This is a genomic window from Pseudomonas reidholzensis, from assembly GCF_900536025.1.
Lineage (GTDB): Bacteria > Pseudomonadota > Gammaproteobacteria > Pseudomonadales > Pseudomonadaceae > Aquipseudomonas > Aquipseudomonas reidholzensis.
The window spans coordinates 1-46,301 of the sequence record NZ_UNOZ01000005.1 but is presented as its reverse complement, the minus strand read 5'-3'; the positions used below and the strand labels follow the sequence as shown (position 1 = coordinate 46,301).

Annotated in this window: 39 protein-coding genes and 1 tRNA gene; 13 read left to right on the top strand and 27 right to left on the bottom strand. The window is 65.3% G+C overall.

The window, feature by feature from the left end:
• Positions 1–420: 420 nt before the first annotated feature.
• From CCOS865_RS05595 to CCOS865_RS05585, 3 genes are read right to left on the bottom strand one after another with little or no spacing between them, the layout of a single operon-like run.
• Positions 421–1,875 carry an AdeC/AdeK/OprM family multidrug efflux complex outer membrane factor gene (locus tag CCOS865_RS05595; protein WP_119138692.1) on the bottom strand — a complete coding sequence of 485 codons (1,455 nt, stop codon included), beginning with the start codon at positions 1,873–1,875 and terminating at the stop codon, positions 421–423.
• Complete coding sequence (ttgB, locus tag CCOS865_RS05590; protein WP_119138690.1) at positions 1,872–5,024, bottom strand: multidrug efflux RND transporter permease subunit TtgB; 3,153 nt, start codon at positions 5,022–5,024, stop codon at positions 1,872–1,874. Before ttgB ends, CCOS865_RS05595 begins: the two co-directional genes overlap by 4 nt.
• Positions 5,025–5,027: 3 nt before the next feature.
• A complete protein-coding gene (locus CCOS865_RS05585; RefSeq protein ID WP_119138688.1) occupies positions 5,028–6,182 on the bottom strand; it encodes an efflux RND transporter periplasmic adaptor subunit in 1,155 nt (384 codons plus the stop codon).
• A 257-nt stretch (positions 6,183–6,439) separates the two neighbouring features.
• Here CCOS865_RS05585 and CCOS865_RS05580 point away from each other — a divergent pair, with 257 nt between their 5' ends.
• Positions 6,440–7,072 (top strand): TetR family transcriptional regulator, encoded by a 633-nt coding sequence (locus CCOS865_RS05580; protein ID WP_119138686.1) that lies wholly within the window; start codon positions 6,440–6,442, stop codon positions 7,070–7,072.
• A gap of 79 nt (positions 7,073–7,151) precedes the next feature.
• Here CCOS865_RS05580 and CCOS865_RS05575 read toward each other — a convergent pair whose 3' ends face one another.
• Positions 7,152–8,603 carry an MDR family MFS transporter gene (locus CCOS865_RS05575; protein WP_119138694.1) on the bottom strand — a complete coding sequence of 484 codons (1,452 nt, stop codon included), beginning with the start codon at positions 8,601–8,603 and terminating at the stop codon, positions 7,152–7,154.
• A gap of 366 nt (positions 8,604–8,969) precedes the next feature.
• Between CCOS865_RS05575 and CCOS865_RS05570 the strand changes: the two genes are divergently transcribed.
• Entirely contained in the window at positions 8,970–9,839 is an 870-nt protein-coding gene (locus tag CCOS865_RS05570; protein WP_119138684.1) for an isocitrate lyase/PEP mutase family protein, read from the top strand.
• 15 nt (positions 9,840–9,854) lie between these two features.
• On the opposite strand, the gene CCOS865_RS28150 is transcribed toward CCOS865_RS05570, so the two are convergent.
• On the bottom strand, positions 9,855–10,028 hold the full coding sequence (locus CCOS865_RS28150) for a hypothetical protein (RefSeq protein ID WP_167469017.1): 174 nt from the start codon (positions 10,026–10,028) through the stop codon (positions 9,855–9,857).
• Between the two features lie 72 nt (positions 10,029–10,100).
• A complete protein-coding gene (locus CCOS865_RS05565) occupies positions 10,101–11,012 on the bottom strand; it encodes a LysR family transcriptional regulator (RefSeq protein WP_119138682.1) in 912 nt (303 codons plus the stop codon).
• Between the two features lie 105 nt (positions 11,013–11,117).
• Here CCOS865_RS05565 and CCOS865_RS05560 point away from each other — a divergent pair, with 105 nt between their 5' ends.
• Positions 11,118–11,993, top strand: a complete 876-nt coding sequence (locus CCOS865_RS05560) for an MBL fold metallo-hydrolase (RefSeq protein ID WP_119138680.1) — start codon at positions 11,118–11,120, stop codon at positions 11,991–11,993.
• 28 nt (positions 11,994–12,021) lie between these two features.
• Positions 12,022–12,636, top strand: coding sequence for an NAD(P)-dependent oxidoreductase (locus tag CCOS865_RS05555; protein WP_119138678.1), 615 nt, complete (start codon positions 12,022–12,024; stop codon positions 12,634–12,636).
• 19 nt (positions 12,637–12,655) lie between these two features.
• Here the strand turns inward: CCOS865_RS05555 and CCOS865_RS05550 are convergent, their stop codons facing one another.
• On the bottom strand, positions 12,656–13,531 hold the full coding sequence (locus tag CCOS865_RS05550) for a LysR substrate-binding domain-containing protein (protein WP_119138675.1): 876 nt from the start codon (positions 13,529–13,531) through the stop codon (positions 12,656–12,658).
• 115 nt (positions 13,532–13,646) lie between these two features.
• Here CCOS865_RS05550 and CCOS865_RS05545 point away from each other — a divergent pair, with 115 nt between their 5' ends.
• Positions 13,647–15,284: a 5-guanidino-2-oxopentanoate decarboxylase gene (locus CCOS865_RS05545; RefSeq protein ID WP_119138673.1), complete on the top strand. Its 1,638-nt coding sequence runs from the start codon at positions 13,647–13,649 to the stop codon at positions 15,282–15,284.
• Positions 15,285–16,115: 831 nt separating this feature from the next.
• Here CCOS865_RS05545 and CCOS865_RS05540 read toward each other — a convergent pair.
• Entirely contained in the window at positions 16,116–17,036 is a 921-nt protein-coding gene (locus CCOS865_RS05540) for an AraC family transcriptional regulator (protein ID WP_119138671.1), read from the bottom strand.
• A 204-nt stretch (positions 17,037–17,240) separates the two neighbouring features.
• Here CCOS865_RS05540 and CCOS865_RS05535 point away from each other — a divergent pair, with 204 nt between their 5' ends.
• Positions 17,241–17,537: an antibiotic biosynthesis monooxygenase family protein gene (locus CCOS865_RS05535; protein ID WP_119138670.1), complete on the top strand. Its 297-nt coding sequence runs from the start codon at positions 17,241–17,243 to the stop codon at positions 17,535–17,537.
• A gap of 41 nt (positions 17,538–17,578) precedes the next feature.
• Entirely contained in the window at positions 17,579–17,812 is a 234-nt protein-coding gene (locus CCOS865_RS05530; protein ID WP_119138668.1) for a hypothetical protein, read from the top strand.
• On the opposite strand, the gene CCOS865_RS05525 is transcribed toward CCOS865_RS05530, so the two are convergent.
• The 6 genes from CCOS865_RS05525 to bglX all read right to left on the bottom strand — a co-directional run bounded on the left by CCOS865_RS05525 (position 17,813) and on the right by bglX (position 26,367).
• Entirely contained in the window at positions 17,813–18,418 is a 606-nt protein-coding gene (locus CCOS865_RS05525) for a flavin reductase family protein (RefSeq protein ID WP_119138666.1), read from the bottom strand. It lies immediately after the preceding gene.
• A 117-nt stretch (positions 18,419–18,535) separates the two neighbouring features.
• Entirely contained in the window at positions 18,536–18,901 is a 366-nt protein-coding gene (locus CCOS865_RS05520; RefSeq protein ID WP_119138664.1) for a heme utilization protein, read from the bottom strand.
• Positions 18,902–19,203: 302 nt separating this feature from the next.
• Positions 19,204–20,523, bottom strand: coding sequence for an MFS transporter (locus CCOS865_RS05515; RefSeq protein ID WP_119138662.1), 1,320 nt, complete (start codon positions 20,521–20,523; stop codon positions 19,204–19,206).
• Positions 20,524–20,824: 301 nt separating this feature from the next.
• Positions 20,825–22,156: a sigma-54-dependent transcriptional regulator gene (locus CCOS865_RS05510; protein ID WP_119138661.1), complete on the bottom strand. Its 1,332-nt coding sequence runs from the start codon at positions 22,154–22,156 to the stop codon at positions 20,825–20,827.
• Positions 22,150–23,907 (bottom strand): sensor histidine kinase, encoded by a 1,758-nt coding sequence (locus tag CCOS865_RS05505; RefSeq protein WP_119138659.1) that lies wholly within the window; start codon positions 23,905–23,907, stop codon positions 22,150–22,152. Before CCOS865_RS05505 ends, CCOS865_RS05510 begins: the two co-directional genes overlap by 7 nt.
• 168 nt (positions 23,908–24,075) lie before the next feature.
• A complete protein-coding gene (bglX, locus tag CCOS865_RS05500; protein ID WP_119138658.1) occupies positions 24,076–26,367 on the bottom strand; it encodes a beta-glucosidase BglX in 2,292 nt (763 codons plus the stop codon).
• A 223-nt stretch (positions 26,368–26,590) separates the two neighbouring features.
• On the opposite strand from bglX, the gene CCOS865_RS05495 reads away from it, so the two are divergent.
• Together CCOS865_RS05495 and CCOS865_RS05490 are read left to right on the top strand one after the other, a co-directional pair.
• Positions 26,591–27,208 (top strand): TPM domain-containing protein, encoded by a 618-nt coding sequence (locus tag CCOS865_RS05495; protein ID WP_119138656.1) that lies wholly within the window; start codon positions 26,591–26,593, stop codon positions 27,206–27,208.
• 99 nt (positions 27,209–27,307) lie between these two features.
• Complete coding sequence (locus tag CCOS865_RS05490) at positions 27,308–28,525, top strand: class I SAM-dependent methyltransferase (RefSeq protein WP_119138654.1); 1,218 nt, start codon at positions 27,308–27,310, stop codon at positions 28,523–28,525.
• Positions 28,526–28,599: 74 nt separating this feature from the next.
• Here the strand turns inward: CCOS865_RS05490 and CCOS865_RS05485 are convergent, their stop codons facing one another.
• The 7 genes from CCOS865_RS05485 to CCOS865_RS05455 form a co-directional block, all read right to left on the bottom strand.
• Entirely contained in the window at positions 28,600–29,616 is a 1,017-nt protein-coding gene (locus CCOS865_RS05485) for a DUF4917 family protein (RefSeq protein WP_119138652.1), read from the bottom strand.
• A gap of 166 nt (positions 29,617–29,782) precedes the next feature.
• Positions 29,783–31,483 (bottom strand): SulP family inorganic anion transporter, encoded by a 1,701-nt coding sequence (locus CCOS865_RS05480; RefSeq protein ID WP_119138650.1) that lies wholly within the window; start codon positions 31,481–31,483, stop codon positions 29,783–29,785.
• Positions 31,484–31,704: 221 nt separating this feature from the next.
• Positions 31,705–31,778, bottom strand: a tRNA-Gly gene (locus tag CCOS865_RS05475).
• Between the two features lie 154 nt (positions 31,779–31,932).
• On the bottom strand, positions 31,933–32,817 hold the full coding sequence (locus CCOS865_RS05470) for an alpha/beta fold hydrolase (protein WP_119138649.1): 885 nt from the start codon (positions 32,815–32,817) through the stop codon (positions 31,933–31,935).
• A gap of 527 nt (positions 32,818–33,344) precedes the next feature.
• Positions 33,345–34,037 carry a pseudouridine synthase gene (locus CCOS865_RS05465; RefSeq protein ID WP_119138647.1) on the bottom strand — a complete coding sequence of 231 codons (693 nt, stop codon included), beginning with the start codon at positions 34,035–34,037 and terminating at the stop codon, positions 33,345–33,347.
• Positions 34,038–34,073: 36 nt separating this feature from the next.
• Positions 34,074–34,295 carry a cysteine-rich CWC family protein gene (locus CCOS865_RS05460; protein WP_119138645.1) on the bottom strand — a complete coding sequence of 74 codons (222 nt, stop codon included), beginning with the start codon at positions 34,293–34,295 and terminating at the stop codon, positions 34,074–34,076.
• Positions 34,288–35,778: a sensor domain-containing diguanylate cyclase gene (locus CCOS865_RS05455; protein ID WP_119138643.1), complete on the bottom strand. Its 1,491-nt coding sequence runs from the start codon at positions 35,776–35,778 to the stop codon at positions 34,288–34,290. The genes CCOS865_RS05460 and CCOS865_RS05455 overlap by 8 nt, the downstream gene beginning before the upstream one ends.
• A 212-nt stretch (positions 35,779–35,990) precedes the next feature.
• Between CCOS865_RS05455 and CCOS865_RS05450 the strand changes: the two genes are divergently transcribed.
• On the top strand, positions 35,991–36,452 hold the full coding sequence (locus tag CCOS865_RS05450; RefSeq protein ID WP_119138641.1) for a hypothetical protein: 462 nt from the start codon (positions 35,991–35,993) through the stop codon (positions 36,450–36,452).
• Between the two features lie 16 nt (positions 36,453–36,468).
• On the opposite strand, the gene CCOS865_RS05445 is transcribed toward CCOS865_RS05450, so the two are convergent.
• Complete coding sequence (locus tag CCOS865_RS05445; protein WP_119138639.1) at positions 36,469–37,578, bottom strand: enoyl-CoA hydratase/isomerase family protein; 1,110 nt, start codon at positions 37,576–37,578, stop codon at positions 36,469–36,471.
• Between the two features lie 128 nt (positions 37,579–37,706).
• Between CCOS865_RS05445 and ung the strand changes: the two genes are divergently transcribed.
• Positions 37,707–38,399 carry a uracil-DNA glycosylase gene (gene ung, locus CCOS865_RS05440; protein WP_119138637.1) on the top strand — a complete coding sequence of 231 codons (693 nt, stop codon included), beginning with the start codon at positions 37,707–37,709 and terminating at the stop codon, positions 38,397–38,399.
• A 109-nt stretch (positions 38,400–38,508) separates the two neighbouring features.
• On the opposite strand, the gene CCOS865_RS05435 is transcribed toward ung, so the two are convergent.
• The 5 genes from CCOS865_RS05435 to CCOS865_RS05415 all read right to left on the bottom strand — a co-directional run bounded on the left by CCOS865_RS05435 (position 38,509) and on the right by CCOS865_RS05415 (position 43,901).
• Positions 38,509–39,540 (bottom strand): AbrB family transcriptional regulator, encoded by a 1,032-nt coding sequence (locus CCOS865_RS05435; RefSeq protein WP_119138635.1) that lies wholly within the window; start codon positions 39,538–39,540, stop codon positions 38,509–38,511.
• Positions 39,533–41,047 (bottom strand): tripartite tricarboxylate transporter permease, encoded by a 1,515-nt coding sequence (locus CCOS865_RS05430; RefSeq protein WP_119138633.1) that lies wholly within the window; start codon positions 41,045–41,047, stop codon positions 39,533–39,535. The genes CCOS865_RS05435 and CCOS865_RS05430 overlap by 8 nt, the downstream gene beginning before the upstream one ends.
• 3 nt (positions 41,048–41,050) lie before the next feature.
• On the bottom strand, positions 41,051–41,509 hold the full coding sequence (locus CCOS865_RS05425; RefSeq protein WP_119138631.1) for a tripartite tricarboxylate transporter TctB family protein: 459 nt from the start codon (positions 41,507–41,509) through the stop codon (positions 41,051–41,053).
• 90 nt (positions 41,510–41,599) lie between these two features.
• A complete protein-coding gene (locus CCOS865_RS05420; protein ID WP_119138629.1) occupies positions 41,600–42,580 on the bottom strand; it encodes a Bug family tripartite tricarboxylate transporter substrate binding protein in 981 nt (326 codons plus the stop codon).
• Positions 42,581–42,611: 31 nt separating this feature from the next.
• Positions 42,612–43,901, bottom strand: a complete 1,290-nt coding sequence (locus CCOS865_RS05415) for an OprD family porin (protein ID WP_119138627.1) — start codon at positions 43,899–43,901, stop codon at positions 42,612–42,614.
• Positions 43,902–44,112: 211 nt separating this feature from the next.
• Here CCOS865_RS05415 and CCOS865_RS05410 point away from each other — a divergent pair, with 211 nt between their 5' ends.
• Both CCOS865_RS05410 and CCOS865_RS05405 read left to right on the top strand, forming a co-directional pair.
• Positions 44,113–44,784: a response regulator gene (locus tag CCOS865_RS05410; protein ID WP_119138625.1), complete on the top strand. Its 672-nt coding sequence runs from the start codon at positions 44,113–44,115 to the stop codon at positions 44,782–44,784.
• Positions 44,777–46,156 (top strand): sensor histidine kinase, encoded by a 1,380-nt coding sequence (locus CCOS865_RS05405; protein WP_119138623.1) that lies wholly within the window; start codon positions 44,777–44,779, stop codon positions 46,154–46,156. Before CCOS865_RS05410 ends, CCOS865_RS05405 begins: the two co-directional genes overlap by 8 nt.
• Positions 46,157–46,301 lie beyond the last annotated feature (145 nt).

Sequence of the window (46,301 nt, the reverse complement as noted above, 5' to 3'; positions counted from 1 at the left end):
AGAGGCCAAGCTATCCAACACCATTGCCACTATCGAAGATACCGCCAGCCCAGGCACCACCCCTAACTTGGCGACCTCAGGAGGCCGAACGGAGGTCTTGCGGAGCGGGGTGACGGCCAGGAAGGCCGGCAAGGGCTGCGGGCCAGGAAGGCCCGTACAGCCCGGTCCACGCGGGAGCAAGGCCGGAGTGAGGGAACCCGCAGCGCAGCGGAGGGCCGTATGTGGGAGCCGGCGGTTTTTGGTTACTTTTTTCCAAGAAAAAAAGTGACCCGCCGTAAGGGCGGAAGGGGCCATAAGCGCCACCACAGGTAACGGATAAGCCCCCGAAAGCCCAACGCCCAACGCCCAACGCATCTACACCGAACACACGCAAAAACAAAAAGCCCACCGCGAGGGTGGGCTTGATGCAGAGCCGGTCGATCAGCCCTTCGGCGCCTGCGCCGAAGCCTGCTGATTGGCCTCGCCGGTGCGCTCATACCAGCCGCCACCCAGGGCCTTGTACAGGTTCACCTCGCTGGTCAGCTGCGACAGCCGATCGCTGATCAGCGACTGCTGCGCGCTGAACAGGTTGCGCTGGGCATCGAGGAAGGTCAGGTTGCTGTCGATACCGATGCGGTAGCGACGCTCAGCCAGGCGGTAGTAGTCCTGGTTGGCCGCGACCAGATCACGCTGCGCCTGCAGCTGCTCTTCGAAGGTCTTGCGCGCCGCCAGGCCATCGGAGACTTCCTGGAAGGCGGTCTGGATGGTCTTTTCGTACTTGGCGACGTTGATGTCCTTCTGGATCTTCGAGTAGTCCAGGCTGGCCTTCAGGCTGCCGGCGTTGAAGATCGGCAGGTTGATCTGCGGCTGGAACAGCCAGGTTCCCGAACCGCCCTTGAACAGCCCGCCCATGTCCGGGCTCAAGGTGCCGGCATTGGCGGTCAGGCTGATGCTCGGGAAGAACGCTGCACGGGCCGCACCGATGTTGGCGTTGGCGGCCTTGAGCAGGTGTTCGGCTTCCTGGATGTCCGGGCGACGCTGGAGCAGGTCGGACGGCAGCCCGGCAGGCACCTCGGCCAGCTGGTCGGCGTCGAGCTTGAGCGGTGCCGGCAGGTTGCCCGGCACGCCGGTACCGAGCAGCACGGTCAGGCTGTTGAGGTCCTGGGCGACCAGGCGTTGGTACTGCGACAGCTTGACCCGCGCGCCTTCGACAGCGGTACGCGCCTGGCTCAGGTCGAGCGCGGAGGCCACGCCGACCTCGTTGCTGCGCCGGGTCAGGTTGTAGCTCTGGTCGTAGGTCTTGAGGGTGTCTTCGGTCAGCTTCAGCAGCGCCTGGTCGGCCTGCCAGGTGTAGTAGGCGTTGGCCACGCTGGCGACCAGGGCGATCTGCGTGGAGCGACGCGCTTCTTCGCTGGACAGGTAGGTCTCCAGGGCCTGCTCGCTGAGGCTGCGCACCCGGCCGAACAGGTCCAGCTCGTAGGCGCTGACGCCGACGGTGGCCGAGTACTGGCTGGTGATGCCCGCTTCGCCGGTGGTCGACATGTTCGCCGGGGTGCGCTGGCGGCTGCCGCTGCCGGTGGCCGAAACCGCCGGGAACAGGTCAGCGCGCTGGATGCGGTACTGCGCACGGTAGGCGTCGATGTTCAACGCCGCGACCCGCAGGTCGCGGTTGTTGACCAGCGAGGTCTGGATCAGCTGCTGCAGCGCCGGGTCCTGGAAGAACTGCCGCCAGCCCTGCTCGGCGGCAGCCACTTCGGCCGATTCGGTCGGCGAGTACGCAGGGCCTTGCGGCCACTGCGCAGCCACCGGTGCATCCGGGGCCTGGTAGTCAGGGATCAGCGAGCAGCCGCTGAGGATCAGGGCGGTTACCGCCAGGGACAGCAAAGACTTGGTCATTGCCCAGCCTCATAACGTGAAGTTTCAGGGGTGGCATCGGCTTCCGGCTTCTTGCTGCCGAACAGCGACGACACTGCGACGAAGAACAACGGTACCCAGAAGATGGCCAGCACGGTCGCACTGATCATGCCGCCGATCACACCGGTACCAATGGCGTGCTGGCTACCGGAGCCGGCGCCGCTGGCGATGGTCAACGGTACCACGCCGAGGATGAACGCCAGCGAGGTCATGATGATGGGGCGCAGACGCATACGGCACGCTTCGATGGTCGCGTCGTACAGGCTCTTGCCCTGTTCATGCAGCTCTTTGGCGAACTCGACGATCAGGATCGCGTTCTTCGCCGCCAGGCCAATGGTGGTCAACAGGCCGACCAGGAAGTACACGTCGTTGGACAACCCGCGCATGCTGGTGGCAACCAGTGCACCGATGATCCCCAGCGGCACGACCAGCACTACCGCGATCGGGATCGACCAGCTTTCGTACAGCGCTGCCAGGCAGAGGAAGACGAACAGCAGCGACAGGGCGAACAGCGCCGGCATCTGCGACCCGGAGAGTTTTTCCTCGTAGGACATGCCGGTCCAGGACATGCCGATACCGGTCGGCAGTTCGCTGGCGATGCGTTCGACTTCGGCCATCGCTTCACCGGTACTGTAGCCCGGCGCCGGGGCACCGAGGACTTCGACCGCTTCAACACCGTTGTAGCGCGACAGTTTTGGCGAACCGAACGCCCACTCGCCGGTGGCGAAGGAGGAGAACGGCACCATCTCACCCTTGCCGTTGCGCACGTACCACTTCTGCAGGTCTTCCGGGTTCATCCGCGCACTGGCGTCGCCCTGGATATAGACCTTCTTCACCCGACCACGGTCGATGAAGTCGTTGACGTAGCTGCCGCCGAGGGCGATCGACAGGGTGTTGTTGATGTCGGCGATGGTCACGCCCAGGGCGCTGGCGCGCTCGTCGTCGATCACCAACTGGTACTGCGGCTCGTCGTTCAGGCCGTTCGGGCGTACCGCAGAGAGGATCTTGCTCTGCGCTGCCTTGGCCAGGAACTGGTTGCGCGCTTCCATCAGTTTTTCGTGGCCGAGGCCGGCGCGGTCCTGCAGGAACACGTCGAAACCGGTGGCGTTACCCAGCTCCAGCACGGCCGGCGGGGCGAAGGCGAACACCATCGCATCACGGAAGGTGAAGAAGTGCTGCTGGGCACGCCCGGCCAGGTTGAACACGCTGTTTTCGGCAGAGCGCTCGTCCCACGGCTTGAGCATGATGAAGGCCATGCCCGAGCTCTGCCCACGGCCGGCGAAGTTGAAGCCGGTCACGGTGAACACCGACGACACGGTGTCGGCTTCGTCCTTGAGCAGGTACTCACGCATCTGGTCGACCACGTCCTGGGTGCGTTCGGCACTCGAGCCGGCCGGGGTCTGCACCTGGGCAAACAGCACGCCCTGGTCTTCTTCCGGCAGGAACGCGGTCGGGATGCGCATGAACAGCCAGATCATGCCGACGACGATCAGCGCATAGGCCAGCAGGTACGGCACCTTGTTGCGCAGGATGCTGCCGACGCTACGCTCGTAGCCCAGCACGCTGCGGTCGAAGTTGCGGTTGAACCAGCCGAAGAAACCGCCTTTGGCCGTGTGGTGCTCGCCCTTTTTCAGCGGCTTGAGCATGGTTGCGCACAAGGCCGGGGTGAAGATCAGCGCGACCAGCACCGAGAGGCCCATGGCCGAAACGATGGTGATCGAGAACTGCCGGTAGATCACACCCGTCGAGCCACCGAAGAAGGCCATTGGCAGGAGTACCGCCGACAGCACCAGGGCAATACCGACCAGCGCGCCCTGGATCTGCTCCATCGAGCGTTTGGTCGCTTCCTTGGGCGGTAGTCCCTCTTCGGACATCACCCGCTCGACGTTCTCCACCACGACGATGGCGTCGTCCACCAGCAAGCCGATGGCCAGGACCATGGCGAACATGGTCAGGGTGTTGATGCTGAAGCCGGCGGCGGCCAGGATGCCGAAGGTACCGAGCAAGACCACCGGCACCGTCATGGTGGTGATCACCGTGGCGCGGAAGTTCTGCAGGAACAGGTACATCACCAGGAACACCAGGACCACGGCTTCGATCAGGGTATGGATAACCCCGCTGATCGATTCGGTGACCACCGGCGTGGTGTCATACGGGAACACCGCTTTCATCCCCGGCGGGAAGAACGGCTCGAGGTCGCTGATGGTCTTGCGCAGGGCCTTGGCCGTGTCCAGGGCGTTGGCGCCACTGGCCAGCTTGACCGCCAGGCCCGAGGCCGGCTTGCCGTTGAACTGGGCGCTGACCGCGTAGTTCTCGCCGCCCAGGCCAACCTTGGCGACATCGCCCAGGCGCACCTGGGAGCCGTCGCTGTTGACCTTGAGCAGGATCTTCTCGAACTGCTCGGCGGTCTGCAGGCGGGTCTTGCCGATGATGGTGGCGTTGAGCTGGGTGCCGGGCAGGGCAGGCAGGCCGCCGAGCTGGCCGCTGGAAACCTGGACGTTCTGCGCGGTGACCGCGGTCTTGACGTCGACCGGGGTCAGCTGGAACTTGTTCAGCTTGGCCGGATCGAGCCAGATACGCATGGCGTACTGGGCGCCGAACACCTGGAAGTCACCCACACCGGCGGTGCGCGAGACCGGGTCCTGCATGTTCGAGACGATGTAGTTGGCCAAGTCGTCCTTGGTCATGCTGCCGTCTTCGGACACCAGGCCGATCACCATCAGGAAGTTTTTCACTGCCTTGGTGACGCGGATACCCTGCTGCTGCACTTCTTGTGGCAGCAGCGGGGTGGCCAGGTTGAGCTTGTTCTGCACCTGGACCTGTGCGGTGTCAGGGTTGGTGCCCTGCTCGAAGGTCGCGGTGATGGTCATGCTGCCGTCGGAGTTGCTCTCCGACTGCACATAACGCAGGTTGTCGATGCCGTTGAGCTGCTGCTCGATGACCTGCACCACGGTGTCCTGCACGGTCTGCGCCGAGGCGCCCGGGTAGGTCACGGCGATGGCGATGGCCGGCGGCGCGATGCTCGGGTACTGGTTGATCGGCAACTTGAGGATCGACAAGGCGCCGACCAGCATGATCACCAAGGCAATCACCCATGCGAAGATCGGGCGATCGATAAAGAACTTCGACATGGTTTACTCCGCTTTGGCGTCTGCTTTCGTCGCATTGGCCTGGTTTGGGCTGGCCGGCGACTTGACGTTGGTGGCTTCGCTGACCTTGACCTCGGCGCCAGGGCGCACGTACTGCAGGCCTTCGGTGATCAGCCGGTCGCCCGGGTTCAGGCCTTCTTCGATCAGCCAGTCACTGCCCAGGGTGCGGCTGGCTTTCAGCTGACGCAGCTCGACCTTGTTGTCCTGGTTGACCACCAGTGCCGTCGGGGTGCCTTTGAGGTCGCGGGTCACGCCCTGTTGCGGCGCCAGAATGGCGTTGGCGTTGACCCCGGACTGCAGGCGGGCGTGGACGAACATGCCGGGCAGCAAGGTGTGGTCCGGGTTGGGGAACACAGCGCGCAGGGTCACCGAACCTGTGGTCTCGTCGACCGACACTTCGGAGAACTCCAGGCGGCCTTTCTGGGCGAACGTGCTGCCATCTTCGAGAATAAGCTGGACTTGTGCAGCGTTTTCACCGGCTTTCTGCAGGTTGCCGCTTTCCAGGTCACGGCGCAGCTTGAGCAGCTCGGCGGTGGACTGGGTGACGTCGACGTACATCGTGTCGAGCTGCTGGATGGTCGCCATGGCATCGGTCTGGCCGTTGCTCACCAGCGCGCCTTCGGTGAACGCCGAGCGACCGATGCGGCCGCTGATCGGTGCCAGCACCTTGGTGTAGCGCAGGTCGATCTGAGCGCTCTTGAGTGCCGCGTCCGCCTGCAATCGTTTGGCATTGGCGTCGTCGTATTCCTGGCGCGAAACCGCCTGCTCGTCGATCAGCTGCTTGTAGCGATCGGCCAGCGAACGGGTGGCTTGCAGGTTGGCTTGCGCGCTGGCCAGGGTCGCTTCGTACACGGACGGGTCGATCTGGTACAGCTGCTGACCTTCCTTGACCTCGCTGCCCTCTTTGAACAGGCGCTTGAGAATGATGCCATTGACCTGCGGCCGAACTTCGGCGACGCGGAAGGCCGTGGTGCGCCCAGGCAGTTCCGAGGTCAGGGTGAAGGCTTGGGGTTGCAAGGTGACGACGCCGACCTGAGGAGCCTGCGCCACGGGCGCCGCCTCTTCTTTCTTACAGCCACTTAGCAGTGTTGCCAGGGCGACGGCGGAAACCAGGGCGGTGACGGCTGGCTTGAAGTGCATGAGGATCCTCGGGTCGCTAGAGCTGGGAGACGCTCAAGAATAGTGGAGAGTCTGGTCAGAAAAAAATGCTATCGAGTGGATAAATAGCTTGCTAACAAATATACTTACATTCATGGTTGTTTGTAAATACTGTTTGGTAGTGGTCAGTTGCCACACCAACACCGTCAATTGCCCCGGGAGACGCCCTTGCAGAGGTGTCCCCGGCCTGATTCCCACCCGCCCTGCGAGCGCGTGGGCCCTGATGAGGTTGTGCTGCCATGGTCCGTCGAACCAAAGAGGAAGCCCAGGAAACCCGCGCCCAGATTATCGAGGCGGCGGAAAAGGCCTTCTACAAGCGCGGGGTTGCGCGAACCACCCTGGCCGACATCGCAGAGCATGCGGGGGTGACCCGCGGGGCCATCTACTGGCATTTCAACAACAAGGCGGAGCTGGTCCAGGCGTTGCTGGACAGCCTGCACGAAACCCACGAACACCTGGCCCGCGCCAGCGAGAGCGAGGACGAAGTCGACCCGCTCGGTTGCATGCGCAAGCTGCTGTTGCAAGTGTTCAGCGAGTTGGTGCTGGATGCGCGAACCCGGCGTATCAATGAGATCCTGCATCACAAGTGCGAGTTCACCGATGAAATGTGTGAAATTCGTCAGCAGCGTCAGGGCGCGATCACCGAGTGCCATGACAGCATTACCCTGACCCTGGGCAATGCGGTGCGCCGTGGGCAATTGCCGGCCGACCTGCACGTGGAGCATGCCGCTGTAGCGCTGTTTGCGTATGTCGACGGCCTGATCGGCCGCTGGCTGTTGCTGCCGGACAGCTTCGACCTGCTGGGTAACGCCGAGCAGTGGGTCGACACCGGGTTGGATATGCTGCGCTTGAGCCCTGCCTTGCGCAAATGAGACTTTGTTAAGGATTGTGAGGAAGTGTTGCCCTGCAGTGTTAAGGGGCGGTTAAGGAACGGTTACGGTCGCGATGGGCTCAATGCCCGCGCAACTGCCGATCCGGCAACGCCAGCGCTGCCAGCAAGCCCAGCACGGCCACCGCGGCGCTCCCCAGCAACAAGTGCCTGAACGTCGCCAGCAGGCGCGCCTGGTTCAGCGGGTCCGCCTCGCCCATCTGCAGGCTGCCCAGCAACGGATTGCCAACCGCCGCCAGGCCGCCATCCTGCAGCAGTGCCAGCAGCAGGCTGGACATGCACGCCACGCCCATCGCGCCCCCCAACGAGCGGAACAGGTTGGTGGTGCTGGTGGCGACACCGATGTCCCTGGTCTCGACCGCGCTCTGCGTGGCCACCAGCGACGTCGGGAACTGCAAGCCGCAGGCGATCCCCACCAGCAGCATGAACACTGCGCTGAGCAACCCGGCCTGGGGTGGCGTCAGGGCCATGCCGGCGATCGCCAGCGGCATCAACAGGGCGCCACTGAGGATCTGCGGTTTGTAGCGCCCGGTGCGGCTGGTCAGGCGGCCGCCGCCAAAGGCACCGATCGGCAGCCCCATGGCCAGCGGCAGCAAGTGCAGCGCCGCGCTGTCGGCGCCGGCACCGGTAATGCCCTGGAAGCGCAGCGGCATCAGCATGGTCAGCGAAATCGACTGGAAACTGGCAAAGAAGATCACCGCCCAGCACAACACCGCGACCCGGTTGCCGAACAGCTGCAGCGGCAGCAACGGTTCGGCGCAGCGCCGCTGGTGGGCAATGAACAGCGCCAGCCCGACGCCGGCACTGGCGAACAGCGCCAGCACCGCGGACGACTGCCAGGCATGCCCTTGGCCGACCAGGGTGATGCCCAGCAGCAGGCTGCCCAGGCCGATGATCAGCAACACCGCGCCGAGGTAATCGACCTGTGCGTCGCGGCGTTTCACCGGCATGTCGCGCAAGGCGCGGCTGATCACCCACAGGGCGACCAGCCCGAGTGGCAGGTTGACCCAGAACACCCAGTGCCAGGACAGGTATTCGGTCAAGCCGCCGCCGAGCACCGGCCCGGCCACGCTGGCCAGGGCATACATGCTGCTGAAATAACCCTGGTAACGGCCGCGCTCGCGCGGCGGCACGTAATCGCCAATGATCGCCTGGCTCACCGACACCATGCCGCCGGCGCCAACCCCCTGCAGCACCCTGGCCAGCACCAGTTGCTCCATGTTCTGCGCCAGCGCGCAGAACATGGAGGCGAGGGTGAACAAGGCGGTGCCGGTGAGGATCATCCGCCGCCGGCCATACAGGTCACCGAGCTTGCCGTAGATCGGCACGGCCACGGTCATCGCCACCATGTAGCCGGAGATCACCCAGGCCAGCAGGCCGACATCGTTGAACTGGGCGGAGATCGCGGGCAGCGACACGGCGACGATGGTCTGGTCCAGGGCACCGAGGAAAATCGCCAGCATCAGTGCGGTCAGGACGCTGCGCAGGGCGGCGGGCGGCAGGGCTGCGGTCACGGTCATACCTTGTGGATAAAAAAGTTCGAATCGGGTGGGGCACGCAGGCCAAGTGTAACCTGACTTAGGTAGCCTCCTATCCAGTATGTGCATTCCCTATGCAAGATCGGCATTAGCGCTTCCACCCGCAGAGGCATGGCTGCGTGATATCGTGGCCGCACCGCAGGGGCTGAAATACGTGGCTTGCACCACCCTGGTGCAACAAATCGTCGCAGCTTTTCAGCCCGCTGTATCCCACGCCTTTTATTCCTCTGCCTGCATGTCGAGCATAACCGCCCTGATGGCGACGGTTGGAACAGGTCAGGTAGATCCAATCCCGGGGTCGGTTTTCAGCCAGTTAAATATCAACGTTATTGCGGAGTGATCATGCCCAAGGCTTCCCACCAAGATCTGCGTTTTGCCTTCCGCGAGCTGCTCGCTTCAGGTTCGTGCTTTCACACCGCCTCGGTGTTCGACCCCATGTCGGCGCGCATCGCGGGCGACCTGGGGTTCGAGGTGGGCATCCTGGGTGGTTCGGTCGCCTCGCTGCAGGTACTGGCGGCACCCGATTTCGCCTTGATCACCCTCAGCGAGTTCGTCGAGCAGGCGACCCGCATCGGCCGCGTCGCGCAGTTGCCGGTGATGGCTGACGCCGACCACGGCTATGGCAATGCGCTCAACGTGATGCGTACGGTGATCGAACTGGAGCGTGCCGGCGTGGCCGCGCTGACCATCGAAGACACCCTGCTGCCCGCCCAGTTCGGGCGCAAGTCGACGGACCTGATCTCGGTCGAGGAGGGTGTCGGCAAGGTGCGTGCGGCCATCGAGGCGCGGGTCGACTCGTCGCTGTCGATCATTGCCCGGACCAACGCCGGCGTGCTCAGCACCGAAGAAATCATCGTCCGCACGCAGAGCTACCAGAAGGCCGGTGCCGACGCCATCTGCATGGTCGGGGTGAAGGATTTCGAGCACCTGGAGCAGATCGCCGAGCACCTGAGCGTGCCGTTGATGCTGGTCACCTACGGCAACCCCAACCTGCGTGACGACGAGCGCCTGGCGCGGCTTGGCGTGCGCATCGTGGTCGATGGCCACGCCGCCTACTTTGCCGCGATCAAGGCAACTTACGACTGCCTGCGCCTGCAGCGCGGCCAGCAGCACAAGTCCGACAACCTCACTGCCACCGAGCTGTCGCACACCTATACCCAGCCTGAGGATTACATCCGCTGGGCCAAGGAATACATGAGCGTCGAAGAGTGACGCCAGCCCGTCGGTCTATCTGACGGCGCTCAGGGTGGCGCTGTGCGGGACGCAGTGCACCTGGGCGCAGCTTGCCGCGGTATTGGGCTGGTTGCGCAGCAGTTCGACGCGCCAGCAGGCCGAGCCATAAAGGCCGGCGACCACGAGCAGGGCAAAGACCACGGCACACCTTCTGGTTTTTATGTTCATGTGACTGACCTCCTTCGACAACGACAGGTGGTAGCCACAAGCTTAGGTCAGTCTGATCATTTCGTAGGCAGTTTACGCCTGGATATGCCGATCCCACTCAGGTTCGTCCTTGAACCGCTGCGCCAGAAAGTCCAGCATGCTGCGCAAGGTCGCCGGCATGTGCTTGCGCGACGTATACACCGCATTCAGGGTCAACTCCCTCGGCCGCGCCGCGGGCAGCAGGCGCACCAGTTCACCTGAGTGCAGGGCGCAGGCGGCCTGGTAGGTCGGCAGCATGGCGATCCCCGCGCCGGCCACGGCCGCTTTCTGCAAGGTCATGGCTTCGTTGGCGCTGATATTGCCCTGCACCGGTACCGCGACCTGGCTGCCTGCCACCTCGAACTGCCACACGCTGTGACCGAAGTAGGCATGGGTCAGGCAGTTGTGCTGGCTGAGGTCCTCGACCCGCTGCGGCACGCCGTGTTGGCGTAGATAGCCGGGCGCCGCGCAGACCACCGAGCGACAGACGCTCAGGCGCCGGGCGATCAGGTTCGGGTCGACTTCATTGCTGGTGCGAATCGCCAGGTCGATGCGCTCCTCGATCAGGTTGACCGTGCGATCGAGCATCTGCAACTCGACCTTGACCCCCGGAAAGCGCCGCACGTACTCGGCCACCGCATCGACCAGCTGGGCTTGGCCAAACGAGGTGCTGACGCTGATCCGCAGTTCGCCGCGCGGGGCGTCGTCCGGTTGGCGCACGGCGCTCTGCAGGTCGCCCGCCAACTCCAGCAACTGACGGCAGCGCGGCAAGGTTTCCTGGCCGGCGGCGGTCAGGCTGAGCTTGCGCGTGGTGCGCTGCATCAAGCGTGCGCCGACCCACTCTTCGAGTTCGGCGAGGTAGCGCGATACCACCGGCCTGGACAGCTCCAGGTGATCCGCCGCCGCCGACTGGCTGCCCAGGTCGACAACGGTGACGAAGACGCGCATGGCGTTGAGACGGTCCATGATTTGCCCGATTTCAGAAACAAACTATGTCGCAGCATCGCATTTTTTGTCATGGATCGGGCAACTAAGCTGTGGCTCATCGTCACTTCTCACAGGGTTCCCCCGATGTCGCGTTTTACCCCCTTGCGTGCGTTGCTGCTGGCTTGCGTCACCCTGGCCGGCCCGGTCATGGCCGCCGAGCCGCTGCGGCTGGACGTCTACAACCCAGGCCATGCGGCGATCTTCCCGGTCAGCTCGGTGATCGTCAGCGGCGAGCACGAGGCCATCCTGGTCGATGCCCAGTTCGGCAAGGCCCAGGCCGAGCAGGTGGTCGAACGCCTGCGTGCCAGCGACAAGCGCCTGACCACCATCTATATCAGCCACGGCGATCCGGACTATTACTTCGGCCTGGATACCCTGACCCGAGCCTATCCAGAGGCGCGTGTAGTGGCCTCTGCGGCGACCGTGGCGCATATCCGCAAGACCATGGAGGCCAAGCTGGCGTACTGGGGCCCGCAGATGGGCGCTGATCGGCCTCAACGGCTGTTGGTGCCCGAGGTGCTCGAAGGCAATCGCCTGCAACTCGAAGGGCAGACGCTGGAAATCATCGGCCTTGATGGCCCGCAACCGGATCGCAGCTTTGTCTGGATCCCCTCGATCAAGGCGGTGGTGGGCGGCGTGGTGGTCGCTGAACACCTTCACGTGTGGATGGCCGATACCCAGTCGGCCCAGTCTCACGCCGACTGGCTCGCGACCCTGCAACGCATCGAACAGCTCGCGCCGCGCACGGTGATTCCGGGGCATTACCTGGGTGACAGCAGCCGATCACTGGACGCCGTGCGCTTCACGGCGGACTACATTCGTACCTTTGACAGCGAAACCGAGAAGGCCAAGGACGCCGCGGCGCTGATCGCCGCGATGCAACAGCGTTATCCGGGCCTTGGCGAAGAAAGCTCCCTCGAGCTGGGTGCCAAGGTCGCCAAGGGTGAAATGAAGTGGTAATTCCCTACAACCTGATGGAGTGTTTCCCATGAGCAAGATCGCAATCATCGGTGCAACCGGCCGCGCGGGCAGCCAGTTGCTGCAAGAAGCCCTGCGCCGTGGGCACAGCGTGGTGGCCATCGCCCGAGACCCGTCCAGCCTGCAAGGGCGCGACGGCGTCACCGTCAAGGCGCTGGATGCCAAGGACAGCGCGGCGCTGCAACAGGCCGTGGCGGGGAGCGACGCGGTGCTCAGTGCGGCGCACTTCTCGACCCTCGAACCGCACGCGGTCATCGAGCCGGTCAAGCGTGCCGGGGTCAAGCGCCTGCTGGTGGTGGGTGGCGCCGGTAGCCTGCTGCTGCCGTCGGGGCACCGGGTGATCGACAGCCCGGATTTCCCCGAGGCCTACAAAGCCGAGGCCACGGCAGGGGTGCGCTTTCTCGACGCGCTGCGCCAGGAGCAGCAGCTCGACTGGACGTTCCTGTCGCCGTCGGCGGAATTCGTCGAAGGCGCGCGCAGCGGCCATTACCAACTGGGCAAGGATCACCTGTTGATCGGCGCGGATGGCAAGAGCTGGATCAGCTTTGCCGACTACGCGATTGCCCTGATCGATGAGCTGGAAAAGCCGGCGCATTCGCGGCAGCGGTTTACTGTCGGCTACTGAGTGCCCTGCGGCAGCGGGCCTAATGGCTGGCGCGCTGTTCCAGCCAATCGAGCAGTTCGACCAGCCCCGCCGGCATGTTCCGCGCGGGGCTGGCCAGGTAGTAACCCTTGCCGGTGGTGACTTTCAGGTCAAACGGCATGCACAGCCGGCCACTGCGCAAGTCATCACCGATCAACGCCCAATCGCCGATCGCCACGCCGGTCCCCTGTGACGCCATGGCCATGGCCATGTCCAACGTCTCGAAGTGCTGCCGACGCCCCTGCAGCTCGACCGCCGCCCCCGCCGCCTGCAACCACAGCCGCCAGTCATGTTCGTCCCGCGAGGGGTGCAGCAGCATGTGCCCGGCCAGGTCCTCGAGCCGCGCCAACGGCAGCCCGCTCGCCAGCACCGAAGGCGCACACACCGGGGTCAGTTGCTCGTCGAACAGCTTCCGCACGCGCAGGCCATGGTTGGGCGCGTCGCCATAGACCACCGCCGCGTCGAAGCCCTCACGCCTGAAGTCCACCCCATGCTGCACGGTGGTGGTCAGCTCTACCGGAATATCCGGGCGCAACGCCTGCCACTCCATCAAGCGCGGCAGCAACCAGCGCATCACGCAGGTCGGCGCCTTCAGTTGCAAGGTGGCGCTGCGCCCGCCGACCTCGCGCACGCCCTGTTCGATCAGGGCAAACACCTGCTGCACCCGCGGCAGCCAGTCCTGGCCGGCGGCGGTCAGGCACAGGCCGCGCGCCTGGCGCTGGAACAAGGCATAGCCGAGGTGCTCCTCGAGCCCGGCAATCTGCCGGCTGACCGCGCCTTGGGTGATGTGCAACTGCTGCGCCGCACGGGTGAAATTACAGTGCTGGGCGGTGACCAGGAAGGTGTGCAGGGCGGGCAGGGGAGGGAGTCGTTTCATTGCGCGCAGCCATGATCTGGGGACATGGCTAGTATGTGTTTTTTTGCCTTGTGGCGATAGCCACGGCTTGGGTCCAATAGGCACCTATTTCTACACCAAAGCTGGGTATCGAACGATGGCAACCTGCGGCGAAGTACTGGTCAAACTCCTCGAAGGCTATGGCGTCGACCATGTCTTCGGCATCCCTGGCGTGCACACCGTGGAGCTCTACCGTGGGCTCGCGCGTTCGCCGATCCGGCATATCACCCCGCGCCACGAGCAAGGCGCCGGGTTCATGGCTGACGGCTATGCGCGCACCCGCGGCAAACCTGGGGTGTGCTTCATCATCACCGGCCCGGGGATGACCAACATCACCACCGCCATGGGCCAGGCCTATGCCGATTCGATCCCGATGCTGGTGATCTCCAGCGTGCAGTCGCGCAATGCCTTGGGCGGTGGCCGCGGCAAGCTGCACGAGTTGCCCAATCAGTCGGGCCTGGTGGCCGGCGTGGCGGCGTTCTCCCAGACCCTGATGAGCGCCGATGACCTGCCGCAGGTGCTGGCCCGTGCGTTTGCCGCGTTCGACGGCGCGCGGCCGCGTCCGGTGCACATCGAGATCCCGCTGGACGTGATCGTCGAGCCTGCCGATCACCTGCTGCCAGGGCGCCCGGTGCGCACCAGCCGTGCGGGCGCCGCGCCGTCGAGCGTGGCGCTGATGGCCGAGCGCCTGGCCACTGCGCGCCGGCCGCTGATCCTCGCCGGTGGCGGTGCGCTCGAGGCCGGTGCGGCCCTGGCCGCCCTGGCTGAAAAGCTGCAGGCGCCGGTGGCCCTGACCATCAATGCCAAGGGCCTGCTGGCGGCGGACCATCCGCTGCAGATCGGCTCGACCCAGTCGCTGCCGGAAACTCGTGCGCTGGTGGCCGAGGCCGACGTGGTACTGGCGATCGGCACCGAGCTTGCCGAAACCGATTACGACGTGACCTTCAAGGGTGGCTTCGAGATCCCTGGCAGCCTGCTGCGGATCGACATCGACCCGGACCAGACCGTGCGCAACTACCTGCCCGAGCTGGCGCTGGTGGCCGATGCCGCGCAGGCGGCGCAGGCCTTGGTCGAGGCGCTCGAGCAGCAGCCAGCGCCGGTGCGCGAGGCCACGTGGGGCGTTGCCCGGGTCGAGCGTCTGCGTCAGGCCCTGGCCGCGGGCTGGGATCAGCCGACCCTGAGCCAGACCCGTCTGTTGACCAGCATCCTGCAGACCTTGCCCGGTGCGGTACTGGTGGGCGACTCGACCCAGCCGGTGTACACCGGCAACCTGACCCTGGATATGCACCAGCCACGCCGCTGGTTCAATGCCTCGACCGGTTACGGCACTCTGGGCTATGCGTTGCCAGCGGCCATGGGCGCCTGGTTGGGCAGTGCCGAAGCGATCGCCGAGCGCTCGCCCACGGTCTGCCTGATCGGTGACGGTGGCATGCAGTTCACCTTGCCGGAGCTGGCCAGTGCGGTGGAGGCGCAGGTGCCGCTGATCGTGCTGCTGTGGAATAACCAGGGGTACGAGGAGATCAAGAAGTACATGCTCAACCGGGCGATCGAGCCGGTCGGCGTGGACATCCATACCCCGGACTTCATCGGTGTGGCGCGGGCGTTGGGCGCAGCGGCCGATGACGTCGCCGACGTGGCGCAATTGCAGGCAGCGTTGGCCAAGGCGGTCGAGCGCAAGGGCCCTACCTTGATCCAGGTGGATCAGACCCAGTGGCAGGCGGCAGTGCAAGGCTGACCACCCGGCGCTTGGGCTTGGGCTTGGGCTTGGGCTTGGGGATTGTGGGCTTATCCATTCGATGTGGTGGCGCTTAGGGCCCCTTCCGCCCTTACGGCGGGTCACTTTTTTTCTTGGAAAAAAGTAACCAAAAACCGCCGGCTCCCGCATCCGGCCCTTCGCTGCGCTGCGGGTCCCCTCACTCCGGTCTTGCTCCCGCGTGGACCGGGCTGTACGGGCCTTCCTGGCCCGCAGCCCTTGCCGGCCATCCATGGCCGTCACCCCGCTCCGCAAGACCTCCGTTCGGCCTCCTGAGGTCGCCAAGTTAGGGGTGGCGCCTGGGCTGGCGTTATCTTCGACAGTGGCATCGGTGGTGCATAGCTTGGCCTCTTCGCGGGTAAACCCGCTCCCACAGGGACCGCGGTGGCCTTACGGTCAGCAGAGAACCTGTGGGAGCGGGTTTACCCGCGAAGAGGCCGGAACTGCCAGTGCACATTCTGGCGCTGACGCGCTGTACCGCCCTTATAAACCCGCGAGAGCGCAGCAATTCGCCAGCCGTTGCCCTGGCCCTTGATCTTGATCTGGCTTGTGATCTTGATCTACTGCGACTTCAGGAGGCCGAACGGAGGTCTTGCGGAGTGAGGGAACCCGTAGCGCAGCGAAGGGCCGGATGCAGGAGCAAGCGGTTTTTGGTTACTTTTTTCCAAGAAAAAAAGTGACCCGCCGTAAGGGCGGAAGGGGCCAGTGGCAGCCCCCCATCAACCGGATAAGCTCGACAATCGAAACGCACCAGCACCAGCAGCTACCCCCAAAAGCCCGTGAAAAACCTATTTTGGGGCTCCACGCAAACCATCACCCCGCACTGGCCCGCAGCCGCGCCACGTCGCGAATCGGTGGCGCGCCGTACAACCGGCTGTACTCGCGGCTGAACTGCGACGGGCTTTCATAGCCGACCCGATACGCCGCGACCGCCGCTTCGATCCCGTCATTGAGCATCAGGCGCCGCGCCTCCTGCAGGCGCAGTTGCTTCTGGTACTGCAGCGGGCTCATCGAGGTCACCGCCTTGAAGCGGTGATGCAGGGTCGAGGTACTCAGGTTGACCTCGCGCGCGAGGTCCTCGATCCGCAGCGGCAGCTGGTAATGCTGGTTGAGCCAGGCGATGGCCTGGCACACCCGGTGTGTCTGGCTGTTGGCCAAGGCGATTTCATACAGTCGATACCCCTGCGGCCCGCGCAGCACGCGGTACAGCAGCTCGCGACGGACCAGCGGCGCCAGCACGGCGATATCCCGCGGCGAATCCAGCAGCCGAACCAGGCGCAGCAACGCATCCAGCAACGGCGCATCACTGCGTTCGACGAACAAGCCGCGCCCCGAGGGCAGGCTGGGCACCAGCATCGGCGCGCTTTCGGCAATCAGCTGGCTGATCTCGGCCGGGTCGATGTCCAGGCGCAGGCCCAGGCAGGGGTTGTCTGGCGAGGCATCGAGCGTGGCGCCGGTAATCGGCAGGGTCACCGAGACCACCATGTAGTGCAGCGGGTCATAGGTGTAGGACTCGTCGCCGAGAAACAGGGTCTTGTTGCCCTGGGCCAGGATGCACAGCGCCGGCAGTGCCAGGGCGGGCATGCCGCGCACGTTCTCTTCATAACGGCTCAGGAACAGGCCATTGATCGGCGAGTCCACGCCGCCGGGTGCCGGGGTATGGCGCAGGATCAGCCCTGACAGCTCCTGGCGCAGTGCTTCCATGGTGGGGTCGAGCGTCGCGGGCGGGGTCATGGCGGGGGTCCTCTTCTGTGCAGAGCAGAATAGGTTTGGGCAAGCTGGGGCGCTAGTCGAATACTACGGTTCGATTGCCTGATCCTGCAGCGCGGCAGGATCAGGCAATCGATCCGCAGTAATGGCCTAACCGCTCGCGCGGGTGAGGCCGTACGCTTGCCAGCCTGGTATTTCCGTCCGCCCGCTTCAACAAGGAGAGCGCTCATGAGCCAACGCCAACCGGTCACTCACTTGGCCTTCATCCGCGCCAGCAACGGTCGCTCGGCGGAACTCGGCGCGCGCCTGCGCGACCTGCTCGAGCCCTCGCTGCGCATGCCCGGCTGCCTGGCGTTCAAGGTACAGCGCTCACAGGCCGATGACGATTTGTGGCTGCTCAGTGGCAGCTGGTGCGACCAGCAGGCGATGAGCGGCTATTTCGCCTCGCCGACGCTCGACCTGTTCGGCGAGCTGGTCCAGGCGCAGGTGGTCGCCAGCCTCGATCTGCACACGTTCAGCGACTAGCTCAGGTTAGAATGCGGCCTTTTCCAAGACGGGATCGGCGCATGGCACGTAGAGAGTTTTCCCACTTCGAAGCGGTATCGGCAATGGTGCCGGTGGAAGGCGGTGGCTATAACGCGGCGATTGCCGTGAAAGGCCTCGGCGGGATGGGCGCACCGCGTTTTCACAAGATCCTCGACGGCCAGGTGTTCACCGGCGCGCTGGCGGCCGATGAGGCCGCCTGCGCCGAACTCGAACGCCTGCAGGGCGTGAGCGAAGAGGGCGAGCTGATCTGGTGATCAGCCTTGCGGGCGCGCCATCTTGAACAGGTTGCCCAGCTCGAAGTAGTCCTGCGGGCCGCCGCCGCGCAAGATCGGCTCACCGGCCGCGGTGTCGTAGATGCCGTCCTTGAGCAGGTGCTCGGCAATGTGCACGGCCACCACCTCGCCCAGGATCAGCCAGCTTGGTACGGTCTCCTGGTCGGCGCGCTTGAGCTGGACGATCTGGCTCAGCTTGCACTCGAAGGCCACCGGGCTTTCGCCCACCCGCGGCACGCCGACGATGCGCGAGGCCGTCGGGGTCAGGCCGCTGAGGACGAATTCGTCGACCTCGGCGGCGACCGCCGCGCAGCTCTGGTTCATCTGTTCGGCCAGCGGCCGGGTGGCCAGGTTCCAGACGAATTCGCCGGTCTGCTCGATATTGTTCAGGCTGTCTTTGCGCCCGACGCTGCAGAAACCGATGATCGGCGGAATGTAGTTGAAGGCGTTGAAGAAGCTGTACGGCGCCAGGTTCAGGCGGCCGTCGCGGTCGTGCGAAGAAATCCAGCCGATCGGTCGCGGGCCGACGATGGCGTTGAAGGGGTCATGGGGCAGGCCGTGGCCTTTGGCGGGTTCGTAGTAGTACATCTGCTCAGGGCCGTGGCCCTTCCTCTGGGATGAACGAGGCGCCTAGTGTGCCAAGCCTTTGGCTGAGTGGAAATGATCTTGCCCGGCCAAAGCCGGGCGGGGTGCTCGCAGCAGCGATCAGCTGATGCGGTGGCCGTTGGTACGGTCGAAACCATCTTCAGCGAAGCGTGCGCCGTTGGTGCGGTCGAAGCCGTCTTCCGCGAAGCGTGCGCCGTTGGTGCGGTCGAAGCCATCTTCAGCGAAGCGTGCGCCGTTGGTGCGGTCGAAGCCATCTTCGGCGAAGCGTGCACCGTTGGTGCGGTCGAAGCCATCTTCAGCGAAGCGAGCACCGTGGGTGCGGTCAAAACCATCTTCTGCATAGGTTGCCGACTGGCTCTGGGCGGTGGCGAAGGTGTGGGCGTTGGTATGGTCGAAGCCGTCTTCGGCAAAGGCGCCAGTTGCCAGGACAGAGAGGGCCAGGGTCAGGATCAGTTTGTTTTTCATGGTCGTTGCTCCGGTGGATTCGTGGGGAGTTGCTTGTTTCTATGGGTTTGATGCTACGCCTATTAAATTGATTAAAAAGCGCAAAAAATGGCGTCTAGTAATCGATAAAGTAGATGTATTGGTGCGCGCTAATCGCTCAACCGAACGGGGGCTACCCTCCAATCGGGCGGGCTAGAGGCGTTGCTCAGTAGTGACAGGATGCCGACTGGGGATTAATGACGAATTAACGGTTGGGCCCTCTTCAAACGCAAAAAGGGCGCACCGTCAGCCGGTGCGCCCTTTTTCGATTGCCGCAAGCAGGATCAGTCAGTGGTGATCCGCGAGTTGGCCTTGGTGTCTTTCATGGTCGCATAGACCAGCAGCGAGCAGGCGATACAGGCAGTCACGTACCAGTAGTAGCCACTCTCCATGCCCATGCTCTTGAACCACAGCGCCACGTATTCAGCGGTGCCGCCGAAGATCGACACGGTCAGTGCATACGGCAGGCCGACGCCCAGGGCGCGGATCTCGGTCGGGAACAGCTCGGCCTTGACCACCGCGTTGATCGAGGTGTAACCGCTGACGATGATCAGCGCCGCCATGATCAGGAAGAACGCCCCCCACCAGGTCTGGATGGTGTGCAGGGTGGTCAGGATCGGCACGGTGAACAGCGTGCCGAGTATGCCGAAGGCGATCAGGATCGGGCGTCGGCCGATCTTGTCGGACAGCGCGCCAATCACCGGCTGCAGGCACATGAACAGGAACAGCGTGGCCGCCGAGATGGTGGTCGAGTCACTGATGCTCATGCCCACTGTGTTGACCAGGTACTTCTGCATGTAGGTGGTGTAGGTGTAGAAGGCCAGGGTGCCGCCCATGGTCAGGCCGACCACGGTCAGCAGCTCCTTGGGGTGGCGCATCAGGGTGCGCATCAGGCTTTCCTTGGACTTTTCCTTCTTGGTGAAGGAGGCGGTTTCTTCCATGCCACGGCGCAGGTACAGCGCGACCACGGCGCATAGCGCGCCGATCACGAACGGCACGCGCCAGCCCCAGGCGTACAGCTGCTCGGTGGTCAGGGTCTGCTGGAGAATGATCAGCACCGCCAGGGCGATCAACTGGCCGGAGATCAGCGTCACGTACTGGAAGCTGGAGAAGAAGCCACGGCGCTCCTTGCTGGCCATCTCGCTGAGGTAGGTGGCCGAGGTGCCGTATTCACCGCCCACCGACAGGCCCTGCAGCAGGCGCGCGAGCACCAGCAGGATCGGCGCGGCGACGCCGATGGTTTCATAGCCCGGGGTCAGGGCGATCACCAGCGAGCCTGCGCACATCAGCAGGACCGAGGCCATCAGCGCGGCCTTGCGGCCCTTGCGGTCGGCGTAGATGCCCATCAGCCAGCCACCGATCGGGCGCATCAGGAAGCCCACGGCAAAGATCGCGGCGGTATTGAGCAATTGTGCAGTGGTGTCGCCGGCGGGGAAGAAGGCCTTGGCGAAGTACAGCGAGAATGCGGCGTAGACGTACCAGTCATACCACTCGACCATGTTGCCGATCGAGCCGCTGAAAATCGACTTGAGGCGGCTGGCGGTGGTTTTTTCGGCGGCCGGCGCTGTGGCCGCCCCGGTAGGCAGGGAGGTGGCGTTATCCATCGGAGGTAACCTTCTCGTTGTTTTTGTGGAGCGCGCTGGGTGGCGCTTGCCCAGTCAGTTGCAGAAGGTGTGCCAGTGAGGTGCGTGGCGGTCCAATTGGGGGCACTGCGTGCCCCTATCGCGACACAAGGCCGCTCCCACAAATCCGCGTACGCCGCGTATCAAAGGACTTGCATGGCCCCCCTTGTGGGAGCGGCCTTGTGTCGCGAAAGGAGTGCGCAGCGCTCCCAGCCCTCTCACTGATCAGCCACAAATAGGCAGATTTCCGCTTATCGAGCCTTTTCCATAAGCGACAATCCGCCTATTCCCGCTCGATGAAGTCCTCGCGAACCAACCCGTGCCGCTGCATCTTCTCGTTCAACGTCCGCCGCGGCACCTGCAAGGTTTCCATCACCCCCTTGATCTCGCCTTTATGCTGACGCAACGCCGCACGCAGGCACTGCGCCTCGAACGCTTCCATCTGCTCGCCCAGCGATGGCCCACCCACCGATTCGGCGCTCGGCGAACCCAGCCCCAGCGCATGCCGCTCTGCCGCATTGGCCAGCTCGCGCACGTTACCCGGCCAGTCGTGGCCGAGCAGTTGCGCCAGTTGCCCGCCAGACAGCGGCGGCGCGCTGCGGCCCAGGCGTTCGGCGGCCGTGCGGGCGAAGTGTTCGAACAGCAGGGGGATGTCTTCACGGCGCTCGCGCAGCGGCGCCAGGCGCAACTCGGCGACATTCAGGCGGTAGGCCAAGTCCTCGCGAAAGCGCCCGGCGCGGGCCTCTTCGAGCAGGTCCGGCTTGGTCGCGGCGATGATCCGCAAATCGACACTGATGCTCTGGTTGGCGCCGAGGCGCTCGAGCTTCTGTTCCTGGATCACCCGCAGCAGCTTGGCCTGCTGGGCCAGCGGCATGCTTTCGATCTCGTCGAGAAACACCGTGCCGCCGTTGGCGTATTCCAGCTTGCCGATGCGCTTGCCCTGGGCGCCGGTAAAGGCGCCGCTCTCATGGCCAAACAGCTCGGCCTCGAACAACGCCTCCGGGATGGCCGCACAGTTGAGCGCGACAAACGGCTTGTCGGCGCGCGGGCCGAAGTCGTGCAGGCAGCGCGCCACGCGCTCCTTGCCACTGCCGGTGTCGCCGCGGATCAGCACATTGACCGGCAGGCCGGCCAGCTCCAGCACCTGCCGGCGCAGCTGCTGCAAGCCCTGCGACATGCCCAGCAGGGTGTCGGCGAGCCGCGCCTTGAGGTCGGCCTGTTCGTGCAGGCGACGGTTCTCCAGCACCAGCTGGCGTTTTTCCAGGGCACGCCGCAGGCTGCCGAGCAGGTGTTGCGGGGTGAAGGGTTTTTCCAGGAAGTCATAGGCGCCGTTGCGCATGGCCTCTACCGCCATCGGCACATCGCCGTGGCCGGTCAGCAGGATCACCGGCAGGTCGGCGTCCTGCGCCTGCAGGCGCTCGAGCAATTGCAGGCCGCCGATGCCGGGCATGCGCACATCGCTGATGATCACCCCCGGGAAGTGCGCCGGCAGTTGCGCCAGGCAGTCTTCGGCGCGGGCGAACAGCTGCACGCTGAACCCCGACAGGCTCAGCCACTGTTCGACCGCGTTGCGGATACTGGCTTCATCATCGACGACGATCACTGAGTTCAACATACCGGCTCCAGGGCGCGAGGCAGGGTGAGGCTGAAGCGGGCGCCGCCCGGCAGGTTGTCGACCTGCAACTGGCCGCCGGCCTCGATGACGATGCCATAGGAGATCGCCAGGCCCAGGCCGAGCCCTTCACCCACCGGCTTGGTGGTGAAGAATGGGTCGAAGACCTTGACCAGGTTCGCGTCATCGATACCGCCGCCGGAGTCGAGCACGCTCAGGCGCCACTGTTGCTGGTCGGTTTCGATACGGATCTCCAGGCGTTTGTAACGCTTGTCGGCCATCGCGTCGAGGGCATTGCGCAGCAGGTTGATCAGCACCTGCTCGAGGCGGATCGCATCGCCCAGCACCCACGCCGGGCGCGCCAGGTACAGCGCCACGTCGACCTCCTCGCTGCGCATCCGCGCCTCCAGCAGGTGCAGCGCCTGGTCGACCACGGTGGCCAGGTCGAGCCGCTCGCGCAGGCCGCCGGGGCTGTTGCGGGCAAAGGTCTTCAGGTGGCCGGTGAGCGCGGCCATGCGCGCGAGCATCTGCTCGAGCGGCTCGAGCGCCTGGCGCGCTTCGTCGAAGCGGCCATGGTCGAGCAGCAGGCGCAGGGTTTCCAGCTGCATGCGCTGGGTGGTCAGCGGCTGGTTGATCTCATGCGCAAGGGCGGCGGACATCTGCCCCAGCGCCGCCAGCTTGGCCGATTGCACCAGGCCCTCCTGGGCGGTGCGCAGCTCGCGGGTGCGCTCCTCGACCTGGCGCTTGAGCGCTTCGCGGCTGCGCCGGCGCAGGCGGGCCAGGCGCAGGCGCTGGCTGACGAACAGCGCGGCGAACACCAGGCTGAGCCAGATCGCCGCCGCGGCCAGGGCGGCGTTGCGCCCGTCGTCGCTGACCTGCGGCTTGCGCAGCAGGTGCAAGGTCCAGCCATCGCCTTCCAGCGGCAGGCTTTGCCAGAGGTATTCGGCGGTGCCGTCCGGGCCTTGCACGCGGCTCAGGTGGCTGTTGCCATCGAAGTGGGTGAGTACCTGGTGTTGCAAGGGCACCAGCGGTTGCTTGTCGTACTGGCGGGTGGCGGCCAGCTCGGCGCGGTCGGCGCCCGACAGCGGCGCCAGTTCGCGGTAGCGCCAGCCGTCCTGGTTGGCGATGAAGATGATCCCGCGGGCATCGCTGACCAGCAGCACATCGCTGCCCTGGCGCCATTCGCGTTCCAGTTCGGGAAACTCCAGCTTGACCACCATGGCGCCGAGAAAGCGCCCGTGTTCGTCGTTGACCGCGCTGGAGAGGAAGTAGCCCGGCACGCCACTGGTCACGCCGACGGCGTAGAAGCGGCCGCTGCCGTGGGTGCGGGTCTGCTTGAAGTAGGGCCGGAAGCCGTAGTTGGAGCCGACATAGCTGCTCGGCAGGCGCCAGTTGCTGGCGGCGATGGCAAGGCCGGTGCGGTCGAGCAGCTCCAGGGTCGAGGAGTTGGCGGCGCCATTGATGCGTTCGAGCTTGCGGTTGAGGGCGTCCTGCAGCGGTGCGTCGAGCGGGCCGCGCAGGGCCGCGATCAGCTCGGGGTCCAGGGCCAGGACCGCGGGCAGGGCGCGGTAGCGTTCGATCAGGGTGTGCAGCGACGTGGCGTACAGGCCCAGCTGCTGGGTGGCGCGCTGGGCGTCGGTGGCCAGCGCCTGGCGGTTGGCCTGGTGCATGGCCCAACCGGCGCTGAGCGTGGTGCCGACCAGGATCAGCAACACGATCAGGCCGAGGCGCAGCGCTCGAAACGAAGAAGGCATGGTGCGGATCCTGGGCACAGGTAAGGGGGGATGGGCCGGCCTCATCGCGGGCAAGCCCGCTCCTACAGGTACATCAGGCCGCACATGGGCTGTAGGAGCGGGCTTGCCCGCGATGAGGCCGGGTCAGTCAATGACGTCAACTGACCCGCCTTGGGTTTTACAAGCGGCTTACAACAACTCGAAGCTCTGCTGCTGCACCGCCTCGGAATCCAGCCCGACCTGGACATTGAACTGCCCAGGCTCGGCCACCCGCTGCAGCTGGCCGTTGTAGAACTTCAGGTCGTCTTCACTGATGCTGAAGGTCACTGTGCGCGACTCGCCGGCCTTGAGCAGCAGCTTCTGGAAGTTCTTCAACTCCTTCACCGGGCGGCTCATCGACGCGCTGACATCCTGCAGGTACAGCTGCACCACGGTTTCGCCGTCGCGCTTGCCGGTGTTTTTCACGGTGACCGTGGCCTGCAGAGTGTCGCCCCGCTTGAGCTGGTTTTTTGCCAGTTGCAAGCCGGACACCTCGAAGCTGCTGTAGCTCAGGCCATAGCCGAACGGGTACAGCGGGCCATTGGGCTCCTCGAAGTACTGCGAGGTGTAGTTGCCCGGCTTGCCGGGGGTGAACGGGCGGCCGATGCGCAGGTGGTTGTAGTACATCGGGATCTGCCCGACCGACCGCGGGAAGGTGATCGCCAGCTTGCCCGACGGGTTGTAGTCGCCAAACAGCACGTCGGCGATGGCGTTGCCGCCTTCGGTGCCGCTGAACCAGGTTTCCAGCAGGGCGTCGGCCTGTTCGCGCTCCCAGCCGATCGACAGCGGCCGGCCGTTCATCAGCACCAGCACCAGCGGCTTGCCCGTGGCCTTCAGGGCCTTGATCAGGTCACGCTGGATGGCCGGGATTTCCAGGGTGGTGCGGCTCGACGACTCGTGCGACATGCCGCGCGACTCACCGACCACCGCCACTACGACGTCGGCCTGTTTGGCGGCCTTGACCGCTTCGTCGATCAGCACGGCGGCGGGGCGCAGGTCGTCGACGATTTCCGGCGCATCGAAGTTGAGGAAGTTCAGGTAGTCGAACATGGCCTTGTCGCCAGTGACATTGGAGCCCTTGGCGTAGATCAGCTTGGCCTTGTCACCCACGGCGCGGCGCAGGCCTTCGCGTACGGTCACCGAGTGCGCGGGGCGGCCATCGGCGGCCCAGCTGCCCATCATGTCGATCGGCGCATCGGCCAGCGGGCCGACCAGAGCAATGGTGCCGGCTTTTTTCAGCGGCAGGGTCTCTTTGCGGTTCTCCAGCAGGACCAGGCTGCGGCGGGCGACGTCACGCGCGGCGTCACGGTGCAGGCGAGCGTCGGCATAGTAGTCCTTGAGGTCGTTCTCGGCCTTGCCGATGCGCACGTAAGGGTCTTTGAACAGGCCCATCTCGTACTTGGCGCCAAGCACCTCGCGCACCGCCTGGTCGAGCTCGGCCTGGGTCACTTCACCCGACTTGACCAGCCCCGGCAGCTCCTCGCCGTACAGCGAGTCGTTCATGCTCATGTCGATGCCGGCCTTGATCGCCAGCTTGGCCGCTTCACGGCCGTCCTTGGCGACGCCATGGCGGATCAGCTCCTGGATCGCGCCATGGTCGCTGATGGTCACGCCCTTGAAGCCCCACTCGCCGCGCAGCAGGTCGTTCATCAGCCAGGTGTTGGAGGTGGCCGGCACGCCATTGATCGAGTTCAGCGCCACCATCACCCCGCCCGCACCGGCGTCGAGGCTGGCCCGGTAGGGCGGCAGGTAGTCGTTGTACATCTTCGGCAGGCTCATATCGACCGTGTTGTAGTCGCGCCCGCCTTCCACCGCGCCGTACAGGGCGAAGTGCTTGACGATGGCCATGATGCTGTCGGGGTTCGCCGGGCTGCTGCCCTGGAAGCCCTTGACCATCACCTGGCCGATCCGCGAGGTCAGGTAGGTGTCTTCGCCGAAGCCTTCGCTGGTACGGCCCCAGCGCGGGTCACGGGCGATGTCGACCATCGGCGCGAAGGTCATGTCGAGGCTGTCGGCCGCGGCTTCGATGGCCGAGGTGCGGCCGACCTTGGCGATGGCGTCCATGTCCCAGGTCGCGGCCAGGCCCAGGCTGATCGGGAAGATCGTGCGGTTGCCGTGGATCACGTCGTAGGCGAAGAACATCGGGATCTTCAACCGGCTGCGCATGGCGGCGTCCTGCATGGGCCGGTTTTCCGGGGCGGTGCGCGAGTTGAAGGTGCCGCCGATGCGCCCGGCGGCGATTTCTTCGCGGATCTTCGCGTGGGGCATTTCCGGGCCGATGCTGATCAGGCGCAACTGGCCGATCTTCTCGTCGAGGGTCATCTGCTGGATCAGATGCTCGATGAAGGCCTGCTTGTCCTGCAGCGGCGGGGCGGGGGTGGCGGCCAAGGCGGCCTGGCTGGCGAGGGCCATGGCCAGGCCCAGCATAGACAGTTTCATCATGAATTCCGTTGTCGTGGCCTGCGCCGTCCGCACGCACACAGGTGTGTGGCCGAAGCGTTCAGGCGGCTGTTGTTTTCGGGTGCGGCACGATCTGTTTGCCGATCATGCCTGCAGTGTTAGCGACTGCGGCGGATTATGCCTGATGTCACGCGGTTGTTGAGATACACTCGCGCCACCCAGATCCCGGCACAACAACTATAAGAACGATCGAGAGACCGCAGGCATGACAGTGTTCGACGAATACCAGCAACGCCAGGTCGCCGAGGCGATCGCCCGGGCCGAGCGGCGCACCGATGCCGAGCTGGTCACGGTACTGGCGCGGCGCGCGGGCGACTTCGCCTACCTGCCGCTGTTCTGGGCAGCGTTGCTGGCGCTGGTCATCCCCGGTGTGCTGCACCTGGTGCTGGGCTGGCCGAGCCTGCGCGGGCTGCTGGTGGCCCAGGTGATGATCTTCATCGGCCTGTGCCTGGTGCTGCGCCACCCGCGCCTGGCCGCCCTGGTAGTCCCGCGGCGGCTGCGCCAGCGCAGTGCCGCGCGCCTGGCGCAGCAGCAGTTTCGCGAGCTCAACCTGCAAGGCACGGCGGCGGGAACCGGGGTGTTGATCTTTGCCAGCGAGGCCGAGCGCTACGTGGTGATCCTCGCCGATGCCGGCATCGAACCGCACCTCGACGCCCGGGCGCGGGCGGTGCTGGTGGCGCGGTTCAGCGAGCAGTTGCGCCAAGGGCGCACCTTGCAGGGCTTCGTCGAATGCATCGATGCCTGTGGCGAGTTGCTCAGCCGGCCATTGCCCGCGACCTGCACACGCAACCAATTGCCCAACCGCCTGGTGATCCTCGACTGAGCCACGCCCATCGAGAAAACCTTCGCGCCGGCCGGCCAGCGACGTAGAATGCCGGCCATTGCGCGCTGCGCTCCCGGCAATTCGAGGCACCCACCGTTCATGTCCGCCACTCCTTCCGCTACTTCCGCGCCGGATGCGCGTGCCCAGTTCCTGCGTCTGCTGGCCGATGCCCTGCAGGACGGCAGCCTGGCCAAGCTGGTGCTCGCGCGCCACGTCGGCACCGACCAGAGCCTGCAGCGGATCATCGCCAAGCCGCTGCTGGTCAAGGGCGAGCCCAGCCTGTCGCTGGTGTACCGCCACCAGACCCGCGACATCACCCGCAACCTGCCGAACGCGCAGGCGCTGGCGCTGGTCGCCGAGCTGCTGCCGGAGAGCTTTCGCAACGCGCACCTGTTCAGCGCTGAGGGTGAAGTGCAGCTGGGCTTCAGCAAGAAGGGCAAGCCGATGCTCCAGCGCCACGTCGCCCAGGCCCCACGTGAAGTGGCTGCGGCCGCCGGCCATGACCGCGAGAAGAAGCGCTACCTGGAGCTGTCACGGCCGTTCTTGCGCGACCTGGGGGTAACCGACGCCCAAGGTGCGTTGATCCCGTCGATGTCGCGCAAGTGGAAGCAGATCAACAAGTTCATCGAAGTCTTCGACCATGCCCTGGCCAGTGCGCCGGTGGCGGCGCAGCAGCTGTTGCGGGTGGCCGACTTCGGCTCGGGCAAGGGCTACCTGACCTTTGCCATGCACGACTACCTGCGCAACAGCCTGGCGCGTGAAGCGCAGGTCACCGGCGTCGAATTGCGCCAGGACATGGTCGACCTGTGCAACACCGCCGCTGCGCGCCTGGAGCATCCTGGCCTGGTGTTCGAGTGCGGCGACGTGCGCAGCGTGGTGCCCGAGGCGATCGAAGTGATGATCGCCCTGCATGCCTGTGACATCGCCACCGACTATGCCATCCACACCGGCATCCGCTGCAATGCGGCGATCATCATGTGCTCGCCGTGCTGCCACAAACAGGTTCGCCCACAGCTGCAGAGCCCGGGGCTGCTGCAGCCGATGCTGCAATACGGCCTGCACCTTGGCCAGCAGGCCGAGATGCTCACCGACAGCCTGCGCGCGCTGTACCTGGAAGCGTGTGGGTATGAGACCAAGGTGTTCGAGTTCATCTCGCTGGAGCACACCAACAAGAACAAGATGATTCTGGCGGTGAAGCGCAAGCAGCCGGTGGATGCGAGCGCATTGCTGGAGAAGATTGCCCAGCTGAAGGCGTTCTATGGGGTGCAGGAGCATTGCCTGGAGACGCTGTTGCGGGCGGATGGGTTGCTTGACTGACCGCTGGCTGTACAACGCCCCATCCACTGGATACGCCAGCAGCCTCGGTCAGGTACACCGAGGCTGCGGCCGTTTCAGCGTCGCCTGGCGAAGTCTGCCGGCACTTCGACGGCCAGTTCGGCAGCGCCGAGCGGGTGCGTGCTGGAATCGAAGAAGTGCAGCGAAACACCGCTGATGTCGGCAAAGCGTTCGCTGAAGTGCTGCTTCTGGTTGATGATCGACGCCTCGCTCAACGGCCGGATGGCGATCGCCAGGTGCGTGGGCCTGGCTTGGCGAATGGCCTCGAGCAGGTGCTCGTCGCTGGCATCCAGGTGCTGGCCTAACAGGCACAGGCCCTGCCGTTCAGCGGCCAGTTGGCCAAGGCACCAGCCGAGGTAATCCGAGCTGCGGATGGCGCGCAGCTTGTGCTCGCTGCGGTCCTCGTTGATGAACAACGGCACCTCGCCGGGAATGTTCACCGCAAAGCCATCGAGCAATTCAGCGTTTTCCGCACTGCGCTGACGGGTGCTGCCGTCGGGCAACTTCAGCAAATGCAGCCCGCCATGCAGGTGCATGACGCGGGTGCCCTCGGCGTGGGTACGGCGCACGTCGAAAAAGCCTTCCTCGTCGAACAGCTCGGCGAAGCCCTGCGGCGCTTGGCGTACCGCCCAGGGCAGGAGCAGGTCGTAGTTGCTGGTGTAGACACTGCGGTAGCTGCGCAAGGCCTGGTTGATCGCCGTCAGGTGCCGGCTGGGCAGCACCGACCACGGCACGTGCACGGCGCGCACGGCATGGATCAGCGCTTCCTTGATCGAGTAATAGCGGTTGAGCGGCGCGGTGGAGTTGATCGCCAGCGCGGCGTTGGCGCGCACGGTGGTGTTCAGGGTGCTCAGCAGGGGCTCGAACAGCTCGCTGCCGAGTGCCTTGAACAGCGCCTGGTCGCTGACCCCCAAGCCTTTGCTGCGGACCTTCTGGGCGTGCTCGAACAGCGAGAAGTAGCCAAACGGCTTCCACAGCGCGCGGCTGGCACCGTTGCCCAGCAGCAGGGCGTCGCAGGGGTGGCGCTGGTTGAGCTCGGGCCAGGCGGTCAGGTGCGAGTCGAGAGGGGGCATGCGGTGTCCGTGGGTTGGCGGCAAACGCCGCGACTTTAGCATGCCGCGGGCAATCCGCCGCATCGCGAGGTGCTAGCCACAGGCTTCTCGGGCGCTCTTCAGATCGAGCGCCGCGCGGGCTGCACTGAATCTCGAAGGCGCTAAAAGAACCATGGCAAGGCACCAATCACCCCCCCGCCGATTCCTGCCGCGCCCTATTCCGCCAAACCCGATAAGCCCGTATCCCCGCCCGAACCGAGCCGAACAGCAGCTTCTCTTCCATCTCCCGCGCCATCCCCGAACGCACCAGCATGCGCAGGAACGTCCCCCGCGCCCGGGCAATCGCAAAGTGCACCCCCTGCGCCGCCAAGGTATCGCGCACCTCGCGCAACGCCGCAATGCCACTGACGTCGATGCTGGTCACCGCCTCGGCATCGAACAGCACCGCCTGTGGTTTCTCTTCACCCTGCACCGCCTCGAGCAGGCGCATCTTGAAGTAGTCGGCATTGAAGAACAGGATCGCATCGTCAAACCGATACACCACCAACCCTGGCACTGTGCGGGCATCGGGATGATGGCGGATGTCGACCTGGCCTTCGACCCCCGGCGCCCAGCCGAGCACCGCGTCGGTCGGCTGATAGATGCTGTACAGCAGGCGCAGGATGGCCAGGGTCACGGCAAAGATGATCCCTGGCAGCACGCCCAGCCCCAGCACGCCGACCGTGGTCAGCAGGCACAGCCAGAACTCGAAGCGGCTGAGCCGGTAGATCTTGCCCAGCGACTTGACGTCGATCAGCCCCCAACCGGCCATCAGCAACACTGCCCCCAGCGCTGCTTGTGGGATCCACGCCATCGGCGCGGTGAGGAACAACAGGATCAGCGCAATCACCAGCGCGGCGATGATGCCCACGAGCTGGCTCTTGCCACCGACCATGTCGTTGACCGCCGTGCGCGAGTCGGCGCCACTGATGGCAAAGCCCTGGGAAAAACCGGCGGCGAGGTTGCTGACGCCAAGGGCGACGAACTCGTGGTTGGCATTGATCGCGTAGCCATGCCGGGCGGCAAAGCTGCGCGCCGTGAGCATGGCGCTGCAGAAGCTCACCGTGGCGATACCCAGCGCATCGCGCAGCAGGCTCTTGGTCTCGGCCAGGCTGCTCTGCGGCCAGGCCAGCTCGGGCATGCCGCCCGGCACCGGGCCGAGGATCGCCACGCCAAACCGGTCGAGGCCGAACACCCCGGCCAGCACGGTGAACAGCGCCACGGTCACCAGCGCCGCCGGTAGCCTGGGGTAGCGGCGCGGCAGCACGATCAGCAGGGCCAGGCCGCTGAGGCCGATGAGCAAGGTCAGCCAGTGGATCTCGCCCAGGCGCTGGAGCACATTGATCAGGCTGAGGATGAAACCATCGCCCTCGATCTTGAACCCGACCACCTTGCCCAACTGCCCGGCGATCAGGCTCAGGCCGATACCGTTGAGGTAGCCGATCAGGATCGGCCGGGAAAAGAAGCTGGCAATGAAGCCGGCACGGGCCAGCCCGGCGGCGATCAGCATCACCCCGACCAGCACCGTGACGATCACCGACAGTTCGGCGATGCGCTGCGGATCGCCCAGCGCCAGCGGTGCCACGGCACCGGCGATCATCGCGCAAGTGGCCGCATCCGGGCCGACCATCAACTGCCGCGAACTGCCGATCAGGGCGTAGACGATCATCGGCAGCACGCAGGCATACAGCCCGTACTGCGGCGGCAGGCCGACGATCTGCGCGTAGGCGATGGCGATCGGGATCTGGATGGCGGCCACCGACAGGCCCGCCTGCAGGTCGGCGTGCAGCCACTCGCGGCGGTACTGCAACAGGTTGGCCAGGCCCGGGAGCCAGCGGGAGAGAAACATGCGCAATCCTTTGAAAATGCTTCACGAATCTGATGAGCTTATGCGCAGAAGGCACCTGGCGTGCAAGTGAATTGCGCGGCCGGCATTACAGCCGATCGGGGCGGGGAGGGCCGTGGGCCAGGTCAAGGAAGGGGCCAGAAACGAAAAAAGGAGCCTAGGCTCCTTTTGACTGGCGATGACGTTATGGCACGTCATGCGGTGTAGCGGGGTACTGCAGAATTTGGAGCGGGTAGAGGGAATCGAACCCTCAACTAAAGCTTGGGAAGCTTTCGTTTTGCCACTAAACTATACCCGCATGATGCGTAAGGCCTTGTTCTCCCAAGCGGTTTGCGCTTCGGAGCTCGACTTTGTACCAGAACCCTCCCGCGATGAGAAGCCCAGGCATGAAAAATACCTGTCGGCGGCCCGTAGCCTGCGGGTAGACAAATGGCTACAGGACGCCGATGCGCTCAGATGGCCAGTGCATGGTGCCCCTGCGTGTAGTGGCTGCGTTGACGAGACTCGTGGCTGGTCGGCTTGAGGAAGCCACACATGACGTCGCGTAAGGCTTCACTGGCAGACTTGTGCTCCATGTCGAGGAAATGCCCGGCACCGTTGATCACGCTGAAGTGGCTGCGGCGCACGTGGTGGCCGAATTGGCGGGCATCGTCGGCGGTGGTGTACTCGTCGCGGTCGCCATTGATGAACAGCACCGGGATGTCGATGTTCGCCGCGCCCTTCAGCGCCCGCGCCAGGTCATGCTGCAGCACCTGGTTGATGTGGAACAGCATCTGCGCGTATTCGTGGCTGTCGAGGCTGCTGACATGCCGGTAGTTGAAGCGCTTGAACAGCGACGGCAGGTGCTTGCCGATGGTGTCGTTGACCAGGTTGCCGACCTGGTAGCGATCGCACGCGGCCAGGTACTCGCAACCGCGCTCGAGGTAGTCGCGCATCGGTTCGTTGATCACCGGCGAGAACGAGCTGACGATGGCCTTCTTCACCAGGCGCGGCTGGTGCGCCAGCGCCAGCAGGGTGCAGGCACCGCCCCAGGAGAACGACAGCACATGGTCGGCCTGGAAGTGCTCGATCAGCTCGAGGAGGATATGCGCCTCGGTCTCCTTGGTGAGCAGGCGTTCCTGGCGGTTGTGCGGCTTGGACTTGCCGGCATACGGCTGGTCGTACAGGACGACGTTGAACTGCGGGTGCAGGCTGCGCACCGTCTGGGCAAACGAGGCTGTGGTCGCCAGCGATCCGTTGATCAGGATGATCGTCTTCTCGGCGCCGTGCGCGCGATGCAACTCCGTGTAAACCCGATACTGACCTTGGATATCAAGTACAGCGATTTCTGGCCTCATGTCATCGACTCCTGGCGCAAAAAGGGTATTCGCGTCACCTAGGGTGCACGTTCTTTATGACAGGTAGGCATACGCCTGAGAGTATCTGGGGGGCCCTTGTGTCGATCCTTAACACGCGTGTCGACGGTATTGTTGTGGCGGGCAATCTGCCGTGCCCCGGGGCATCGAGACCCTGGGTGGCCGGCAAAAAGGTGTCTTGGACTGCAAGCGTGACTGTGGAGTCACATGCGGACTGACGATTTCGAGTCAAGCAGCAGGTTGGCGATCCCGCAAGTGCCGTTCGGGCAATCTTGCAAGAAAAACTGCTGGGCGGTCGGTTGGCGTCGGCAGGCGGCTATGTACAGCCAGTGCCGGCCTCTTCGCGGGGAGCTTGGCCGAATGCCAGTCATCCAAGGAGTCTGTCGCCTGACCCACCGCTTTCGCGGGTAAACCCGCTCCCACAGGGCTCTTTGTAAGGTCCAGAATCCCGGGGGCTCCACAGAACCCTGTGGGAGCGGGTTTACCCGCGAAGAAGGCGACGCGGTGCGTCAGATGCTCGCGATTTCTGCAGGCGTGAGCGGGCGATACTCCCCCGGCGCCAACGCCGGATCGAGCACGATGCTGCCCATGCGCTCGCGGTGCAGGCCGGTCACCTTGTTCTGAAAGTGCCCGAACATGCGCTTCACCTGGTGATAGCGCCCTTCGACGATTTCCAGCCGTGCCTCGCGCGGCCCGAGGATCTCCAGCCGGGCAGGCTGGGTGGTGAGGTCCTCGAAGGCAAAGTAGAACCCCTCAGCAAACTTGCCCAGGTAGTGCTCGCCGATCTCGTCCTCGGTCTCGACCCGATAGACCTTGGGCAGCTTGGTGGCTGGCTGGGTCAGCCGTCGTGACCACTGCCCGTCGTTGGTCAGGATCATCAGGCCGGTGGTGTTGAAGTCCAGTCGCCCGGCAATGTGCAGGTCCTCGCGCAATGCCTCGGGCAGCAGGTCGAGCACGGTGCGGTGCTGCGGGTCATGGGTGGCGCTGACGCAACCGGCCGGCTTGTGCAGCATCAGGTAGCGCAGTGGGCGCCCGGCCTGGTGCAGTTGCTCGTCGACTTCGACCCGGCTGAACTCACGCACGTCATGCAGCGGGTCGGCGACCACCTGGCCGTCCACGCGCACGCGCCGCTGAACCAGCAACAGGCGCACCTGCTGGCGGTTGTAGCAAGGCAGATTGGCGAGGAAACGGTCGAGGCGCATGGCGGTGCAGGGAGGTCCGGGGCAGGGCCGCGCAGTTTACCCAATCGGCGCCTGGCGCGCTGCCTGCAACTGCTCGTCGACCGCCGCACAGCGCGGGCACAGGCAGGCCTTGTTGCGCAGCTCGGCCGGCAAGGCCTGGAGCACGGCGGGGTCGATGCTCACCGCGAAGCACCAGCAAGGTTGCGTGGCGCTGCGCGGGTCGGCCAGGCCGCATTGGTTGAGGGCGCCGCAGGCGGGGCAGCGCTGGCTGTCAGGCATGTTCGGATCCGTGCATCTCGCTGCAGACGCGGTTGCGTCCGCCCTGTTTGGCGCGATAAAGCGCATGGTCGGCACGGGTCAGCAGGGTGTGCAGCGTATCGTCGCGCTGCAGGTTGCTCAGGCCGATGCTGGTGGTCAGGCGCAGGGGCTGGTCGTTGTAGCTGAAGGTCAGCTGCTCGGTACGCCGGCGGATCTTCTCGGCCACGTCGAACGCGCCACGGTCATCGGCTTCGCGCAACAGCACGATGAATTCCTCGCCACCCCAGCGGCAGAGTATATCCGACTGGCGCAGGCTGCCCTGCAGGACCGTGGCGAACTGGCGCAGCACTTCGTCGCCGGCCAGGTGGCCGTGGGTGTCGTTGAGGACCTTGAAGTGGTCGAGGTCGATCAGCAACGCGACCAGCGGTGCGCGGTCACGCTGGGCCGCCTGCAGTGCCTGGCCGGCCAGCAGGTCGAAGCTGCGCCGGTTGGGCAGGCCGGTGAGGCTGTCGAGGGTGGCCAGCGACTCGATGCTCTCCTGGTGGCGCTTGACCATCGCGTGCAGCAGCGACAGCACCACCAGGGTGATCATGGCGCAGATCGCCAGGTTCAGGTACAGCGACTGGCGCACCCGGTCGAGGGCGCCGGTCTCGCGCTTGTCGACCAGCAGGTACCAGTCCAGCTCGGGGATCTGCCGCACGTTGAGAAAGTGGCTGTGGCCCTCGCTGTCCTGGTACTCGTGGCTGCCGGCCCCGGGCGTCGGCATGCGTGCCAGCAGTTCCTCGAGCTCGCGGCTCTCGGCCAGTTGCTGGCCGGCGCGAAGACCGTGCGGGCCACCCTCGGCGCCGGTCAGCAGGACCTTGCCATTGGCGTCGGTGAAAAACACCGAGCGCTGGTAGCGCCGCTGGTAGTCGTCGATCAGCTTGACCACCGACTCCACGCTCAGGCCAACCCCGGTGGCGCCGATGAAGCGCTGTTGATAGTCGAGTACCCGGTAGTTGATGAACACGGTGAGCTTGTCCTGGTTGGCCATGTCCAGGTCGACGTTGATCTCGTAGGGGGCTTGCATGTCACGCACGCGGTAGTACCAGGCGTCGCGCCAGGTGCCCGGCTTGACCTGCTTGAGCACGCCCTTGGCCTGGTAGTAGGTGTGGCTGTGTTCGGAGACGAAAAAGGCGGTGTAGGTGCCTTGCTGGTCCATCACCTCGTTCAGGTAACGGGTGACCCTTTGCGTGTCCTGTTCTCCAGCCAGCATCCAGTCACGCAGAAAGGTGTCCTGGGCCATCATCGAGGAGATCAGCACCGGGCGGATGAGGTCTTTCTGGATCTCCGAATAGACGGTGTCGGAGGTCAGCGGCAGCTCGGTATTGATGATGCCGTCACGGATCGCGCTGCGCGAGGCGAAGTAACCGAGCAGGGAGGTGGCGAGAAAGCCGCAGGCCAGCAGGATCAACAGGGCAAGGATCAGCGAACGCTGCGAGAACAGGGCGGAACGTGACGGCATGATCTTCCCGTGATGTGTGCCAGTGCCGCCATTCTAGAGAGGTGGCCGGTAAATGACCGCATGTTTTTCGGGGTTGCCAGACTTGTTTCTATTTATTGCTGAAATGGCACTGAGCGGTGGCGTAACTGTCTTAATCAGTGTCGATCAACGCTTGCCGATCGACGCTCGCCAGCGCCGCTGTGTCGGGCACTCCAGCGGTCCAGGAGGCCGCCATGTCCCTTCGAATCCTGTTGATTGCATTGCTGGCAGGGATGACCACCGCCTGTGCGCCCTACTATGGCAGCGCAGGCGTCTACAGCACGGAGTATTACAGCGCCGACCGTTATGCCTATCCGGGCTACCAGCGTTACGACCGGGGCTATTACGTGGCCCCGCAGCCGCGTTACTACTACCAGGCCGCACCGCGCTACTACCAGCCGGCGCCACGCTATTACCGACCGGCACCGGCGCCGCATTACCGGCCCTATCCTCAGCCGCGTGTGAACCAGTGGCACGGCAACCCGCGCAATGACTATGGCAATCGCCAGCGGCATGACTATGGCCGCGATCGTGACCGGCATGACTACCGCAACGACAACCGCGGCGGTGGCGATGGCCGCTGGCACTCCAACCGTCGCGGCGACGGTGAGCGTCGCCAGGAAGGCGGGCGCGGGGAGCGCAACTGGCACCGTTGAGTCAGCGCCTGCCGGGCTACTGCTGCATGTCCGCCAATGGGTGCCGGCCTTCCCAAACCTTGACGAAGTGCGCGTCGACCACCGCGGTCGGCACTTGATCGACATCCGGCCAGTGCCAGCGCGGTTGGTTGTCCTTGTCCAGCAGCCGCGCCCGCACACCCTCGCTGAACTCCGGATGGCGGCAGCAGTTCAGGCTCATCGCATACTCCATCTGGAACACCTGCACCAGCGACAGGTGGCGGGCGCGCCGCAGTTGCTCCCAGACCAGGTGCGCGGTCAGCGGGCAGCCTTCGTGGAGGCGCTGCCCGGCGGCCGCCAACAAGGGATCGGCGTGCCGTTGCAGCCCGGCAATCGCTCGCCAAGCCGCCACCGGATCGGCCACATCGAGCGCCTCGTCGATCAGCGCCCGACGCGGCAGCCATTGCGCCTCGGGCAGCTCGGCGCAGGCCCGGTGCTGCTCGCACTTGAGCAGGCTGTTGAGTTGCAGGGTGGTCTGTTCCTGCCAGTTCAGTTGCAGTAGCTCGTCGATCAACGCTTGTTGCTGGCGCTCGCCAAAGAAGCGGTCGGCCAGGCCCAGGTCGAGCGCGTCGCGGGCGTTGATCGGCGCGCCGGTGAGGGCGAGAAACAAGCCCAACTTGCCCGGCAGGCGGCTGAGAAACCAGCTGGCGCCGACATCCGGGTACAGGCCGATGCTGATTTCCGGCATGGCCAGCCGGCTGCTGGGCGTGACGATGCGGATCCCGGCGCCCTGCAACAGGCCCAGGCCGCCGCCCAGCACATGGCCATGGCCCCAGCACAGCAGCGGCTTGGGGTAGGTATGCAGGCGGTAATCGAGCCGGTATTCGGCGGCGAAGAAGCTGGCGGCCAGCGGCGGCACGCTGCCGGGGTGTTCGCGGCAGGCATTGACCAGCGCGCGCACGTCGCCACCGGCACAGAAGGCCTTGCTGCCCTTGCCGCGCAACAGCACGCAGACGATGCCGGGGTCGCTGGCCCAGCCGCGCAACTGCTCGTCGAGCGCCTCGATCATGTTCAGGCTCAGCGCGTTCAGCGCCTCGGGTGCATCCAGGCTGGCGATGCCGATGCGGGCGCCGTCGACGCCGGTGAGTACCTCGCAATCAATGGACATGGACTACCTCGCACAAGTCATCGAATCAGTATGGCTTGCTCTGGCCAGGCTGCCGGTCGTCGGTCGGAACGATTGACAAGGCCGGGCAGCTTTCCTAGTGTCGCGCCCCTTGGCTACAGGAACGCCCCATGACCGACGACGACCGCATCAAGCTCGAACCCAGCTGGAAGGACGCGCTGCGCGCCGAATTCGAGCAGCCCTACATGCACCAGCTGCGCGAATTCCTGCGTCAGGAGCACGCCGCCGGCAAAGAGATCTACCCGCCGGGGCCGCTGATCTTCAACGCGCTCAATTCGACCCCGCTGGGCCAGGTCAAGGTGGTCATCCTCGGCCAGGACCCGTACCACGGCCCGGGCCAGGCCCATGGCCTGTGTTTTTCGGTGCAGCCGGGCACGCCGACGCCGCCGTCGCTGGTGAACATCTACAAGGAGCTGCAGCGCGATCTGAACCTGCCGATCCCCAGCCATGGCTACCTGCAGAGTTGGGCCGAACAGGGCGTCCTGCTGCTCAACACGACCATGACCGTAGAGCGCGCCAATGCCGCGTCGCATGCCAAGAAGGGCTGGGAGTTCTTTACCGACCGGGTGATCCAGCTGGTCAGCGAGCAGTGCCCGAACGTGGTGTTCCTGCTGTGGGGCGCGCATGCCCAGGGCAAGCAGAAGCTGATCGACGGCACCAAGCACCTGGTGCTCAAGTCGGTGCACCCGTCGCCGTTGTCGGCGTACCGCGGGTTCCTCGGCTGTGGGCACTTCAGCCAGGCCAACCGCTTTCTCGAGCAGCGTGGGCTGAAGCCGATCGACTGGGCACTGCCGCCGCTCTGACGGTCAGATCAGCATCGCTCTTTTCGCGGGTAAACCCGCTCCCACAAGGTCGCCGCGGCCCCTGTGGGAGCGGGTTTACCCGCGAAAAGGCCGACGCTGTTGTCCGCCCCTAGCCCGCGCGCGCATTCCAGCGGCGGAACAACGGCTCGGCGAGAAACAGCACCAACAGCAAGCGCATGACCTGCATCGCCGTCACCAGTGGCACCGACAGCTGCAAGGTTTCGGCGGTCAGGCTCATCTCGGCGATGCCGCCAGGCATCATGCCCAGGGTCAGCGAGCGCAGGTCGAGCTGGCTCAGGCTGCTCAGCGCCCACGCCGCACTGGCGGCGATCAGCATGCCCAGTGCGGTGGCCACCAGGCTGCGGCCGAGAAACGACGGCGCGCGGCGGAAGAACGCCCGGTTGAAGTGACAGGCCAGGCCACTGCCGATCAGCCACTGGCCGATCTGGCTGGCGCCATCGGGCAGAGCGATCTGCAGGTTCGCGCCAAGGCTCACGCAGGCGGTGACCAGCAATGGCCCGAACAGCCAAGGGTTGGGCTGGCGCAGACGCTGCCAGCCCAGTGCCACCAGCACCGCCAGTGGTGCGATCAGTGCCAGCCAGCCCCAGCTGACCGTATGGGTGTGGCTGACCGGCACGCCATCGCCGACCAGCAGCTTGAACAGTGCCGGCACGCACAGCACCACCGCCAGCACGCGCAGGCTCTGCGCCGCCGCCACCTGGCTAAGCACCGCGCCATTGCGCGCGCCGAGGTTGACCATCTCGCCCGAGCCGCCCGGCATGCTGGCGAAGAACGCCGTGGCGCGGTCCTCGCCGGTGCGCCGCAGCAGCCACACGCCGATCACGCTGGACACCGTGGTAAACACCGCGCCGAACAGGATCAGGCTGAAATGCCCGGCCACCTGCTCGATGATCGCCGGGGTGAAGTGCAGGCCGATGCCGACGCCGATGATCCATTGGCCGCATTTGCGGCCGTTGGGGATTTCCGTCAATTGCCAGGGTGTCAGGCAACGCACCAGGATGATCGCCAGCAACGCGCCGACCATCCACGGCAAGGGCCAGCCGACCTGGCTGGCGAGGTAACCGCCCGCCAGCCCGACCAGCCCGGTGGCCCAGAACAGCGGCAACGACCGATCAGGCATCGGCCATGGCCCGGCGTTGCAGGCTACGGCGGCGCCAGATGCGCAGCAGCGGCAGGCTCATCATGCACAGGGTCAGGACCCACACGCCGAGGCTGATCGGGCTCGACCAGAGGATGCCCAGCTCACCGTTGGAGATCGACAGCGCGCGGCGCAGGTTCTGCTCCATCAGGCCGCCAAGGATGAACCCGAGCAGGATCGGCGACAGCGGGAAGTCCAGCTTGCGCAGGATGTAGCCCATGATGCCGATGCCGACCATCAGGAACAGGTCGAAGGTGGTGGCATGCACGGCGTACACGCCGATCGCGGTGATGATCGCGATCACCGGCACCAGCGCCCAGTTCGGCACGGCGAGGATGCGGGTGAAGATGCGGATCATCGGGATGTTGAGGATCACCAGCATGATGTTGGCGATGAACAACGAGGCGATCAGGCCCCAGACGATGTCCGGTTGCTGCTCGAACAGCATCGGCCCTGGGGTGATGTTGTACAGCGTCAGGGCGCCGATCATCACCGCGGTGGTGCCCGAGCCGGGTACGCCGAGGGTCAGCATCGGCACCAGGGCGCCGCAGCATGAAGCGCCGATGGCGGTTTCCGGCGCGGCCAGGCCACGTGCGTCACCTTTGCCGAAGTTGCCCTTGGCACCGGCGATGCGCTTCTCGGTCATGTACGCCACGGCACTGGCCAGGGTCGCACCGGCGCCGGGCAGTACGCCCATGATGAAGCCGAGCAGGCCGCAGCGAATGTTCACCGCGAACACCGAGGCCGCTTCCTTGAAGTTGAACAGCATGCGCCCGGTGGCCTTGACCGCCTGGTGACCGTGGTGGGTCTTCTCCAGCAGCAGGAGGATCTCGCTGATCGAGAACAGGCCCAGCACCAGCACCACGAACTGGATGCCGTCGGCCAGGTGCACGCTGTCACCGGTGAAGCGGTACACGCCGCTGTTGGCGTCGATGCCGACCGCCGACAGGAACAGGCCGATCAGCGCGGCAATAAAGGTCTTCAGGGGCTTGTCGCCGGCCATGCCGCCAAGGCAGACGATGGCGAACACCATCAGCACGAAATACTCCGCCGGGCCGAAGGCGATCGCCCATTTCGCCAGCAGCGGGGCAAACAGCACCATGCCGCAGGTGGCGATGAAGGCGCCGATGAACGAACTCCAGGCCGACAGCGACAACGCCACCCCAGCCAGGCCCTGGCGGGCCATCGGGTAACCGTCGAGGGTGGTCATCACGGTCGAGGCTTCGCCGGGGATGTTGAGCAGGATCGAGCTGATGCGCCCGCCGTACTCGCAGCCCAGGTACACCGCCGCCAGCAGGATCAGCGCCGACTCCGGTGGCAGGCCGAGGGCAAAGGCGATCGGGATCAGCAGCGCCACGCCGTTGATCGGGCCCAGGCCTGGCAACAGGCCGACCACGGTGCCGATCAGCGTGCCGCACAGGGCGGTCACCAGGTTGTAGGGGCTCAGGGCGACGCCGAAGCCCTGGCCGAGATAGCTCAAGGTATCCATGTGTCAGTTCTCCAGAACGTCAAGCAGGCCAAGGGGCAGGGGCACGTCCATGACGCGGTCGAACAGCCAGTAGAGGAACAGGCTCATCGCCACCACGACGATCGCGCTGTGCAGCCAGCGGCCGCCGTACAGGCGCGCCATCGGCACGCCGACGAGGATCGCGCTGAGCACGAAGCCCAGGCTTTCGAAGGTGGCCGCGAAGACGATCAGCAGGCCGACGCAGACGGCGATCTTGATCAGGGTGGCGCGGTCCAGCTCGGGCTCGTCGTCCTTGCGCACGATCGGCGTCGGGCGAATCGCCAGGTACAGCAGGCCCAGGCCCATCAGGCCGAGCATCAGCAGGGGATAGGCGCGCGGGCCTACCGGTTCATAGGAGAACGCGGCCTGGTAGGGCCAGGCCATCACGGCCAGGGCGGCGCAGACCGCCAACAGGACGAGGGCGAACAGGCGTTGCAGGATCATCAGCAAATCCTCAAGGGAGCAGCGCGGCAGGTCGGGGACGCGTGGGTGGGGCGGCGTAGCGCCGCGCCCACGGGAGGTCCCCACTCAGGCTTACTGGATCAGGCCGAATTCCCGGGCCAGTGCCTTGTAGTCGGCGACCTGCTTCTTCACGTAGACGTCCAGCTCTTCACCGGTCATGGCGAACGGGAACAGCTCGCGCTGGTCACGCAAGGTGGCGAACTCTTCGGACTTCAGCAGCTTGTCGAAGGCGTCTTTCCACCAGGCGTAATCCTCGTCGCTGACCTTTGGCCCCAGGTAGAAACCGCGCACCACTGGCCAGACGATGTCGTAGCCCTGCTCCTTGGCGGTGGGGATGTCCTTCATTTCCGGCTCGTCCAGGCGGTTTTCGGAGAACACCGCGAGGATGCGCATGTTGCCGCTCTGGATATGCGGCATGGAGTCGGAGATATCGGTCGAGCCGACCTGGATATGCCCGCCGAGCAGCGCGGTGGCGATCTCGCCGCCGCCTTCCAGGGCCACGTAGCGCAGGTCACGCGGGTTGATCCCGGCGGCCTTGGCGATCAGTGCGGTCTGCATCCAGTCCTGGCTACCGACGGTGCCGCCAGAGCCGATCACCACTTTGCTCGGGTCTTTCTTCAAGGCCGCGACCAGGTCATCGAGGTTCTGGTAGGGCGAGTCGTTTTTCACCGCGATCGCGCCGTAGCTGGTACCCACTGCGGCCAGCCACTTCACGGCGTTCTCGTCGAAGCGGCCGAACTTGCCTTGGGCCAGGTTCAGCAGCGAGCCGCTGGACCACGCCACCAGCGTGCCGGCGTCGCCCGGACGCTGGGCGACCACGGCGTTGTAGGCGACCGCGCCGACGCCACCGGGCATGTAGGTCACGCGCATGGGCTTGCTGAGGATCTTCTCGTTGACCAGGGCGCTTTGCACCAGCTTGCAGGTCAGGTCGAAGCCACCGCCGGGCGAGGCCGGGGCGATGCATTCGGGGCGTTTCGGTTCAGCGGCCAGGGCATTGCCGGCCAACAGCAGGCAACCGGTAGCGAGGACGAGGCGGCGCAGTGAAAATTTCATCGTCTATCTCCGTGAGCATTATTGTTATGGGTTACCACAGCGCCACGCTGTAGCTCACCAGCAGCCGCACTTCGTCGGCGTCGCGGGCAAAATTCGAGCGGAAGGTGGCGTTACGCAGCCGCACGGCGACGTTTTTCAACGGGCCGCTTTGTACCACGTACTTGAACTCGGTATTGCGTTCCCACTCCTTGCCTTCGCTGCCGTCGGCACGGCTGACGTTGTCACCACTGATGTAGCGGGTCATGAAGGTCAGGCCGGGGATCCCCAGCGAGGCGAAGTTGTAGTCGTAACGCAGTTGCCAGGAGTGCTCGTCGGCACCGGCGAAGTCGTTGATCTGGACGAAGTTGACCAGGTACGGGTCGGCGCCATCGACATACGGGAAGGCGCTGTCACCGGACAGGTGCTGGTAGGCGCCGCTGACCTTGTGGCCCCCCAGCGCATAGCTGAGCATGCCGTTGGCCGTGGTGTTGTCGATCTTGCCGGCGCGGGCCTGGCCCTGGTCGTCGCTGACCGCCAGGCGCAGGTCGGCGCCCAGGGTGCCCGGGCCCCACGGCTGGGTGGCGAGCATGCCGACGAAGTGCTGGCGGTAGATGTCGTCGAGCTGGGCGACGTGGTAGCTGCCGGTGATCCGGTCGGTGAACTTGTAGTCCAGGCCGGCCAGGTCGTAGTTGTCGGCGGCGAAGGTGCCACCGAAACGGCCGTTCTTGTTGTTGAGGGCGATGTCTTCCCAGTTGGTATCGTTGCGGTCCTTGGCTTTCTCCAGGCGCCCGCCGGTGATGGTCAGGTCGCTGATCTCGTTGGAGGTCAGCAGGCCGCCCTGGAAGGTCTGCGGCAGGATCCGCCCATCGTTGGGCTGCAGGGTGGGCAGTTCGGGGATCAGCGAGCCGACTTTGAGTTCGGTCTTGGAGATCTTCACCTTGCCGGTCAGGCCGAGCTTGGAGTACTCGTCGGCGGCCTTGCCGTCGTCATGTGTGGGCAGCAGGCCGGTGTCGGTGCGGTCGGCGCTGGAGTCGAGCTTGACCCCGAGCATGCCCAAGGCGTCCAGGCCAAAGCCGACGGTGCCTTCGGTGTAGCCGGATTCGAAATTGAGCATGAAGCCCTGAGCCCATTCGTCGCGCTTGGACTGCTGGCTGCTGGTGCCATCGCGAAAATCGCGATTGAAGTACATGTTGCGCGTTTCGAAGGTGGCCGTACTGTCATCGAAGAAGGCAGCCTGGCTGAGCGGGGCGACACCGGCGAGCGCAAGGGCGCAGGCGATGGCAGTGGGGCGAGGGCGAAGCGAACGGGTAGGCGCGAACGCCTGCGGCTGTGCTGACAGCATCGTCGAGTGACTCCGTTTATTGTTCTTATTGGTTTGCACCTTGCTGGTGCTTTTTTCGGCGCGTGGAGCGACCGTGGTGCGATGCTAGGCAACCAACCTTTCGCTAACCTTTCAGCTTGAAAGGATTGTCGCGGGGACTTCACAGGCCCTCCCACGGCGGTACACTTCGCGCCAATATCCGCGCCCCTCACCGTACACAAGGGAGAAACCGATGCGCGTGCTGCTGGTCGAAGACCACCTGCAACTGGCCGAAAGCGTCGCCCAGGCCCTCAAGAGCCATGGCCTGACCGTGGACGTGCTGCATGACGGCATCGCCGCCGACCTGGCCTTGACCAGCGAGGAATACGCCGTTGCCGTGCTCGACGTCGGCCTGCCGCGCATGGACGGTTTCGAGGTGCTGGCGCGCCTGCGCAGCCGTGGCAAGACCACGCCGGTGCTGATGCTGACCGCGCGCAGCGACGTCAAGGACCGGGTCCACGGCCTCAACCTGGGCGCCGACGACTACCTCGCCAAGCCGTTCGAGCTGACCGAGCTGGAGGCGCGGGTCAAGGCCCTGTTGCGCCGCAGCGTGCTCGGTGGCGAGCGCCAGCAGCGCTGCGGCCCGCTGGTCTACGACCTCGACACGCGGCGCTTTTCGCTCGGCGACGATCACCTGGCGCTGACCTCGCGCGAGCAGAGCGTGCTCGAGGCGTTGATCGCCCGCCCCGGCCGGGTAATGAGCAAGGAGCAACTGGCCGCCCAGGTATTCGGCCTCGACGAAGAAGCCAGCCCCGACGCCATCGAGATCTACGTGCACCGCCTGCGCAAGAAGCTCGACGGCCACCCGGTGGCGATCGTCACCTTCCGCGGCCTCGGCTACCTGCTTGAACACCGCGATGCGTGACAGCGCCAGCCTGCGCGGGCGCTTGCTGGGCAACCTGGCGCTGCTGCTGGTGGTGCTGATGCTGGCCAGCGGCCTGAGTGCCTACTGGAACGGCCGCGAGGCCGCCGACACCGCCTACGACCGGACCTTGCTGGCCTCGGCGCGGACCATTGCCGCGGGCCTGTCGCAGCGCGACGGCACGCTCAGTGCCGATGTGCCCTATGTGGCCCTGGACACCTTTGCCTACGACAGCGCCGGGCGCATCTACTACCAGGTGCTGGATATCCACCAGCGGCTGATTTCTGGCTACGAGAACCTGCCGCCACCGCCGGCGGGCACGCCGCGCACCGATGACTACCCGGCCCTGGCGCGGTTCTACAACGCCAGTTACCTCGGCCAGGACGTGCGCGTGGTGAGCCTGCTCAAGCCGGTCAGCGAGCCGAACATGAACGGCATGGCGGAGATTCGCGTGGCCGAGACCGAGGAGGCGCGGGTGAGCATGGCCCAGGGCCTGATGGCCGATACCTTGCTGCGCCTGGGCATGCTGGCGCTGGGCGCACTGGTGATGGTGTGGTTCGCCGTCAGCGCCGCGTTGCGTCCGCTGGAGCGCCTGCGCACGGCGGTGGAGGAGCGCCAGCCGGATGACCTGCGGGCCTTGCCGGTGGTCGAGGTGCAGCGCGAGCTGGGGCCGCTGGTGCGGGCGCTCAATCATTTTACCGAGCGGTTGCGCGGGCAGTTCGAGCGCCAGGCGCAGTTCATTGCCGATGCCGCCCATGAACTGCGCACGCCGCTGGCGGCGCTGAAGGCGCGGGTCGAGTTGGGGCTGCGCTCGCATGAGCCGCAGGAGTGGCGGCAGACCTTGGAGTCGGCTGCACAAGGGACCGACCGGCTGACCCACCTGGCCAACCAGTTGTTGTCGCTGGCGCGGGTGGAGAACGGTGCGCGGGCGATTGCCGAGGGTGGGGCGCAGCGCCTCGACCTGAGTCAGCTGGCGCGTGAGCTGGGGATGGCCATGGCGCCGTTGGCCCATGCGCGGGGGGTGTCGTTGGCGTTGGAGGCGCAGGCGCCGGTGTGGCTCAAGGGTGAGCCGACCTTGCTCAATGAACTGCTCAGCAACCTGGTCGACAATGCGTTGGCGCATACCCCGGCGGGGGGCAATGTGATCTTGCGGGTGCTGGCGCCGGCGGTGCTGGAAGTCGAAGACGATGGGCCTGGGATTCCTGCCGAAGAGCGTGAGCGGGTGTTTGAGCGTTTTTATCGGGGTGGGGTGCAGGGGAGTGGGTTGGGGTTGGCGATCGTTGGGGAGATCTGTCGGGCGCACCTGGCTCAGATCAGTTTGCATGATGGGGAGAATGGGGGGTTGAAGGTGCGGGTCAGCTTTATTGCTGACTAGGTGGGGGCGGATGGGGTGGTGGGCTTATCCGGTTGATGGGGTGCTGCTGCTGGCCCCTTCCGCCCTTACGGCGGGTCACTTTTTTTCTTGGAAAAAAGTAACCAAAAACCGCTTGCTCCTGCATCCGGCCCTTCGCTGCGCTGCG

Coding starts and splice junctions, on each gene's coding strand:
- CCOS865_RS05595 (WP_119138692.1), bottom strand. CDS start 1,875: ATGACCAAGTCTTTGCTGTCCCTGGCGGTAACCGCCCTGATCCTCAGC.
- ttgB (WP_119138690.1), bottom strand. CDS start 5,024: ATGTCGAAGTTCTTTATCGATCGCCCGATCTTCGCATGGGTGATTGCC.
- CCOS865_RS05585 (WP_119138688.1), bottom strand. CDS start 6,182: ATGCACTTCAAGCCAGCCGTCACCGCCCTGGTTTCCGCCGTCGCCCTG.
- CCOS865_RS05580 (WP_119138686.1), top strand. CDS start 6,440: ATGGTCCGTCGAACCAAAGAGGAAGCCCAGGAAACCCGCGCCCAGATT.
- CCOS865_RS05570 (WP_119138684.1), top strand. CDS start 8,970: ATGCCCAAGGCTTCCCACCAAGATCTGCGTTTTGCCTTCCGCGAGCTG.
- CCOS865_RS28150 (WP_167469017.1), bottom strand. CDS start 10,028: ATGAACATAAAAACCAGAAGGTGTGCCGTGGTCTTTGCCCTGCTCGTG.
- CCOS865_RS05565 (WP_119138682.1), bottom strand. CDS start 11,012: ATGGACCGTCTCAACGCCATGCGCGTCTTCGTCACCGTTGTCGACCTG.
- CCOS865_RS05560 (WP_119138680.1), top strand. CDS start 11,118: ATGTCGCGTTTTACCCCCTTGCGTGCGTTGCTGCTGGCTTGCGTCACC.
- CCOS865_RS05555 (WP_119138678.1), top strand. CDS start 12,022: ATGAGCAAGATCGCAATCATCGGTGCAACCGGCCGCGCGGGCAGCCAG.
- CCOS865_RS05550 (WP_119138675.1), bottom strand. CDS start 13,531: ATGAAACGACTCCCTCCCCTGCCCGCCCTGCACACCTTCCTGGTCACC.
- CCOS865_RS05545 (WP_119138673.1), top strand. CDS start 13,647: ATGGCAACCTGCGGCGAAGTACTGGTCAAACTCCTCGAAGGCTATGGC.
- CCOS865_RS05540 (WP_119138671.1), bottom strand. CDS start 17,036: ATGACCCCGCCCGCGACGCTCGACCCCACCATGGAAGCACTGCGCCAG.
- CCOS865_RS05535 (WP_119138670.1), top strand. CDS start 17,241: ATGAGCCAACGCCAACCGGTCACTCACTTGGCCTTCATCCGCGCCAGC.
- CCOS865_RS05530 (WP_119138668.1), top strand. CDS start 17,579: ATGGCACGTAGAGAGTTTTCCCACTTCGAAGCGGTATCGGCAATGGTG.
- CCOS865_RS05525 (WP_119138666.1), bottom strand. CDS start 18,418: ATGTACTACTACGAACCCGCCAAAGGCCACGGCCTGCCCCATGACCCC.
- CCOS865_RS05520 (WP_119138664.1), bottom strand. CDS start 18,901: ATGAAAAACAAACTGATCCTGACCCTGGCCCTCTCTGTCCTGGCAACT.
- CCOS865_RS05515 (WP_119138662.1), bottom strand. CDS start 20,523: ATGGATAACGCCACCTCCCTGCCTACCGGGGCGGCCACAGCGCCGGCC.
- CCOS865_RS05510 (WP_119138661.1), bottom strand. CDS start 22,156: ATGTTGAACTCAGTGATCGTCGTCGATGATGAAGCCAGTATCCGCAAC.
- CCOS865_RS05505 (WP_119138659.1), bottom strand. CDS start 23,907: ATGCCTTCTTCGTTTCGAGCGCTGCGCCTCGGCCTGATCGTGTTGCTG.
- bglX (WP_119138658.1), bottom strand. CDS start 26,367: ATGATGAAACTGTCTATGCTGGGCCTGGCCATGGCCCTCGCCAGCCAG.
- CCOS865_RS05495 (WP_119138656.1), top strand. CDS start 26,591: ATGACAGTGTTCGACGAATACCAGCAACGCCAGGTCGCCGAGGCGATC.
- CCOS865_RS05490 (WP_119138654.1), top strand. CDS start 27,308: ATGTCCGCCACTCCTTCCGCTACTTCCGCGCCGGATGCGCGTGCCCAG.
- CCOS865_RS05485 (WP_119138652.1), bottom strand. CDS start 29,616: ATGCCCCCTCTCGACTCGCACCTGACCGCCTGGCCCGAGCTCAACCAG.
- CCOS865_RS05480 (WP_119138650.1), bottom strand. CDS start 31,483: ATGTTTCTCTCCCGCTGGCTCCCGGGCCTGGCCAACCTGTTGCAGTAC.
- CCOS865_RS05470 (WP_119138649.1), bottom strand. CDS start 32,817: ATGAGGCCAGAAATCGCTGTACTTGATATCCAAGGTCAGTATCGGGTT.
- CCOS865_RS05465 (WP_119138647.1), bottom strand. CDS start 34,037: ATGCGCCTCGACCGTTTCCTCGCCAATCTGCCTTGCTACAACCGCCAG.
- CCOS865_RS05460 (WP_119138645.1), bottom strand. CDS start 34,295: ATGCCTGACAGCCAGCGCTGCCCCGCCTGCGGCGCCCTCAACCAATGC.
- CCOS865_RS05455 (WP_119138643.1), bottom strand. CDS start 35,778: ATGCCGTCACGTTCCGCCCTGTTCTCGCAGCGTTCGCTGATCCTTGCC.
- CCOS865_RS05450 (WP_119138641.1), top strand. CDS start 35,991: ATGTCCCTTCGAATCCTGTTGATTGCATTGCTGGCAGGGATGACCACC.
- CCOS865_RS05445 (WP_119138639.1), bottom strand. CDS start 37,578: ATGTCCATTGATTGCGAGGTACTCACCGGCGTCGACGGCGCCCGCATC.
- ung (WP_119138637.1), top strand. CDS start 37,707: ATGACCGACGACGACCGCATCAAGCTCGAACCCAGCTGGAAGGACGCG.
- CCOS865_RS05435 (WP_119138635.1), bottom strand. CDS start 39,540: ATGCCTGATCGGTCGTTGCCGCTGTTCTGGGCCACCGGGCTGGTCGGG.
- CCOS865_RS05430 (WP_119138633.1), bottom strand. CDS start 41,047: ATGGATACCTTGAGCTATCTCGGCCAGGGCTTCGGCGTCGCCCTGAGC.
- CCOS865_RS05425 (WP_119138631.1), bottom strand. CDS start 41,509: ATGATCCTGCAACGCCTGTTCGCCCTCGTCCTGTTGGCGGTCTGCGCC.
- CCOS865_RS05420 (WP_119138629.1), bottom strand. CDS start 42,580: ATGAAATTTTCACTGCGCCGCCTCGTCCTCGCTACCGGTTGCCTGCTG.
- CCOS865_RS05415 (WP_119138627.1), bottom strand. CDS start 43,901: ATGCTGTCAGCACAGCCGCAGGCGTTCGCGCCTACCCGTTCGCTTCGC.
- CCOS865_RS05410 (WP_119138625.1), top strand. CDS start 44,113: ATGCGCGTGCTGCTGGTCGAAGACCACCTGCAACTGGCCGAAAGCGTC.
- CCOS865_RS05405 (WP_119138623.1), top strand. CDS start 44,777: ATGCGTGACAGCGCCAGCCTGCGCGGGCGCTTGCTGGGCAACCTGGCG.